A 56,465-nucleotide genomic window follows, 5' to 3' on the forward strand; every position below is an offset into this window, starting at 1 on the left:
CGATGGGCCTGATCAATGCTTGCGTGGTGGCCTTAGCCGAGCGCCACACGAACCTCGCCGTCGACGATTTCGGCGGGATAGGTCTTGAGATTCTCGCAGGCCGGAAGCCTGATGGCTTCACCGGTGCGATAATCGAAGGCGCCGGAATGCTTGGGACATTCCACCTCGTAGTCCATGACGAGGCCATCAGCGAGGTGAACGGCCTCGTGGGTGCAGAGCCCGGCGGTGCAATAGACGCTATCGTCGGGACCGCGGTAGACGGCGTAGGTTCGGCCGCCATGGTCGAAGCGGATCGCCCCTTCCTGTTCGATATCGTCCAGCTTGCAGGCTGGTACCCAGGTGATCACGTTGCTCATTCTGCTGCCTCCCCGATGGTGTTGCGTGCCTTGCGGGCTGCGAGTTTTTCCTTGCGTTTGCGGTAGCGCTCCTGCATCCGCGCCTCGCCCTCCTTGGAGCCGTCGTGCCAGGTGCCGAACCAGCGATCGAGCGGGATCAGGGCGTCGCCGTAATTCACCTCGAAATACTTGTGGTGCAGGTAATGCGCATAGGCGTGGCTATCGACGAGCGTCTCTTCACCGACCTCGACCTTGTCGAAGCCGACATGGCCGGGAATGGCACCGAAGCCCGCGTAGTGCAGCTGGTAAAGCATCAGGATCGGGTTGGACGGCAGGATCAGGTGATAGAAGGCGGTGGCGAAGTAGAGCAGGTGCTCGACCGGATGCATCGACAGCGACGACCAGGGCGACGGGTTCACCGAATTGTGGTGGACCGAATGCACCCACTTGTAGAGCAGCGGCGTGTGGATGAGCCGGTGGATGCAGAAGAAATGGAACTCGTGGATAACAGGCACCACCAATGCGACGAGCGCGAGCGTCCAGGGATTGTCCGCGAAGCTCAGCCACGGCGCATAGCCATTGGCGTAGGCCCAGAGCATGGCGACTTCGACGGCGGTCCAGATCGTCACGCCTGAGAGGAACGTGCGCAGGATGTTGTCGAGATTCTGGCTTTCGAACCAGAAGGCTTTGCTCTTCTGCTCGGCCGGAAACTTGCCGTTGTACTTGAACCGGTTTTCCTGCCGTTTCAGCACATAGAGATGCAGCTCGAAAGCGCCGTAGAAGAAGAAGACGCAAACCGCGTTGACCGCATAGAGCCAGGCGATCCAGCCGACGCTCAAGCTCTGCATCGCCTCGACCGGCGGGATCACCCAGGCCCAATAGACGACGGCCGACGCCGCGAAGATCGCATTCCAAGGAAAGAAGTAATGCGGCAGCCACTTGACGAGCGCCAGCAGTTTTGGCGGGAAGGCAAACAGCGGCGCCGTTTCGATCGGCTCGTTCGGCGCCCAGTCGCCGCGCTTGTTGCGGGTTCCATATTTCAGATCGTCCATGGCGCTCTCCTCCCGGCGGACCGCATGCGCTCCGCCCTAAATCCTTCGAAGGAGGTTGCTTTCCGGGTCTGTCGGAGCGCCTCCTTCTTGATAAAAATCTAGCAGGAGGCGGTCGGAACGGCGAAAGCTTGTTTGATCAAATCAGATCAAAGGCTTTCGGCTGTGATGGTAATGAAGCGAATGGGGGCGGTGTCCGGCTCCATCTCGGAAAGCCCGATCCGCCGCAGCATCAGGTCAAGCGAGCGACGGGCCTGTGCCTCCGGCGCCTGGTCGAGCACGACGTCCATGATGCCGTCGCTAAGCGCCTTGCGGGTGTAGTCGGTCAGCTCATGGCCGACGAAGAAGATTTCGGTGCCACGCTTATGTCGGCGAAGCACGTCGATCAGGGCCGCATTCGCGCCGCCGGCATTATAGAGCCCGGCCATATCCGGATACATGTCGAGCGCCCATCGCAACGTTTCGGCGCCATAGTGCTCCTCGTCGCGGGTAAAACCCAGCCACTCGAACCGGCGGTCGCCCGGATGCCCCTCAAAATAGTCCGAGAAGCCACTGAGGCGGTCGCGATGGACCTGATAGATCGGGTGGCAGAGCGCGACGACTGGCCCCGCCTTGCGCGCCATGCGCGCGATGAAGAGTGCCGCCGTTCGTCCGGCCGCGTGATTGTCGATGCCGACGAATTCGCCCAAGTCGTGCGAGGCCCTTGTCACGACATGGACCACCGGCACGCCGCGCACGATCACGGCTTCGACAGCGGCGCTGATCAGCGGATGATTGGGCACGGCCAGGATCAATCCGGCGCGGCTAACCTCGGCTGAAAGGATGCGCCTGGCGATCTCCTCCGGCTTCATTTCCTCGGTAAAGCTGCGATGCACGACGACGAGCGGATCCAGCGTCTCGGCGATCCGCTGAAAGGCCTGCGACAGGCGGCGATAGAAGGTCGTCTCCGGCCGCACCATCAGCACATCGATGCGCAAAAGCCCGCGATGGGTCTCGGGAAGGGTTCGCGGATAATTCAGCGCGCGCGCCGCAACGACGACTTTTTCGACGAGGTCCGGGCGAACACCACCGCGGCCGTTCAAGACCCGCTCGACCGTCGCGGTACCGACGCCTGCCAGTTCAGCAATGTCGCGATAGTTCGGCTTGCTCACCTGGACTACTCCCCACCACACGTGTTCATAGCGCCTTAGCATGTGATCGCCCCTGTTCGACAGAGCAGGCGTCCGAAGTCAGGGCCTCCCCTCGCCGCCGCTGCCGCGGCGCCTATATCAACCGGGTATCGAGAATGGGATCGAGGCATCATGACCTATGAATTGTACTACTGGGACGGCATCCAGGGGCGCGGTGAATTTGTCCGACTGGCACTCGAGGACGCCGGCGCCGCTTATGTCGATGTGACGCGCGCGCCGGGCCGCGGCACCGGGGAGATGCTGAAGCTGATGGAGAGCGCCACCGAGGCGCACGTGCCATTTGCGCCGCCCTTTCTGAAAGATGGCAACCAGATCATCTCGCATGTCGCCAACATCCTCTTCTACCTCGGCCCCAAGCTCAGCCTTGCGCCTGACGGTGAGGCGCTGCAGTGGTTCGCCAATGGCCTGCAGCTCACCGTCACCGACTTAATCGCCGAAGTGCATGACACGCACCATCCGATCGCGACTTCGAAATATTATGAGGAGCAGAAGGCGGAGGCGAAGGACCGCGCATTCGAATTCGTCACCAACCGCATCCCGAAGTTTCTCGGTTATTTCGAGCGGATTCTCGCGCAAAACCCTGATGGCAGCGGCCATGCAGTCGGGAACGCCGTCACCTATGTCGACCTTTCGCTGTTCCAGGTGATCGAGGGGCTACGCTATGCCTTTGCCAAAGCGATGCGGCACTATGAGGAGGACTACCCCAATCTCATGAAACTGCACGCCTCGGTGAAAGCCCGGCCGAACATCGCCGCCTATCTCGCCTCATCGCGACGGCTGGCCTTCAATGAAGACGGCATCTTCCGCAATTACCCGGAACTGGATATCGCGCCCTGACGGAAACTCCCCTCAGGCGGCCGCCGCCTGGTGCTCCCGCAGGAACGCGGAGACGCGCCTCAAGCCTCCGCGTAGAATGCCTTCGTTGTTGGCGTAGCCGATCCTGAGATAGCCTCCCATGTCCATGGCGCTGCCCGGCGTGAACATCACGCCGGTTCGCTGTAGCAGTTGCAGGCAGAATGCCTCTGAAGTCATCGGCAGGTCGTATTTCAGAAGCGCCGTCGTGCCCGACTGCGGCTTGATCCAGGCGATCAACGGCTAAGCACCCACTCAGTCCGAGAGAATGGCGAGGTTGGTGCACCGTCTACAGCTCGGCGCAGGCCTATGCCTACATCAATGACGGCGACGGCGTCGTGACCTTCGTCCGCAACGTCATCTCGTAGACAAGGCCTAAGCTGCCACCCGCTACTCGACGTAGTTCCAGGGGACGAAGCGATAGAGCGTCTCGTCGCGCGCCACATGGCCAACACCGGGGAACGGCAGATGCGCACCGGCGACGAGGTATCGCCCATCGGCCGCATCCGCCAGCGCCACGGCACGCGTCGCTGCCGCCGCGGTGCCGTCGACGTCGAAGCTGACGAAGACGTCAGGCGTGTCGAACTGGATGTAGTCGCCGTGAATGACGTCCCCCCAGAATACGAGGCGCTGGCCGTCATCCGCTTTCAGCACGATCGCGGAATGCCCGGGCGTGTGCCCGGCGCGCAGGGTCGATCCGAGGTTCGGCAAGACGTCCGCGTCGTCGGCGAAACGCTTCACTTTTCCGGCGGCGATATAGGGGGCCAGGGCATCGTGCGCTCGCTGAAAGTCGGTCTTCTGCGCCTCGGTCAGCGCCGTCACGCCCTCCCGCTCGATCCAGTAGCGGTATTCGCGCTCGGCGAGATGGATCTCGGCATTCGGGAATTGTGCTTTGCCGTCGATGGTGAGGCCGCCCGAGTGGTCGGCGTGCACATGGGTCAGGATCACCGCGTCGACCTGGTCGGCGCGATAGCCGGAGGCCGTGAGATGCCTCAAGAGCTTGCCGGCGGCAATGCCGAGCAGGCTCCCCGACCCGGCATCGATCAGCACCAGCCGTTCGCCGTCGTTGACGAGATAGGCGTTGATCGACAGATGCGGCTCCTTGCCGAGGAAGTTTTCGTCCAGCCTGCGCTGCAGCTCGCCTTCCGGTTCGTTCTGATAGATCTTTGTCATCGGCAACGCCAAGGTGCCGTCCGACAAGGCGGTGACTTCGAACTTTCCGAAGCGGAAGCGATAGTAACCGGCATTGGCGACGGTCGATAATGGCGCGGCGGAAAAGGCGATCCGCGGTGCGAGCGGCAACAGGGCCGCGGCGGCAAGAAGGCCCAAAGCTTGTCTGCGAGTGGTCATGATCGGCTCCTTCGATTGGATGCCGAGACGCTATCAATTCAACCGTCGGTCGATTATCCTGCGATCGTGGAAGTAATTGTTCCGGAAACGCATGAAATCCCCCCAATCTGCCGATCTCAACAGCCTCAGGATTTTCCTCGAGGTCGCCCGCTCAGAGAGCTTTTCCTCAGCTGCGCTTCGCCTGCACCTGCCACCGAGCACGGTCAGCCGGCGCCTGGGCGAGCTTGAGGCAGCGCTTGGCGTCGCCCTGCTGCTGCGCTCCACCCGCCGGGTCTCCTTGACCGAGGCCGGAAAGCATCTGCTGGAATCGGTCGGGGGCGCCGTCGAGCTCATCGACCGCGGCATCGCCGGCTTCCAACCGGCCGACGGTACGGCGCGCGGGCGCCTAAGGGTCGCGACGTCAGTCGCCTTTGCCCGTACCTTCCTGCCACCGATCCTGAAGCGCTATGCGGAACTCTGCCCAGAAGTCCAGGTCGACATGCAGACCACCCACCAAAATGTCGATCTGATCGGCGAAGGCGTCGACGTGGCCTTAAGGATGGGCGAACCCGTCGACAGCGAGATGATCTACCGCAAGATCGGAACGATCGAGCAGCGCCTCTATGCCTCTCCCGCCTATTGCGCAGGATTGGCGCTGTCTTCGCCCGAGGACCTCATGCACGTCGCCCTGGTGGCACACCGGACGCGCATGCGACGGGAGCTTGCCCATTGGGTGCTGTCAGACGGCAACAGGCACTTTACGCTCGAGCGCCCGCCATCGGTCGTCGTCGACGATCCGGCGATCAGCGAGCGGCTGATCGCCGAGGGCCTCGGCATCGGCATGCTGAGCGATGCGCTCGCCGCCGATGGCGTCTCCGCCGGACGGCTCGTTCCGGTTCTTCCCGAGTGGTCGGGGCCATCCACCCATCTTTACTATCTCTTCCACCAGCAACTCGGCGATCTGCCGAAAGTGGCAGAATTCTTGAAGGCCGTGCGCGAAACGTTTCGGATTCGCGACGCGTGACCTCGCGGCCAGGGCACCGTGCGTTCGAACGAGCGCAGTAGCCCTCACTTGAGCGCGGATGCTAGGGCTGGATCTCTTCGATCTTATCCACCCGATCCGGATAGAAGGCCAACCGGTCCTTGATGGCGGCCACCGCCGCGTGCGGGTTTTCATAGGTCCAGACGGCGTTGCGCGACCGCTCGCCGCCCAAGGGGATGCTGAAATAGGAGGCGTCACCCTTATAGGGACAATGGGACGAATGATCGGTGCGCTCAAGCAAGGACATGTCGACATCCTCACGCGGGATGTACTGCACAGCGGGATAGGTTGCCTCGCGCAGAGCCAGCGCATCGCGGGTGTCGGCAATGACGCGCCCGCCGAGGGTGACGACGACACGGGCCTGGTTTCTCTCGGTGGTGATCGGATGATCGGGACCGGGGATCTTGATCGGATTGTCTGACATGGGCGACCGCCTCCAGAACGTTACGGATACTAGGTGGTTACCTCGCCGGCCAATTCCAACCGGTCACGCCAAAAACCCTCAGCTGTTTGCCGCCGGAGAACGGACGGCTGTTGAGGGTTCTACCGCGGCCGCCGTCGGATGGCTCTCGTCGAGCAGCTTGCGCACCTCCATCACGCCCTTGGCCGTATCCGACCAGCTGTGTCTCCAGACGAGAAGCGCGACCGAGCCGACGATGGCGATAAGAAAGGCGATCGGCCCCAGGAACCAGAGCGCGGCGGCAACGGTGAAGTAATAGGAGCGGACACCCTGGCTGAAGGATCGAAGGGCCGGATTGATCATCAGCGACAGGGCGTGGGCCCATGCGGCGATGTCGCGGGCTTCTTCGCGCGAAGGGCTCGCTCCGATCGCTGCGAGGCAATAGTTGATCTGCCGCACCGCCCAGATGAATTCGGACAGCCCGCGCAGCAAGGTCGCCATGACGAGCAGCACCTTGCATTGAAACAGCCACAACGGCTCGATCGGCGCGAACATCGCGATGATGCCCGACTGAAGGCCAATCGTCGGCTGGATGAAAAGCGCACTGCTCATGGCGACGATGACGATGAGATTGGCCGAGCCGAAGAACGAGGCCGAATTGATCGTGTGACCGAGAATGGCGGCGTCACCGATGATGTTGGTATCCCGCGTCAGCACCTCGCGCATCCAGGCCTGCCGGACACGCACCATGTCCAGCATCAGGCTGTCTGTCCGGCGCGGCCAACCAAGCGCCATCATCGGCTCCAGTCCCACCCAGGTCACGAGGAACAGGATAATCGCAATCCAATCAAGCATCTGCACGGCCAGCCTCCCACCATAGCAGTTCCTAATAGAAGCCGCGGCGAGCGGCGCGTCAACGCGGCGGCGCAAGTCGGGACTGCCGAAGCCGACGGCGTCGCCAGCACTTGCTGACAATCCCTGGGACTTATGTGTCATCACCGGATTGACTCGGCCTGTATCCTGGATACAATTTACCTCGATCTTGGGAGGGATCGATGAACCAATCCTTTGAATGGCGAAGCCAGTCACGCTTGCTCGACGAAGTGGCCCAGGCCCTTCGCGAACGTATTTATGCCGGCGTCTATGCGCCGGGCGCGACGCTGCGCCAGGAAAAGATCGCCGCCGAGTTCGGCATCAGCCGCACGCCGCTGCGCGAGGCGCTGCGCGTGCTCGAGCGCGACGGGCTGGTCGTCAACAAGCCGGGCAGCGGTGTCCGGGTCGCAACCGCCGACCTGCCAAAACTGCTGGACGCCTACGCGGTGCGTGAGGCGATGGATGGCGTGGCGGCCCGCAACGCCGCCGAGCGGGCGACAAATGCCGAGATCAAGGATCTGGCAAAGCAGGTGGAGCGCCAGCGCAAGACCGTCGAAAACTGGGATCCAGGCGCCTACACACAGTCCAACGTCGTCTTTCACGAGGCGATCGTTGCGGCCTCGCGCAATGCGTCGCTGGCGCCGCTCGGGCCGCTTCTGCGCATGACCTCGCAGGTTTTTGCCCCGGCCTTTTCGCTTTCGAGCGAGCGGGCGAGCACTGCGGTCGCCGAACACGGGCTGATCGTCGAGGCGATCGCCGCACGGAACCTTGATGAATCCGAGAAACTGGCCCGCGCCCACATCAACGCGACGGCCATGAGATTGAAGGCGCTGCTTGAAGAGCGCGGGACTGACAAAGAGGCATGACTGTGAAGACCTACGGCAATTTCATCGCGAACAAGTGGCAGGACGCAACGGGCGGCGAGTTCATCGCCGTCAGGGATCCTTCCAACGGCCAGGAATTTGCGCGCATCGCCCGGGGCACTCGGGACGATATCGATCTCGCCGTGCGTTCGGCACGCGCGGCACTCTCAGGTGAGTGGGGACGCCTGACGCCGACCGAGCGCGGCCGGGTGCTGACCCGGATTTCGGCCGGTGTGCTGCGCAACATCGACCTTCTGACGGAGCTCGAAGCACGCGATGTCGGCAAGCCGCTGACCCAGGCGCGCGCCGATGTCGTGGCGCTTGCGCGCTATCTCGAATTCTATGGCGGCGCCGCCGACAAGGTTCATGGCGACACCATCCCCTATCAGAACGGCTTCACCGTACTGACCGTCTACGAGCCACATGGCGTCACGGGCCATATCATCCCCTGGAACTACCCGATGCAGATCCTCGGCCGCAGCCTCGGCGCGGCCCTTGCCATGGGCAACGCCGCCGTCGTCAAGCCGGCCGAAGAGGCCTGCCTCACCATCTTGGAGTTCGCCCGCATCGCCGAAGAAGAGGGCTTGCCCTCGGGCGCGCTCAACATCGTCACCGGCTTCGGCTCGGAGGCGGGCGCAGCGCTTTCGGAACACCCCGATGTCAACCACATCTCCTTTACCGGCTCGGTCCGCACCGGCGAGATGGTGCAGGCGGCGGCGGCGAAGAACGCCGTGCCGGTGACGCTGGAACTCGGCGGCAAGTCGGCGCAGATCGTCTTTGCCGATGCGGATCTCGACCGCGCGGTCCCCTTCCTCGTCAATGCCGGCATCCAGAATGCCGGTCAGACCTGTTCGGCCTCGTCGCGCATTCTGGTTGAGCGTGCCGTCTATGAAGAAGTGGTCGCGCGGATGAGCGAACGGTACCGCGCCTTGAAGGTCGGTCCTGCTGGCAGCGATCTCTCGGTCGGCCCGGTCGTCTCGCAGCGGCAGAAGGCGATCGTCGAGGGCTTCCTTGCCGACGCCGCCAAGGATGGCCTGAAGGTCGCAGCGCAGGGCGAGATCGTCGCCGACGCGCCGGCCGAGGGCGCCTATGTCGCGCCGACGTTGCTGCGCGACGTGCCGCACCAACACCGCACGGTGCAGGAAGAGATCTTCGGCCCGGTTCAGGTGATCATGCCCTTCGACGGCGAGGAGGAAGCCATTCGACTTGCCAACGGCACCGACTATGGCCTCGTCTGCGGCGTCTGGACCAATGACGGCGGCCGGCAGTTGCGCATGGCGCGCGCCGTGCACGCCGGCCAGGTCTTCATCAACAATTACGGCGCCGGCGGCGGCGTCGAGCTGCCCTTCGGCGGCGTCAAGAAATCGGGCCATGGCCGCGAGAAGGGTTTTGAGGCCCTCTACGGCTTTGCCAGCATGAAAACCATCTCTGTCTACCACGGCTAGAGCGCGCAAAACCGCAGGCGGCGTTCCACCCGCATCGCGCTCCAACCCATGATCTAAGTCTCCTTGGGAGGAACAACAAAGTGTCACTGGAAGGTAAAGTCGCTCTCATCACCGGCGCAGGCTCCGGTTTCGGCGAAGGCATTGCCAAGCGCTTCGTCGAAGGCGGCGCCAAGGTCATCGTCGTCGATCGCGATGCTGCGGGTGCAGAGCGCGTCACCAAGCAACTCGGCAGCAATGCCATCGCCGTGGTTGCCGATATCGCCAAGGAAGCCGACGTTAACGCGGCCGTTGCGGCGGGTCTCAAGCAGTTCGGGCACGTCGATATCCTGATCAACAATGCCGGCATCGGCCACAAGCCGCAGAATGCCGAGCTGGTCGAGCCCGACGAATTCGACCGTATCCTCGGCGTCAATGTGCGCGGCGTCTACCTGATGACGCGGGCGCTGCTGGCGCACATGAAGGAAAACAAGGCGGGCGTTATCGTCAACATCGCTTCGACCGGCGCCAACCGGCCGCGTCCGAACCTTGCCTGGTACAACGCGACCAAGGGCTGGGTCGTTTCTGCCACCAAGGCGCTCGCGATCGAACTCGCGCCCTTCAACATCCGCGTTGTCGCGCTCAACCCGGTTGCCGGCGAAACGCCGCTGCTGACCACCTTCATGGGCGAGGACTCCGACGAAATCCGCAAGAAGTTCCGCGATTCCATTCCGCTCGGACGCCTGCTGAAGCCGGAAGACCTTGCGGAGGCCGCCTTCTTCGTCGCCTCGCCGCAGGCGTCGATGATCACCGGCGTGGCGCTCGACGTCGACGGCGGACGCTCGATCTGATTATTTCGACCTGATTTCCGGGACCATAAACAACGAAACCGCAAAGCGGGGGAACCATGATGAATTTGACGAAACTGGCGCTTGCCTCGTGCTTCATCGCCGCGTCGCTGACGCCGGCGATGGCCAAGGATACGATCACCGTCGGCCAGGTGCTCGAGCCGCCGGGCCTCGACCCGACCGCGGGCGCCGCCGCACCCATCCGCTACATCACCTACGGCAACCTTTTCGAAGGTCTCGTCCGGGTGGTGGAAGACGGCACGGTGAAGCCGCTGCTCGCCGAGAGCTGGACGATCTCCGACGACCAGAAGACCTACAGCTTCAAGCTCCGCCAGGGCGTCAAGTTCCATGACGGCACGGCTTTCGACTGCTCGGTGGTGAAATTCTCCTATGAGCGCGCCGTCTCGGCCGATTCCACCAATGCGCAGAAGGGCCTGTTCGAGCCGATCGAAAAGACCGAATGCCCGGATCCGGCCACCGCGGTCGTGACGCTGAAGCGCCCGGCCTCCAACTTCCTCTTCAACATGGCCTGGGGCGACGCGGTCATGATCGCGCCGTCGTCGGCCGCCGACAACAAGACCAAGCCGGTCGGTACCGGCCCGTTCAAGTTCAAGGAATGGGCGAAGGGCGACAAGGTGGTGCTGGAAAAGAACGCCGACTATTGGGGCGAACCGGCCAAGCTCAGCGAAGTGACCTTCAAGTTCATCAGTGACCCCTCGGCTGCAGCGGCCGCCGTTCTTGCCGGCAACGTCGATGCCTTCCCGATGTTCCAGGCCGCAGAACTGGTCAGCCAGTTCCAGAGCGACCCGAACTTGCAGGTTGAGGTCGGCAGCACCTCGGGCAAGGTGGTGCTTGCGCTCAACAATGCGAAGAAGCCCTTCGACGACGTGCGAGTGCGGCAGGCGCTTGCCCATGCGATCGACCGCAAGGCGCTGGTCGAAGGCACTTACTCGGGCTTCGGCACGACCATCGGCTCGCATTATTCGCCGGTCGAACCCGGTTATGTCGATCTGAACGAGACCTACCCCTATGACCCCGGCAAGGCGCAGCAACTGCTGCAGGAAGCGGGCGTTCAGAACCTCGAAATCACCATCATGCTGCCGCCGCCGGCCTATGCCCGCCGCGGCGGCGAGATAATCGCGGCCATGCTCAGCGAAGTCGGCATCAAGGTGAACCTCGTTCCGATCGAGTTCGCACAATGGCTGGATCAGGTCTTCAAGAACTCGAACTTCGACGCAACGATCATCGCCCATGCGGAAGCCCGCGACCTCGATATCTATGCGCGCGACAAGTACTACTTCAACTACCAGAACCCGGAATACAAGGCGCTCTACAAGTCCTACACGCTGGCTGCGACCGAGGCCGAGCAGATGGACCTGATCGGCCAGCTCCAGCGCAAGCTCGCAGCGGACGAACCGAACGTCTTCCTCTACGCGCTGCCGAAGATCGGCGTCTGGAACAAGAAGGTGAAGGGTCTCTGGAAGAACATGCCGGTGCCGGCCGACGACCAGACCCAGACCTATTGGGAAAACTGATCGACTTTCATTGAGCGGGATGCGGACGGAAATCCGCACCCCGCTCCAGCATCTGCCCCTCGTTGGGGCGGACGCAGATCTGCCGTTGATTGACGCACCCGGCGCCGGTCAACGCTCGCTCTTTCCGGGAGGTTGATGTGATTTCCTTCATTGGCGGTCGCCTCGTGTCGCTCTTGCTGACGACGCTGGTCGCCTCAGTCATCGTCTTTCTGCTGATGCAGGTGCTGCCCGGCGACCCCGCCGTGCTGATGCTCGGCATGAATGCCGACGCAGATGCGATCGCGGCGCTGCACCGGCAGCTCGGCCTCGATCAGCCGATCTGGATCCGCTACCTCCACTGGATCGGCGGCTTCGTCGTCGGCGATTTCGGCATGAGCCTCACCTATTCGGTGCCGATCCGGGAGCTGCTTGGCCCGCGCATCCTGGTGACGCTGCCGCTGGCGCTGCTCTCCATGGCAATCTCGGTCGCCGTCGCCATCGCCATCGGCGTCTATGCCGCCGCCAACCGCGGCAAGGCCGGCGACACCGTCGTCATGGGCATCGCCCAGGTGGGCGTCGCCATCCCAAACTTCTGGCTGGCGCTTCTCTTCATCCTGCTCTTCGCGCTGAAGCTCGCCTGGTTCCCGGCCTCCGGCTTTGCCGGCTGGGAAGGCGGCATCTGGAACGGCCTGCATTCGCTCATCCTGCCGGCGCTCGCACTCGGGCTGCCACTTGCGGCCATTCTCGGACGCGTCACGCGCTCGGCCGTCATCGAGACGCTCGGCGAGGATTTCATCCGCACCGCGCGCGCCAAGGGGCTTAGCCGTTCGGGCGCTCTCTGGAAGCATGCGGTGCCCAATGCGCTCATTCCGGTCGTCACCATTATCGGCCTGCAATTTTCCTTCCTGCTTGCCGGAACGATCATCATCGAAAATGTCTTCAACCTGCCGGGTATCGGCCGCCTCGTCTTCCAGGCGATCGCGCAGCGCGATCTCGTGACGGTGCAGACGCTGGTGACCCTGCTTGCCGCCTCCGTCATCACCATCAATTTCCTCGTCGATCTGGTCTACGGTTACCTCGATCCGCGCCTGTCGAGGGGAGGCCACTGATGTCCGCTCCTGCAACCGCCGCGCAACCCAGCCTCATCTCCAAGCTTATCGGCAGCCGAAATCTGACGATCGGCGCCACCGTCACCGTCATCCTCGTGGCGATGGCGCTCGTCTCCTATGTCTGGACGCCCTATTCGCCGACGGCGATGAACTTCCGCGACAAGCTGCAGGGACCGAGCCTTGCCCATTGGTTCGGCACCGACAACTTCGGCCGCGACATCCTGTCGATGATCATGGTCGGCGCCCGCAACTCGATCAGCGTCTCGATCGTCGCGGTTCTCGTCGGTGCCGGCATCGGCGTGCCGCTTGGCGCTTGGGCGGCTGCTCGCGGCGGTTTTGTCGATGGTCTCGTCATGCGCATGAGCGACCTCGCCTTCGCCTTCCCGGCGCTTCTGACCGCCGTCATCATCACCGCGATCTTCGGTCCGGGCGCTACCAACGCGATGATCGCGATCGGCATCTTCAACATACCCGTCTTTGCCCGCGTCACCCGCGGTGCCTCGATGGGCCTCTGGAAACGCGAATATGTGCAGGCCGCGCGCTGCGCTGGCCGCGGCGACGTCGCGATCACGTTTCTGCACATCCTGCCCAACATCAACCACGTGCTGCTCGTTCAGGTGACGATCCAGTTCGCCTTGGCGATCGTTGCCGAAGCCGGCCTTTCCTATGTCGGCCTCGGCACGCAGCCGCCGATGCCGAGCTGGGGCAAGATGCTGAACGACGCCCAGACCTTCATCTATCAGGCGCCCTGGCTCGCGATCTTCCCGGGACTGGCGATCACCTTCGCCGTGCTCGGCCTCAACCTGCTCGGCGATGGCCTGCGCGACATTCTCGACCCGCGCGTGAGGCGGCAACGATGACCAAACCCTTGCTTCACATGGCCGGCATGTCGGTCGAACTCACCGCGGGCAAAAGCACGGTCGATATCGTCTGCGACATCGATCTCGAACTCAACCGCGGCGAACGGCTTGGGATCGTCGGTGAGTCCGGCAGCGGCAAGTCGATGACAGCCCTTGCCGTCATGGGCCTGCTTCCGCAGCGCATGCGGGTGCGCGGCGAACTTTCCTTCGACGGCCGCAATCTCGCGGGCTTGGGCGAAGCCGACTATTGCGGCTATCGCGGCCGGCGCATGGCGATGATCTTCCAGGAGCCGATGACGGCGCTCAATCCCGTCAAATCGATCGGCGCGCAGATCACCGAGGGACGGCGGCTGCATCTCGGCGAAACGAAAGCCGATGCGGAGAAGAAAGCGCGTGCGCTGCTCGACCGCGTCGGCCTGCCGGCGCCGCGCTTCGACCTCGATCTCTACCCGCACCAGCTCTCCGGCGGCCAGCGGCAGCGCGTGATGATCGCCATGGCGATCGCCTGCGAACCGGACCTGCTGATTGCCGACGAGCCCACGACGGCGCTCGACGTTACGGTGCAGGCGCAGATCCTCGATCTGCTCGACGAGCTGATCGAAGACACCGGCACAGCGCTGATGCTGATAACCCACGATCTCGGCGTCGTCTCCGAGATGACCGACCGCATCGCGGTCATGTATGCCGGCCGCATCATCGAAACCGGGCGCACGGACGATGTCTTTGCGCGCATGGCGCATCCCTATGCCCGCGGCCTTTTCGCCGCGTCGCCGCATGGCGCAGCCCTTGGCTCCCGCCATCAAGGCGATGGCCGCCCGCGGCTGAATGCCATCCCCGGTATCGTTCCGGATCCCTTTGGCCGTCCATCCCACTGCTCCTTTGCGGACCGCTGTTCCTTCGCCGAGGCCGACTGCCGTCAGGCGATCCCGGCACTCGACCTGATCAATACCGATGGAAATGTGCAGCATCGCGCCGCCTGCTTTCATCCGCGCGAAAGGATGGTGGCACCATGAGCGAGGTGATCCTCAAGACCACCGATCTGGTGCGCGAATACGACCTGCCGCGCCCGTCGATCTTCTCGAAACAGAGCCGCCTGCGCGTGCTCCATGGTGTCAGCGTCGCACTCGCCGCCGGCCAGAGCCTCGGCATCGTCGGCGAAAGCGGCTCCGGCAAGTCGACCCTGGCCCGCGCCGTGATGGGCCTGGAGCGGCCGCAATCGGGCCAGGTATCGATCGCCGGCAAGGACATCTACGCGCTCGATCGCGCCGGACTGCGAGAGGCGCGCAAGGGGTTTCAGGCGATCTTCCAGGATCCCTACGGCTCGCTCGATCCGCGCCACACGGTTCGGACGATCATCTCCGAGCCGATCGTTTCGCTGGAGCGTGGAACGGGCACCACGGAGCGCAACCGGCGCATCACCGAGGTGCTGGAGGCCGTCGGCCTACCCTTGGCGTCGGCCGACAAGTATCCGCACGAATTCTCCGGCGGCCAGCGCCAGCGCATCGCCATCGCCCGCGCGCTGATCACCCGGCCGGCCCTGATCGTCGCTGACGAGCCAGTGTCTGCACTCGACGTCTCGATCCAGGCGCAGGTTTTGAACCTGATGATGGACCTGCAGGAAAGGCTCGGCCTTTCCTATCTGTTCATCAGCCACGATCTCGGCGTCGTGCGCGCCATCACCGACCGGGTTGCCGTCATGCATCTCGGCCGCATCGTCGAGGAAGGACCGACGGCCGAGGTCTTCGACAACCCGCGCCATCCCTATACTCAGGCGCTGGTCGCTGCCGTGCCGAAACCGTTTTCCGGACGGCGCAAGCGGGTGCGCTCCGCTGGGCCGCCGCAAACGCCCGTCCATACCGCAACGACCGCAGCCGGCTGCGCCTATGCTGCCGTCTGTCCCCGCAGGCAGGAGATCTGTCTGACCCGAACGCCTGAGGCCAAGCCGGTGACGCCGGCCTGGTCCGCCCGCTGCCATTTTGCCTAGGAAGTGCCCCATGTCCGAACTCGCCGATCTCTCCGCCGTCGATCTCGTCGACGCCTACCGCTCGAAGAAGCTTTCCCCCGTCGAGGTCACCGAAGCGGTGATTGCCCGCATCGACGCTTCCGAGCCAAAGCTGAACGCGCTTTGGGCCTATGACCCCGCCGAGGCGCGCAAGGCCGCCAAGGCATCGGAAGAGCGCTGGGCAAAGGGTGAACCTCTGGGCGCAATCGACGGCGTCCCGGTGACGATCAAGGAAAACATCGCAACCAAGGGCACCGCAGTGCCGCTCGGCTGTGCTGCCGTGTCGCTAACGCCTGCAGCCACCGACGCGCCGCCGGCAGCCCGCACCCGCGAGGCGGGCGGCATCCTTCTCGCCAAGACCACCATGCCGGACTACGGCATGCTGTCTTCCGGCCTTTCCAGCTTCCACAAGCTGGCCCGCAACCCCTGGGACCTCTCAGCCAATCCGGGCGGATCGAGCGCCGGCGCGGGTGCGGCAGCCGCGGCCGGTTATGGCCCTCTGCACATCGGCACGGATATCGGCGGCTCGGTCCGGCTGCCGGCCGGCTGGTGCGGCATTGTCGGGCTCAAGCCTGCGGCCGGCCGCGTGCCGATCAACCCGCCCTTTATCGGCCGCGTTGCCGGCCCGATGACCCGGACGGTCGCCGACACGGCACTCTACATGTCGGTGCTGTCGCAGCCGGACGCCCGGGACACGATGTCCCTGCCCTATGCCGATCTCCCCTGGCTCGATCTTGATCGTGATCTGAAGGGTCTGAAGATCGGCCTCTGGCTCGACGCCGGCTTCGGCCAGTCGGTCACGCAAGAAACGGAACAGGCGGTCAAGAAGGCGGCACAGCTCTTTGCCGATGCCGGCGCGATCATCGAGCCGATCGGCCCCTTCCTGACGCGCGAAATGATCGACGGTCTCGACCGATTCTGGCGGGCGCGCGGCTGGGAAGACGTGTCGCGCCTTTCGCCGGAAAAGCAGGCGCAGATCCTGCCCTATATCTTCGACTGGATCAAAACGGCCGAGAATTTCTCCGGCCGCGAGGTCTATACCGGCTTCGCCCAGATCGACGCCATGCGCAACGCGCTGCATGCGGCACTTTCCGGCTATGATTTTATCCTGTCGCCGACAGCACCGACGGCGTCCTATCCGGCCGAATGGGCCTCGCCGGTCAACGACCCGCAGAAGCCGTTCGAACACATCGCCTTCACAGTCGCCGTCAACATGGGCGGCCAGCCGGCAATCTCGCTCAACTGCGGCTACACCTCAGGCGGCCTGCCGATCGGCCTGCAGATCATCGGCCAGCAGTTCGACGACATCGGCGTGCTGCGCCTCGCGCGTGCCTTCGAGACCATGCGCCCTCAGCAGCGCCCATGGCCAAAGGTCGCATGATGAGCGACACGATGCGTTACACCATCGAAAGCGGCGATCTCGAAAACATCGTTTCCCGCCTGCTCGACATCGTTCGCCGGCTCAGCGTCAGCGTCTCGAAACTCGCGATCGAGGTAGACGGCGGCAACGCCAGTCTTGAAATCGCCCTCGCCCCGGCCTCGCAGGCTGTCGCAAACACGCTGCGCGAGCGCATCGGACAGATCGAAGGCGCGAAGGCAGCGGTCTAGCCCGCAACATTACCAACGCGGCCGTGCCGCTTTACACCGACTGAAAACCACAGGAGTGCCGACAATGGCCCGCAAGCTTTTCATCCTCCCCGGCGACGGCATCGGCCCGGAAGCCATGGCGGAAGTCCGCAAAATCATCGCCTACATGAATGCCGAGCTTGGTGCCGGCTTCGTGACGGACGAGGGCCTGGTCGGCGGTTCGGCCTATGACGCCCACGGTCAGGCGATCTCGGAAGAGGACATGAAAAAGGCGCTTGCCGCCGATGCGGTGCTGTTCGGCGCCGTCGGCGGTCCGAAGTGGGATGCGGTGCCCTACGAGGTGCGCCCGGAAGCCGGTCTGCTGCGCCTGCGCAAGGATCTCGAACTCTTCGCCAACCTGCGCCCGGCGATCTGCTACCCGGCGCTTTCCGCCGCCTCGTCGCTCAAGCCCGAACTGGTCGAAGGCCTCGACATCCTGATCGTGCGCGAGCTGACCGGTGGCGTCTATTTCGGCGAACCGAAGGAGATCATCGATCTCGGCAACGGCCAGAAGCGTGGCATCGACACCCAGGTCTACGACACCTACGAGATCGAGCGCATCGCCGGCGTCGCCTTCGAGCTGGCCCGCACCCGCAACAACCGCGTCTGCTCGATGGAAAAGCGCAACGTCATGAAGTCGGGCGTGTTGTGGAACCAGGTGGTGACCGAGACGCACAAGGCGAAGTACTCCGACGTCCAGCTCGAGCACATGCTGGCGGACGCCGGCGGCATGCAGCTGGTGCGCCAGCCCAAGCAGTTCGACGTCATCGTCACCGACAACCTGTTCGGCGACATGCTGTCGGACGTGGCGGCGATGCTCACCGGTTCGCTCGGCATGCTGCCGTCGGCCTCGCTCGGCGCACCGGATGCGGTCAGCGGCAAGCGCAAGGCGCTCTATGAGCCGGTGCATGGCTCGGCACCCGACATTGCCGGCCAGGGCATTGCCAACCCGATCGCGATGATCGCCTCCTTCGCCATGTGCCTGCGCTATTCCTTCAACCTGGTGACGGAAGCCGACAATCTGGAGAAGGCGATCGCCACCGTGCTCGACCAGGGCATCCGCACCGGCGACATCATGGCCGAAGGCGCAAAGAAGGTCGGAACCACCGAAATGGGCGAAGCCATCCTTGCCGAGTTCAAGGCGCTGTCGGCGTAAGCGACAACCGATCCCGGATCGGCGTCACGCTGACGCCAACAGGCCTACGAAAACCAACACCTCCGGAGCGCATCCGGAGGTGTTTTGCATTTCACGGCCTTGCGAGAATGCGGCGTCTCAGATCGTGATGCCGCCGTCTATGTTGATTGCCTGGCCGGTAATGAAGGCCGCCTCGTCGGAGGCGAGGAAGGCGCAGATGGCGGCGACTTCTTCGACGGTGCCGAACCGGCCGGCCGGCTGGCGGCTGATGAAGGACCGGTAAGCCTCATCCCGGCTTCCAAGCTTTTCGCCAAGTTCGCCGATGCGCTCTTCCAGGGAGGGTGATGCGACAGTGCCGGGGCAGACCGAATTGCAGCGAATGCCCTGAGAAACGTAGTCAGCTGCCACCGCCTTGGTCAGGCCTATGACGCCACCCTTGGCGGCGCCATAGGCGGCACGCCGCGGGAAACCCTTGATCGAGGAGGCAACCGATCCGATGGTGATGATGCTGCCGCCATTGGCCTTCATCTTCGGGATTGCGCCGGCAATGACGTTGTAGGCGCTGTCGAGCGTAATGTTCACCGAGCGCCGCCAATCGGCGGGCGAGCATTCCTCGATCGTGCCCTGATGCACGTAGCCGACCGCGTGCACGAGGATATCGACCCGGGCGAAGGCGTCGAAATAGGCACCGACCGCCACATGATCCGTCGCATCGAGCCGCGTCGTTGTAGCCCCTTCGAGCGTGGCGAGCAGCTCGGCATTGATGTCGCTGGCGTGGACCTCGGCGCCTTCAGCCATCAGTCGTTCGGCGACCGCGCGGCCGATGCCTTGGCCGGCAGCCGTGACCACGGCAATGCGCCCGGCCAAACGTCCCGTCTTTTCCTTCATGGTGAAACCCTTCTGCATGTCTAGAGGGATTGAACGACCTGACGCTGGCGGCCGAGTCCATCGATACCGAGTTCGACCACGTCACCGGGCCCAAGATAGCGCGGCGGCTTCTTGCCCATGCCGACGCCGGGGGGCGTGCCGGTGCAGATGAGATCGCCGGGCTCCAGCACGCAGAACTCGCTCATGTAGGAGACGATGGTCGCGACGTCGAAGATCATGCGCGCGGTCGTACCCGCCTGCATGCGCTCGCCGTTGACGTCGAGCCACATCGACAGGGCCTGCGGGTCCGGAACCTCGTCTTTCGTCACAAGCCAAGGGCCCGTCGGGCAGAAATTCGGGAAGCTCTTGCCCTTCACCCACTGCCCGCCGCGCTCCATCTGCCAGGCACGTTCGGAGACATCGTTGACGATCGTGAAGCCGAGGACATGGTCCATAGCCTCGGCGCGCGATACGTTGAGCGCCCGCTTGCCGATGACGATGCCGAGCTCGACCTCCCAGTCCAGCTTCGACATTTTCTCTGAGTGGAGAAGCGGTGCGTTCGGGCCGCAATAGGTGCCGGCCGCCTTGTTGAAGAGGATCGGTTCGGACGGCACTGGCAGTCCCGCCTCTTCCGCATGGTCGGAGTAGTTGAGGCCGACGCACCAGATTGTACCGGGCCTTGCGACCGGCGGCAGGATGTCCGCATCGACCACCGGCATCACAGGGAGCGCCGCGAAATCGGCGCCGGAGAGCACTGCCAAGACACCAGGCAAAGTCTCCGCCGTGAAGTCCTGGACGAGCGAAGACACCTCCCGCGCCTTGCCCTCGCCGTCGAGGATGCAGGGCACGGCAGAGCCGTCGACGGTGAGACGCAACAATTTCATTCTCTTGGCCTTTCAGTTGGATATGTCTCAGCGAGCGACCATTCAGCCGATCGGAGCGGCTTCGACGGAAAGCCGATAGCGGGTGGTGAAGGTCTGATCGGGTTCGAAGGCAATCGCCGTTGCAACGCCGGATGCAGCGATGGGGCTGTCGCCCGTGGAGACCGCCGGTCCAAGATCGAAGGCGGATGCGATCGGCTCGACGCCGAGCGCCACGTGCCGCCCATTCCAGGGGTAGGCCTTGCGACCGCGGTTGCTGTACCAGAGCAGCAAGCTTGGGAAATGCTCGTTCTGCCAAGTGAGCCGCGCGCGAAAACCCTCGTCGCGATAGCGGAGCGCGAGGCTGCCGTCGATGCCCGAGAGCTGCAGCAGGTCCTCGGTCTCCTCGACAAGCGGCACCTGCGACGCGTCGAGCATGACACCTTTGCGCGTCTCGACCTTGCCGAGCGATGACCATTGCCGATCGGGCGAGAACAGAGCCGCGCCCGGTTCGACATCGCCGGGAAAACTCCAGACGCGATCATGGGCGCCGGGTTCGATCGTGACCGAACCGGGACGGCTCGGCAGTCGGAACGTCGGATGCAGGCCGATCGGCAGGCGGCACGGACGCCGGGCCTCGATTTCCAGGGTGATGTCGATGGAGGGCGCATTTGGATCCGGCACGATCTGCCGCCGCAACAGTCGGATCGGATGGTTCTCCGGATAATGGCATTCCATCGCTATCTGGCGGTCGTCGCAGGCACCCCACGCCCAATGGACATTGGAGCTATGGCCATGCGGCACGCCGGCGCCGTCGAAACTCTCACCGTCTACGGACCAGCCTGCAGGAAGCGTGCGGCTGGCGTCGCTGCCGAAAGGCACGCACGGCCACTCGCCACGCAATTCCTTCAGGATTTCCGGCAGCGTCTCGCGCTCGGGATCGTTGCCCCAAGGCGCAACTTGCAAGGGGCTGACTTGCCGCCCGTCCGGAAGCAGGAACAGCACCGGGCCGAGCATGCCGCCGAGCGACTGCACCGAGAGGCAGCCATGCGCCCAGGCGAGCGCGCGCCGTGTGGTCTCCGCGCTCACTTTGTAGCCGCCCCGAACCGGTTTTCCGGCATGCCGGCGACCGCGACGCGCATGGCATAGAGGCTGCCGGCGAGACGCTCGGCTGGCCCCGCACCGGCCGTGGTGATGTAAAGCGTCTTCAGGTCGGCGCCACCGAAAGTGCAGGTGGTGATGTTGGTGACCGGCATATCGATCGTCTCGGCAAGGCTGCCATCCGGCGCGACACGGGCGATGCAGCCACCGCCATAACGGCAGTTCCAGAGGAACCCCTCGCTGTCGATCGCCGAGCCGTCGGGCGCGCCGCGATCGAAACCGGTGAAGAAGGGTCGTTCGCCGGAAATCGAGCCGTCCACGGCATGATAGTCGAAGGCGTAAATCTCGTTTGCCAGCGTATCGCCGAAGTAGAAGGTGCTTCGATCCGGGCTCCAGCAGAGCGTGTTGGAAATGCCGAGGCCATGCCGCCATTCGGTGACGGTGCCATCGGGCGCGATCCGGTAGAGGATGCCCTCCCCGGGCGCGACATCGCCGAGCTGGCCATCCGGAAGGACGTTGTTCTTCATCGAGCCGACCCAGAAGTTTCCGAGGGGATCGGCGCGACCGTCATTCAGCCGAACACGCGGCGAACCGGGCAGGACGAAGCCGTGATCCTGCCGCCGGTCGGCTTCGGGCCACCACCATATGAGCTTCGAGCCGAGAGCGATGAGCAGACGCCCATCTTCACGGGTCAGCGAGATCGCCACCACCGGCTCGTCGAAGAGCCACGTCCTGACCGCGCACGTCGCCTCGTCATAGCGGTGGATCAGAAAGCGGTTGATGTCGGTCCAGTAGAGCGCCGCCTCTTCCGCCGACCAGACGGCGCCCTCGCCGCAGCGGTCGCCGACGGGCGCGACACAGACGAGCTCACGGGCCATCTCCGCCTCCTATTCCGCTGCGATGCTTGTCGGGATCGAACGCGCGGGGCCGAGCGCCTCGGCATTCTGCACCAGCGCCTTCATGTAGCCGAGCGCAAAGGCCTTGCCCGCATGCCAGGAGGCGCCGCAGGTCATGGCCGGCGTATGGTCGGGGATCATCACACCCTGGTAGTTTTCGTCGCGCAGGATGCGGATGATTTCGGCCATGTCGATATCGCCCTCGTCGACGAAGGTCTCGACATAACGCGGCATCTTTCCGCGTACGTTGCGGAAGTGGATGTAGCCGATGCGGCCGGAGCGGGCGAAACGACGAACGTGCTCGTAGATATCCCCTCCCGGCATTTCCTGCAGCGAGCCGAGGCAGAGTTCGAGCCCGTTCGAGGGCGAGTCGACGATCGCCATCAGCCGGTCGTACTTCTCCGGACGGTTGACGAGCCGCGCGGTGCCACGCAGTTCCTCGGCCGGCGGATCGTCCGGGTGAGCGCCGAGCACCACGCCCGCCTCCTCGGCGACCGGCACGACCTCCTTCAGGAAGTGGCTGAGGCGGTCCCAGAGCTCCGCCGAGCTGACGGAAACGGAGGCAGCGCCGGCGACGCCACGACGATAGCGCATGTTCCAGACCATGCCGTCTGGGATCGGCGCATCCGGGCTTGGCGCGATGCTGTTTTCGACGCCGAAGCCGACGGATTCCGCACCGCCGCGGGCATAGGGGCCGCGGGTCCAGCCATAGACGCCGGCAAGCGAGAAATTGTAGCCGATGCAGGGAATGCCGGCGCGACCGGCGTCGCGAATGAGCTGCTTCAGCCCCTCGATCTGCTGCGCCCGCTCTGGCCCGTCGAGCAACACGTCATGCCAGAAGCGCGGCGAGAAGTTCTCGATCGCCGCCACTTCCAGCCCACCGGCCCGCACGTCCTTCACGAGCGCCGACAGCTCTTCGTAAGTCCAGAGCCGGTCACCGGAGCAATCACCCCAGCCGCCCTGGTCGCCACTGTCGATCTTCGGATCCTTGCCGGCGAAATAGTTGGTGAGATGCGCGACGACGTGGGTCGCGCCCGCCTGCAAGGCAAACTGAAAGTTATCCGGGGTGAGTTGCTCCCGGTAGAGCCCAAGGCCGATTTTCATCTTGTCGTTTCCTATCCGATTATTTGACGCCGATGCCGGCGGTGAGGCCGCCGTCGATGCGGAAGTCCGAGCCGGTGACGAAGGCGGCGCGATCCGAGGCGAGATAAGCGACCAGCTCGGCCACCTCCTCCGGCTCGCCGATGCGGCCGATCGGGTGTGCCGCGCCGAAGCGGGCAAAGGCTTCCGCCTCGCTGACGCCCTCGCCGCCATAGGTGCGGGCTGCCAGCGATAGCAGCGGCGTGCGCACCGAGCCTGGGCTGACCGAATTGACCCGGACCTTCGCCGACGCATGATCGAGCGCCATGGCGCGGGTCAGCGCATGGATCGCGCCCTTGGAAGCGACATAGGCGGCGACGTTCTGCTGGCAGGCATGACCCTGCACCGAGGAGATGTTGACGATCGCGCCGCCGCCGCGCTTCATCATTTCCGGAATGCCGAAGCGGCCGGTGAGATAAATCGAGCCGACATTGACCGACAGGCAGCGCGCAAAGGTCTCGGCGCTGGTGTCGAGCACGGTGCCATAGGGGTGAACGGCGGCGGCATTGACGATGATGTCGAGGCCGCCGTGGCGCAGCACCGCCTCGCGCACGGCCGCCTCGACCTCTGCTTCCACGGCAACGTCCGTCAGTCGGGTCGACATCGGCAAGTCGCGCTCTTTGGCTATGCGGTCGAAGATCTCGTTGGTGGCGACGTCGTTGCCACAGGCAAGCACGGTGGCGCCTGACGAGGCGAGCCGGATCGCCGAGGCAAGCCCGATCCCGGACGTGCCGGTGACCAGCGCGATCTTTCCCTTGAATTCAGTCATGATTGTCTCCGCGATGGATCGCGATGATCCGGGCCGGCGTCGACCCGAGATCATAAGCGTGATCGTTGGTCATAAGGGGGAGCGGGATGCGGACACCCCGCGCCGGTCTCAGCGCACCCGTTCCAGAACCTGGTTCAGGAGCACGGCGCCGAGGATGATCCCGCCGCGCACGACGTATTGCCAATATTCGCTGACATTCATCAGCGTCATGCCGTTGGAGATGCAGCCAAGGAAGAGCACCCCGATCAGCGTGCCCCAGATGCGGCCCTTGCCGCCGAAGAGCGAGGTACCGCCGATGATGACGGCCGCGATCACGTCGAGTTCCATGCCGGTCGCCGTCGTCCCGGTGCCGGCCCCGATCTGCGAGGCGATCAGCGTGCCGGAGACGGCGGTCAGCGCGCCGGTCAGGCCCAATGTCAGCGCCTTCACCTTCCAGATGTCGATGCCGGAGAGACGTGCCGCCTCCATGTTGCCGCCGACCGCGTAAACCTCACGGCCGAAGCTTGTGTACTTCATCAGGAAGTGCATCGCCGCGAAGGTCAGCGCAAAGATATAGACCGGGAACGGAATGCCGAAGAGATAACCGCCGCCGAGGAAATCGAAACCGAGCGGGAAGGACGACATCGGGAAGCCGCCGGTGATCAAATTGGCGACACCGCGGAGTGCCGCGAAAAGCGCCAGGGTGGTGATGAAGGTCGGCACGTTGAACCACTGCCGGAAACGGCCGGTGAGATAGCCGAGCGAGAAGCCGAGCAGAAGTGCCACCGCAAAACCGACGGTGACCGCGCCCCAGTCGCCGAACGTGTCGGTGAAACGGTCGGCGAACCAGGCAACGATGCAGCCGGCGAGCGCGGCACCGGCGCCGACCGAGAGATCGATCTCCCCGCTGATGATAACCGCCGTCATGCCGAAGGCGATGATGCCGAGCATCGACACCGTACGCAGCACGTTCAAGACGTTGCTGGTGGAGGCGAAGCCCGGTGCGACGAAGATCAGGAAAATCACCAATGCGGCGAGAATGATCTCCATCGGGTAGGTTTTCAGAAACTTGAGCGGCGTGTTCTGTCCGCCTGTTTCCGTGGTCTGGCTCACGAGTGTCATTGCTTGGCCCCTTCCATGCACAGGCCGTAGAGTTCGGTCAGGTCGGTTTTCGTCGGATCCACTTCGGCGACGACGGCGCCGTGATGCATGACGAGGATGCGGTCGGCGACTTCCAGCACCTCCTCGAGCTCGGTCGAGACAAAGAGGCTGGCAAGGCCATCGGCGGCCTGTTGCCAGATGATGTCGAAGATCTGGCGCTTGGCCTGGACGTCGACGCCGCGGCTCGGCTCATCGAAGAACATCACCGACGGCTGCCGGTTCAACCATTTGCCGATCACCACCTTCTGCTGGTTGCCGCCCGAGAGCGACGACACGGGCAGTTCCGGATCGCCGCACTTGATGTGCAGATCGGCGATCTGGCGGCGCACGTGCGGCTGTTCGCGGCGGCGCGAAATGAAGCCTCTGTTGGAGATCGGGCCGAGGCTCGCCATGCAGAGATTGTCGGCGGTCGAAAGCGACTGCACGAGGCCGACCTCCTTGCGATTTTCCGGCGTGTAGCCGAGTCCCGCCTTGCGCATGTCGCGTGGGCTGGCACCGGTCATATCGCGACTGTTGAACGTCACCGAACCGCTGTCGATCCGGTCGGCGCCGAAGATCGCCCTCATCAGTTCGGTGCGCCCGGCGCCGAGCAGGCCGGCGATTCCGAGGATTTCGCCCGGATAGAGATCGAAAGAAACATTCTGAAAATGCCCGGAGCGGCTGAGATCCCGCACCTCGAGCACCGGCCGGGTGCGATCGAGCGTGCGCCGCGGCGGCCGCGTTGCGCGGGCGGCATCGCCGAACATCATGCCGACGATCGCCGAAGGCGTCGTCGCCTTCATCTCGACCGCGCCGATGTAATGGCCGTCGCGGATCACCGTGCAGGTATCGGCAATCTCGAAAAGCTCGCTCATCCGATGGGTGATGTAGATCATCGTCACGCCGCGGGCGCGCAGCCGTTCGATCAGTGCGAAGAGCTGCTTGACCTCGCGCGACGCCAGCGCCGAGGTCGGTTCGTCCAAGAGCAGGATCGACGGGTTGAAGGACATCGCCTTGACGATTTCCACCACCTGCTGCTGGCCGACGCTCAGCGCCGAAACCGGCTGGCGGGAATCGATCGCAAGCCCCATGTCGGCAAGCAATTCGCCGGCGCGCTTGTGCAGGCCCGCCCAGTCGACGACGCTGAAACCGGCGCGACGCCGATGCGGCAGCCGACCGAGAAAGATGTTCTCGCCAACAGAAAGCTCCGGCACCAGCGAGAGCTCCTGGTGCACGGTGACGATGCCGGCGGCAAAGGCATCGTGCGGCGAGGTGAAATGGCGATCCTCGCCATTGACACTGATCGTGCCCGATGTCGGCTCGGTGACGCCGGCAAGCAGCTTGACGAGCGTCGATTTGCCCGAGCCGTTCTTGCCCATCAGGGCATGCACCTGGCCGGGGGCGAAGCTGTGGGTGAATTCGGAGAGGGCGACAGTCGGGCCGTAACGCTTGGTCACGGCCCGAAAGTCCAGCCGTCCCTGCACCCCTTGCAACGCGGCTGAACTCGGTTGCGGATAGCTCATGCGGATTTCCTGCTGTGCAAGACGAGGGAGTGGCGGGCGCGATGTCCCGCCGCTCGGCTGACGTCAAAACCCAATCACTTCAGCGCCTTCAGGCCTTCCTTGTAGGCCGCGACCGCCTGCGTATCGGCGCGCGTCAGAGGCAGCACCGGCACGTTGACCTTGGTCTCGATCTTCTTGCCGTCGAGCAGGTTCTGTGCCGCTTCGATCGCCTGCTTGCCGACCTCGAGCGGCTGCTGCGCCGTCGTTGCCTGCAGTACGTTGTCCGAATTCAGCAACATGTTGGCGAGCTGCTCGGACCCGTCGGTGCCGAAGACGAAGACCTTGCCTTCGAGGCCTGCCTTTTTCACGGCCTGGACCGCACCGATCGTGCCGCCCTCGTTGGCAGCGTAGATCACCTGGATATCGGGATTGGCCGTCAGCATGTCGCTTGCAACCGCGAGCGCCTTTTCGGCAAGCCAGGCATCTTGCTGGGCGACGATATCGACCTGGTCCTTGACGACGCTTAAGAACCCGTCGACGCGGGCGTTCGACTGTTCAGGCAGCAGTGCCTTGAAGGCGAGCGTGCCGATCTTGACCTTGCCACCATTGCCGAGGGTCTTCAGGAAGTCGGTTGCGGCGTTGCCTGTGCCGATGCCGATATCGCGGTCCGAGCTCGTCACCGTCGCCTGGGCGACGTCGCCATTGGCCGAAGTGCCGTAGGTGACGACCGTGATGCCGGCATCACGCGCCTTCTTCAGCGCCGGCACCGAGGCATCGGCCGAAAGCGGCGCCACGACGATCGAGTTCACGCCGCGAGCGATGTAGGTGTCGATGAGCTGCGCTTCCTTCTCCAGCTTGCTGTCGCTGTTGCCGGCGAGAAGCTCGTCGCCGGCGGCTTCCGCAGCCTTCTCCATGCCGATCTGGATGCCGCGGAAATACTGGTCCTGCTGGAAGACGATGCCAGCGATCGCCTTGCCGCCAGCAAAGGCCGCGCCCGGCGCAAAGCTGACGGTGGCAAGAAGTGCGGCAAGCGCCAGACGTTTCATGTTGCTCATATTGGTTCTCCTCCCAAGTGCCCTGTTCGTGCCGCCGGACCAACGGGCGAAAATCCGGCAAATGGCTGCCCGCACCGCGTGAAGCGCGGTTCGGACCCAATCTCCAAATGTTTATCGTGGCTGCGAGCTGCCCGGCACGGCATCGACGAAGCGGATGCCGAACTCCAGATGACGGCTCATCAGGTAGACATAGGCGATGCGGTCGCGCGCCCTCAGCGCCCGGATGATCTCGGCATGCGCTTCGAAGGTCGCCGCATGCACCGGGCGTTCGGCCTTGCCGAGCCGCATGACCTCCTCGATCACCGAACGCAGCATGTGATAGGCGGCAAGCGTTGTGCGGTTGCCCGAGAGCTCGACGATCGCCGAGTGGAACTCATAGTCGCACTGCGCGGCTGCCTCGACGCTCTCGGCCTCCAGAATGCGGGCATTGATCGCATCCAGCCGGTCGAAATCGGCGTCGCGGGCCGTCAGGATGATGTGTTCGCCGACACCGGTCTCGATGATGCGGCGGAAGCCCTGCAGGTCATGAAACGAGTCCGGTGAGATACCGCTGTGAAAGGCAAAGAGCCGGCGGATCGCCTCGCCATGGCCGCCGCTGATGACAGCGCCCACCTTCGGGCGTGTCTCGACCATCCCATAGGCGCGCAGCACCTGCAGCGCCTCGCGCACGGTGTTGCGGCCGGCCTGGAACTGTTCGCCGAGATCACGCTCGGTCGGCAACGCGTCACCGATACCAAGGCCACGCTCGGAAATCATGTCGCGGATCTGCTCGACCAGCCGATCGACGGCCGAGGTCTTGCCCGGCTCCACGGCCTCGACGCCCGACAACGCCTCTTCCCTTACCGAACTGCTCACCGGCTCTCCTCCCTGCGATGCCTTATTTGTTGGTCCAGATTGCAGTTCCCGTCAAGCGCAAATTTGAAGGCCTCAGCTTAATCGGTGATTTTTACGCCAAATCTCCGCTTTCAGACTTGAATTGTTGGACCAATGGGACATTATTGCCGGGCGTGGTCCAACAATAGCCACGGAAGCGGGTAGGAGTTCTGCATGAGACTGATGGAAGAGTGCTTTCGCTGGTACGGACCCAACGATCCGGTGCCGCTCAGCCACATCCGGCAGGCGGGCGCCACAGGGATCGTCTCGGCGCTGCATCACATTTACGACGGCTCGCCGTGGTCCGATGAGGCTATCCTTAAGCAGAAGGCGCTGATCGAGGCGGCCGGCCTGCGCTGGAGCGTCGTCGAGAGCATTCCGGTGCACAATTCGATCAAGCTCGCGACGCCAGATAGCGATCGCTATATCGGCTGGCACAAGGATACGCTTCGCGCCCTGGCACGTTCGGGCATCAGCATCGTCTGCTACAACTTCATGCCGGTGGTCGACTGGACGCGCACGGAACTGATGCAGCCTTTGGCAAATGGCGGCTTTGCGCTGCGCTTCGATGCTGTCGATTTTGCCGCCTACGACCTCTTCGTCCTGCAGCGTCCGCATGTGGAGGACAGCTACTCAACGCAGCAGATCGCCGCCACCCGCCAGCGTTTCGACGAGATGGACCAGGCGAAAATCGACCGGATCGAACGCAATCTGATCGCCGGTCTTCCGGCCACCGAGCGCCAGTTCAACCGGGCGAGCTTCCTCGCAGCCCTCTCGGAATATGATGGCGTCACCGCCGACATCTTGCATGAGAACCTCGCGCGCTTCCTCAGGGAGATCGTGCCGGTCGCAGAAGAAGTCGGTATCCGGCTCTGCATCCATCCGGATGACCCAGCCTTCTCTCTCTATGGCCTGCCGCGGATCGTTTCGACGCCGGCCGACGTCCGGCGCATTCTCGCTGCCGTCGACAGTCCGGCCAACGGCATCACCTTCTGCACCGGCTCTTACGGCACACGCGCCGACAACGATTTGCCGGCCATGGTGCGCGAATTCGGCCCGCGCATCCATTTCGCCCATCTGCGCAACGTCCAGCGCGAAGAAGACGGATCCTTTTACGAGGCCGACCATCTTGGCGGATCGAGCGACATGCCCGCGGTGATATTGGCGTTGATGCAGGAGCAGGAGCGCCGCGTCCGCGAGGGTCGCACCGACTGGCAGATCCCGCTTCGGCCCGATCACGGCCATCTGCTCGCCGACGACATCGGCAAGGAGCGGATCAACCCCGGCTATTCGCTGATCGGGCGCTTGAAGGGTCTCGCAGAAATCAGAGGCGTCATGCAGGGCATTGCAACGGCCATGGCGCACAAGGCTTGAGGGAAGACATGAAACATTTTGAAGACGATACCGAACTCTTTACCGCCATGCGCAGCCGGCTGTTCACGGCCGTGGTCGGCGACATTCTCGACACGATGGGCCTGCAGCACCAGTTCCTGCCGCCGCAGATCAAGGCGCTGCGCGACGACATGGTCGCTGTGGGCCGCGCGATGCCCGTGCTGGAGGCGGATTTTTTCGCGACCGCTGAGGCCGGCGGCCATTCGGAATTCAGCGCCAAGCCTTTCGGCCTGATGTTCCATGCACTCGATAGCCTGAAGGAAAACGAGATCTACGTCTGTTCCGGCTCGTCGCCGCGCTATGCGGTCTGGGGCGAACTGATGTCGACGCGGGCAATGAAACTCAAGGCGGCCGGTGCGATCTGCGACGGCTATTGCCGTGACAGCGCCGGCATCCTCGCGCTCGATTTCCCGACCTTCTGCTACGGCTCCTACGCCCAGGACCAGGGCCCACGTGGCAAGGTCGTCGACTACCGCATCCCGATCGAGATCGGCGGCATCCGCATCCGGCCGGGCGACATCCTCTTCGGCGACCGCGACGGCGTGCTCGTCATCCCGAAGGAGGCGGAGCGCGAGGCGATCGCGCTGGCACTGGAAAAGGCCGAGACTGAAAACAAGGTGCGGCTGGCGATCGAGGCCGGCATGAGCACCGTCGAGGCATTCGAACGCTTCGGCGTCATGTAACGACAGAATGATGAGGTGCCGGGAGCCGGCGCCTCACCTCAACCGGCTCAGATCCACGGGGCGACCGTTGATGATCGCCTCCATCGAGAAGAAGCCGGTGACCGTAGCGAGGTCGAAATTGGTGATGAGCTTCTGGTAGAAGGTGTCATAGCCGCGCATGCCGCGGGTCACCACCTTGATCAGATAATCCCAATCCCCGCCGATGCGATAGAAATCGATCACCTCCGGCAACCGCTCGACATGCTGCCGAAAACCGTCGCTCCATTCCTTGGAGTGATGGCGGGTGCGGATCATCACGAACACGGTGAGATCCAGCCCCAAAGCGTCGAGATCAATGTCTGCATGCGAGCCCCGGATCACGCCGATTGCCTGCAGGCGCTGGAGGCGTCGCCAGCAGGCGTTTTGCGACAGGCCGACCTTTTCGGCCAGATCCCGCTGCGACAGCGACGAATCTTTTTGCAATGCGGTAAGAATGTTCAGATCGAAAGCATCGATTTTGAACGAAGATTCGATCATTTGACACAATTCCTCGATGAAACCGCAGAAGATAGGTGAGGTTTTCGACCCTGGACGGGATTACAATTGCTGTCAATGTCCGCTCCGAGGAGTAAGCGCGATGATCGTGCCCGCCGTCCACCAACCCTGCGAGGCGCTCTCGCCGCTCGCCCGGTTCCGCCAGTCCCTCAACCGGCCGGGTCTCGTCGCCGAGCTACGCGACGATCTGGTCGGAGCGAAGGCGCGGATCGCCGGTCCCTACGGCACGAAGGCACTGGTTTATGCCGACTACGTCGCCTCCGGCCGCGCGCTGCGCGTGATCGAAGATTTCGTGCTCGAAGAGGTCCTGCCTTACTACGCCAACAGCCACACCGAAGCCTCCTATTGCGGGGGCTTCATGACCCGGATGCGGCGGGAAGCGCGGGCGCTGATCGGGGAATTCTGCGGCGCCACGGCCGACCATGCCGTGATCTTCACCGGCTCCGGTGCGACCTCCGGCATCAACCGTCTGGTCAAGCTCGTCGGCGTTAGCGACGCGGTTGCTGCCGGCCAAACCGTCCGCGTCATCATCGGCCCCTACGAGCACCACTCCAACATTCTGCCCTGGCGCGAAAGCGGCGCTGAGATCGTTGAGATCGCCGAATGCCCGGCGGGTGGACCGGACCTCACGGAACTTCGCAAAGCGCTGAGCGTTGGCTCGTCTGACCTGACAGTCTGTACCCTCTCGGCCGGCTCGAACATCACCGGCATCACCAGCGACGTGGCCGCGATCACCCGCATGGTCAAGGCTGCCGGTGCGAAGATGATCTGGGACTATGCCGGCGCCGGCCCCTATGTTCCAATCGCCATGTCTCCCGCTTCCGGTGCCGAGATCGACGCCATCGTCGTCTCGCCGCACAAGTTCATCGGTGGCCCGGGTGCTTCCGGCATCCTGATCGTTCGCCGCGACAGTGTCACGACCGACAAGCCGACCTGGCCGGGCGGCGGCACGGTGAAGTTCGTTTCGCCGGATACACACGACTACAGCGCCAACATCGAGGCCCGCGAAGAGGCCGGAACGCCGAACGTCGTCGGCGACATCCGTGCAGCCCTTGCCTTCATCGTCAAACACGCGATCGGGCTTGAGAGCATGGAGCGGCGCAACCGCGAACTGGCGGAGCAGGCGTTTGCCGCCTGGAGCGCCATTCCGCAACTGGAACTGCTCGGCCTGCAGGAACCGGACCGGCTGCCGATCTTTTCGTTCCGCATCAGGAACGGCAAGGGCGGCTATGTCCACCAGCAGCTCGTCACCCGCATGCTGAGCGACCGCTTCGGCATCCAGGCGCGCGGCGGCTGCGCCTGCGCAGGACCTTACGTTCACCGGCTGCTGTCGATCGATGCCGAGCACTCCGAACAGATCCGCCAGGCGATCCTTGCCGGCGAGGAAATCGAGAAGCCGGGCTTCACCCGGCTGAACTTCAGCGTGCTGCTTTCGGAAGACAAGGTGAAGTACATTCTCGATTGCGTCACGCAGCTCGCCGCCGACGCGCCGAGCTTCGAAGCCGATTACGATTTTGACCCCGCCCGCGCGATCTTCTTCCCGTGCGCCGCGGCTGAAGAGGCCCTCGCCTATGCATAAGCCCGATGTGACCGGCTTCTACGATCCCCGCACCGGCAGCATCCAATATGTCGTCGCCGACCCGGCGACGGGCAAATGCGCGATCATCGATCCGGTGCTGGACTTCGATGAAAAGTCCGGCTCGACCGCGACGCGGAATGCCGATGCGATCCTCGACCATATCGCCGCCAAGGGTTTGACGGTCGAGTGGATCCTCGACACCCACCCGCACGCCGACCATTTCTCGGCGGCGCGCTACCTCAAAGCGAAGACCGGCGCGCCGACGGCGATCGGCGAACATGTGAAGGGCGTGCAGCGGATCTGGAAGGAGATCTACAACTGGCCGGACTTCGCCTGCGACGGTTCGCAATGGGACCGGCTGTTTGCCGACGGCGAGACGTTTCAGATCGGTGAGCTCAAGGCCCACGTCATGCATTCGCCGGGACATACGCTCGCCTCGATCTCTTACGTGATCGGCGACGCCGCCTTCATTCACGACACGCTGTTCATGCCCGACAGCGGCTCGGCCCGCGCCGACTTTCCGGGCGGAAGCGCTGCCGACCTCTGGCGCTCGATCCAGGCCATTCTGGCACTGCCGGACGAAACACGGCTCTTCACCGGCCACGACTATTGCCCCGGCGGCCGCGAGGCGCGCTGGGAAAGCACGGTCGCCGAACAGAAGGCCACGAACCCGCACGTTGCCGGCAAGTCCGAGGCCGATTTCGTCGGCCTGCGCGAGGCGCGCGACCGCACCCTGCCGATGCCGAAGCTCATCCTGTACGCGCTGCAGGTGAACGTGCGTGGCGGCGAGCTCCCTGTCGCCGAGGACAACGGCCGACGCTACCTGAAGATACCGCTCGACGCGCTGCCCGGTTCGGTCTGGGGGTAGCGGCATCGTGGCGGACCCCTTCCAGCAGATGCTGCTTGCGATCGGCTCCGGTTCGCTCACCGGCTTCACGCTCGGCCTGATCGGCGGTGGCGGCTCGATCCTGGCGACGCCGCTCCTGATCTATGTCGTCGGCATCCGCGACGTGCACACCGCGCTCGGCACCGGAGCGCTTGCGGTTTCCGCCAATGCCTATCTCAACCTGATAAGCCACGCGCTCCGCGGTCATCTCTGGTGGCGCTGCGCGCTGATCTTCACGGTCGCGGGTTCGCTTGGCGCCTTTTTCGGCTCCAGCCTCGGCAAGCTGATCGATGGCCAGCGATTGCTGTTCCTCTTCGGCCTCGTGATGATGTTCGTCAGCTTCGCCATGCGGAAGGTCAGGTGCGACACGGCGGCGACACCGCAGTCGCTTTCGCTCGGCACACACGGCAAGACCGGCTTGACAGCGCTTCTGACCGGCACCTGTTCCGGCTTCTTCGGCATCGGCGGCGGTTTCCTCATCGTTCCCGGACTGCTGCTTGCGACCGGCATGCCGCTCATCAACGCTGTGGGCACGTCGCTGCTTGCTGTCGGCACCTTCGGCCTGACGACCGCGATCAACTATGCCGCCTCTGGATTGGTGGATTGGCGTATCGCCGGCTACTTCATCCTGGGTGGCGTCGCGGGTGGCGTGATCGGCACGATCGTTTCGACGCAGCTTTCGACCCAGCGCGATACGCTGACCAAGATTTTCCGTGCGATCATCTTTTCCGTCAGCCTTTACGTTCTCTGGCGCAGCTACGGAGCCGTGTGACCGGCTTCGCCGTCCGCAATCCATATGACGGCGCGACTGATCGGTCCTTGGCCGGAAACATACGCAGCGAGTCCGGAATCGTACTATCTGGATCATTCAAGACAACGGCGTGGCGTGTTTTAATCCTGTCAGCACTCTTTCGGACAGGAATAATCCAATGACCGTTCAATCCATGGACCTCTCGAACAGCACGCCGTTGACCCGCAGGTCGATCTCGCAGCTTCCGATCAACCTGTTCGCCTCGGTAATGGGCATAACCGGCCTGAGCCTCGCCTGGCGCGAAGCCACCAGGACGATCGGTCTGCCGGCCCTTCCCGGCGAATATGTCGGCTGGCTCGGGACTTCGATCTTTCTAAGCCTTGCGCTCGGCTACGCTTTCAAGTGGCACCGCCATCCGGCCACGGTCGCCGCCGAATTCGCCCATCCGGTTCAAAGCAACTTCTTCGCAACGGTCGCAATCGGCTTGCTTCTGCAGTCAGCTTTTCTGAACCGCTATAGCCCGCTGCTGTCAGAAGTCGTCTGGACGGCTGCGTCGGCGCTGACCTTCGCCCTCGCTTATGTCGTCGCCAGGGGCTTCCTCGGCCGGCAACAGTCGCGCGATACGACGCTGCCGCCGCTGCTCATCCCCGGTGTCGCCACTCTGGATATCGCCGTTACCGGCCACGCCATGCCGTTCGCCTGGGCACATGAGGTCAACATGCTTGCCTTCTCGGTCGGCAGCGTCATCGCCGCAGTCTTCATTGCGCTGATCTTCTCGCGGTTGCGCCATGAAGATCCACTTCCGGCGCTGGCTCGGCCGTCTCTCATGGTTCTGGTCGCCCCCTTTGCCGTCGGCTTCCTCGCCTATACCAATGTCACGGGTTCGGTCGATCTCTTCGCCACGGTCCTGTTCTACTTCGCGCTGTTTCTGATGCTCGTCCTGTCGCCGATGGTATTCCGCTCCCATGTCCCCTTCAGCGTCGGCTGGTGGGCGATCAGCTTTCCGCTTGCTGCGCTCTCGATCGCCTTCTTCCGGTATGCTGCGTCTGCCGAGAGCACCGTCCTCACCGGGCTGGCTGGACTGTTCTTTCTGTTTCTGGCTGGCGCGATTGCGGTTGTCTTCTATCGGACGATCAGCATCATCCTCACCGGCAGATTGTTCGAGGTTCGCTAATGGCCGTTCACAAAGTCGCGATCGTCGCAATGCAGGGCGTCCAGCTCCTCGACGTTATCGGCCCTTCGGACGTGTTCGCGGAGGCCAACCGTCAGAGTGGCACCGACCATTATTCGGTGGAGGTCGTCAGCGCCTCCACCGCCCCGGTGCGTGGGTCTTCCGGGCTGACCCTCCTTCCCGACCGTGCGATGGATGACGGCATTGCCGACATCGATACCCTGCTGGTTGCCGGGGACCCGCTCATTCACGAACGACCGCTTCCGATATCGCTTCTGACTTGGGTGAAGGACGCATCCGCCCGTGCCAGTCGCTTCGGATCGGTATGCTCCGGCGCCTTCGTGCTCGGCGAAGCGGGCCTGTTGAACGGCAGGCGGGCGACGACGCATTGGTCGCAAGCGGCGGAATTCGGCAAGCGCTTTCCGGAGGTGAAGCTCGAGCCCAACCGCATCTTTACCAAGGACGGCAATGTCTGGACCTCGGCGGGCGTGACAGCCGGCATCGACCTCGCACTTGCCATCGTCGAAAAGGATCTCGGCCTGCACATCGCCTTGAAAGTCGCGCGTGAACTTGTTGTCTTCCTCAAGCGACCCGGCGGCCAGACCCAGTTCAGCACGCTCCTTGCCGGCCAGCTTGCGCAGAAGACCCCTATTCGCGCGGCGCAGGACTACATTGCCGACAACCTCTCTGCCGATCTCGGTGTCGGGGCGATCGCCAGGCGCACCGGCATGAGCGAGCGAAACTTCTCCAGGCAATTCAAGCAGGAGGTGGGCATGACGCCGGCTGACTATGTTGAGAGCATGCGGCTTGAGGCGGGGCGCAGATTGGCCGAAGACACAAGCATCCCGCTCAAAAAGATTGCGACCGATATCGGCTTCCATGACGATATCGCCTTCCGTCGTTCCTTCGTTCGTCGATTCGGCACGTCGCCGGCGGCTTATCGAAAGAGCTTCGGCTCCTAAGCCTCGCTCAAGGCCCGCGCCGTTACCGCCACCGGAGAAACCAGCATGTTCGACCTGATCATCCGCAATGCCAATCTTCCGGACGGACGGCTTGGCGTCGATGTCGGCGTCAAGGGCGGCAAGATCGCAGCGATCGAGATGGCTCTTGCCGCGACAGCGGGCGAAGAAATCGACGCCACCGGCCGCCTGCTCAGCCCGCCTTTCTGCGACCCGCATTTCCACATGGACGCGACGCTGTCGCTCGGACTGCCGCGCATGAACGTCTCCGGCACGCTGCTGGAAGGCATCGCGCTCTGGGGCGAGCTGCGCCCGATGTTGACCAAGGAGGCGCTGGTCGCGCGGGCGCTGCGCTATTGCGACCTCGCCGTCAGCCAGGGCCTTCTTGCCATCCGCAGCCACGTCGACACCTCCGATCCACGGCTGGTGACGGCCGAGGCACTGCTGGAGGTAAAGGAGAAGGTCGCGCCCTATATCGACCTGCAGCTCGTCGCCTTCCCGCAGGACGGCTATTTTCGCGCGGCCGACGGCGAGGCTTCACTGAACCGCGCACTCGATATGGGCATCGGCATCGTCGGCGGCATCCCGCATTTCGAGCGCACGATGGAAGATGGCACCCGCTCGGTGGAAGTGCTCTGCCGGATCGCCGCAGACCGCGGCCTGCCGGTCGACATGCATTGCGACGAGACCGACGATCCGATGTCGCGCCACATCGAGACGCTGGCGGCTCAAACGGTCCGTTTCGGACTTCAGGGCCGCGTCGCCGGATCGCACCTGACTTCGATGCACTCGATGGACAACTACTATGTCTCCAAGCTGATCCCGCTGATGGCGGAGGCGGAGATCAACGTGATCCCCAATCCGCTGATCAACATCATGCTGCAGGGACGCCACGACACCTATCCCAAGCGCCGCGGCATGACGCGGGTTCGCGAGTTGATGGCGGCCGGCCTCAACGTTTCCTTCGGGCACGACTGCGTCATGGATCCCTGGTACTCGATGGGTTCGGGCGACATGCTGGAAGTGGCTCACATGGCCATCCACGTGACGCAGATGGGCGGGATCGAGGACAAGCGCAAGATCTTCGACGCCATCACCGTGAATGCAGCGAAAACCATGGGCCTTGAAGGCTATGGCCTCGACGTCGGCTGTAAGGCCGACCTCGTCCTGATGCAGGCGGCCGATGTCAGCGAAGCGCTGCGGCTGAAACCGAACCGGCTCTGCGTGGTCAAGGACGGCAAGGTCATCGCCAGGACGGCGCCGCGCATCAGCGAACTGCTTCTCGACGGCCGGCCGGCCTCCATCGACATCGGGCTGGATTACATCCCGCAGACGTCGGCGCCCTGAGCTTTCGGACTTCGATTTCAATCCTCGAAGTCGCCAAAGACGTTCTGTAGCCGAGTAAGCTGGGCGACGCGCTCGCCGACCTCGTCGCCGAGGACGACGATGATGTTGCTCAGAAGCAGGTCCATGACCGCGACGGTCGTTGCTGCTCCATCCCAGAGCGGACCATGGGACCCGGGCACGACGAGGCAGATGTCGGAGACCTCCGGCGCCCAGGGGCAGAACTCGTCGGTGAAGAGGATGACCTTGACGCCGGCCCGACGCGCCTCCTCCGCCAAGGGCCGCGCCTTGGCGGCGAAGCGGCGTACGTCGTGCAGGAACAGCACGCGTCCCTCGACGGAACCGTCGAGCAGCTCGGCATAGGTGCCGTTGAGGCCATCGACGAACTGCACCCGCGGCCGGGTATAGGATAGCTGGCTCGCGAAATACTGCGCGATGCCGCGTACGTTCTGGTAGGCAGCGACATAGACCTCGCTGGCAGCAATCAGAGCGTCGATCGCCTGCTGCCATTCCGGCGCGGTCGTCAACTCATAGATCATGCCGAGATTGTCGATCTGCTGCTGGATCAGGCCGGCAAGCAGCTTGCCTTCGCGGTTGTCGTCGCGCAGACGGCCAACCGATCCCTTCACCTGCCAGGCAGGATTGTTGGAGCCATCGCGCCGAAGCTCCAGCTTCAACTCATCTAGACCATCGAAGCCCATGCGCCGGAGATAGCGCCCGACCGTCATCGGCGAAACCTCAAGCCGGGTCGCGATCGAACGCGCCGTCTCGAAGGGAATGTCGGCCAGATTACGCTCGATGTAGTTGGCGATGAGCTTGTCAGATTTCGAGCGTCTGAGCTCGTCGCTGCGCACCAGCTTCAGGATTCGCTGCGCCACATCCCCTCCCCTTGCATGATCGGAGCGGGACGCCGGCAAGTTAGCGCCGCATATCCCGCTCCATCGCATCGCCTGTTTATTGCGCCGTCTTCACCTTCGTCCAGACCCGATCGAGCTGGCGCACGCCGGGGCCGAGATCTTCGAAGATCTGCAGCTTCTGCATGGTTTCCGGCGGCGGGTTGATTTCCTTGCTATTCTTGATCTGCTCGGGGGTCAATTGCCGCGCAGGCACGTTGGCCGTGCCGTTCGTCTGCTGCTCGATGTTGAGCGCCGCCACTTCGGGACGCGTGTAGAACTGCATGAACTTTACAGCGTTCTCCTTGTTCGGCGCGGTCTTCAGAACGCAGATATCCTCCTGATACATCGTCGCGCCTTCCTCCGGGATCACGTAGCCGAGATCCTTCGGATTACCGAAGACGTCGACCATCGAGCCGACGAAGAAATGACCGGCCGCCACATCGCCGGCCGCGACCATCGGGCGGGTGTCATAGGTGAAGGCGGCGACATCCGGCTTCATGGCGATGATCGTATCGGCCGCCTGCTGCAATTCGGCAGGGTCGGTGGAATTGACCTTGTGGCCATTGAGGATGAGGCCGACCGACAGCACCTCGCGCATGTCGTCTAGCAGCGTGAATTTCAGGCCTTTGGCCTTCACGGTTTCGATCAGGTCGCGCCAGCCGGTCACGTCCTTGCCAAGCAGCGTGCGGTTATAAAGGATACCGACCGTACCGAAGGCATAGGGCAGGCAATATTCGCCCTTCGGGTCGCTTTTGGCGCGAAGGAACGTCGGGTCGATGTTCTTGAAGCCCTCATAGGTGTTGATGTCGGTCTTTTCGAGCAGGTCGAGCTTGGCCATGATGTCCTGCATGTGCACCGACGGGAAGACGATGTCGTAGCCCGTGGCGCCACCCTGGATCTTCGCCAGCATCTCCTCGTTGGAGGAATAGGTCGAGAGGTTGACCTTGATCTGGGTCTCCTCCTCGAACTTCTTGAGGACAGCCGGATTGATGTATTCGCCCCAGTTGTAGATGTTGAGCTCGGCCGCTTGCGCCGTGCCGAAAAGGGCTGTCAGCGTCGCGAGGGACAGTGCCACTGTGCGCGCACGGGTCGCGAAGGCTCTCCTGCCCCCGCGGGTCGTCCCGTTTGTCATCGTCATCGAAATTCTCCTCTGATGGTTCTGGCCGGACGGCCTGACACGACCTTGACCGGCCGCTTCCGGATCACGGCTTCTCGTGGCCGTTGACTCCGATAGGCAAATGGTATCCATATATCGAAAACGCACAAGCGTTATTTGCATAACATTTTGGGGAACAGAAGTATGCAGAATTCCATCGTCCGGCTGGTGGAGGCGAGCAAGGCCTTTACCACTCCGGAAGGCGGCACCGTGACCGCTCTCGACCGTATAAATCTCGATGTCCGCCGCAACGAATTCCTGACCTTGCTCGGTCCCTCCGGTTGCGGCAAGACCACACTGCTGCAGGCGATCAGCGGCTTCGTCGAACTCGACGGCGGCTCGATCCTGATCGACGCCGAGGACATGACCGACCGGCCGCCCTATCGTCGCCCGGTCAACACCGTCTTCCAGAACTACGCGCTGTTTCCACATATGACCGTCGGCGAAAACGTCGCCTACTCGCTGGAGGTGGCGGGCGTTGCCAAGCCGCAGCGCCGGGAAAAGGTCGCGTCCGCCCTGAAGATGGTCGGGCTCGAAGGCATGGAAGCACGCAAGCCGCGCCAGCTCTCCGGCGGCCAGCAGCAGCGGGTGGCGCTCGCCCGCGCCATCATCGCCCGGCCGAAGCTGCTTTTGCTCGACGAACCGCTGTCGGCGCTCGACAAGAACCTGCGCCAGGCCATGCAGATCGAACTCAAGACGCTGCAGAACGAGCTTGGCATCTCCTTCATCTTCGTCACCCATGACCAGCAGGAAGCGCTGACGATGTCGGATCGCGTTGCCGTGCTATCAGGCGGGCGCATCCAGCAGCTCGATACGCCTCGCGCCATCTACGACCATCCGGTCAACACGTTCGTTGCAACGTTCATCGGCGCCAGCAATCTGTTCGAAGGCAGGCTCGACGGCGACCGGTTGATGACGGCTGACGGCATGGCGATCCGCCACCGGCCCTGCGAGCGGAAGATTTCGGCAGAGGCAACGGCGCTGATCCGTCCGGAACAGTTCTTCCTCGTCGAGGACAACGCTCCCTTCCCGACGATCGACGTCGATCTCGACCAGATCGTCTTCGTCGGCTCCACCTTCGAGCTGTTCGGTCGCACCGCCGAGGGCCGCAAGGTCGTCGCCGAGATTCCGGCCAACCGCCGCAGCCTCGTCGGCGCGGTCGAGCAGACCCGCAAGGCGCGACTTGCCTATGATCCAGCGGCCGTGCACCTGATTGGCGAAAGCGCAGGTGCCTAAGATGACGATCGCCAGTCGCCGCCGCTTCCAGCTTGCACTCCTGCTCGGGCCCGTCTCGGCCTTTCTCGCCGTCTTCTTCCTCGGGCCGCTCGCGATCATGATCGTGACCAGCTTTCTCGCACCCGGCCTTTATGGCGGGGTGGAATGGACCTTCTACCCGCATAATTTCGGCCGCATTCTCGGCTTCGCCGATCCGATGTTCGAGGAGTTCGATCCGATCTACATCGCGATCTTCCTACGCTCGATCGAGATCGCCGCCCTGACGGTGCTCGCGACCCTCCTCGTCTGCTACCCCGCTGCCTTCTGCATTGCCCGGCTTTCCGACCGCTGGAAGAACTTCTGCCTGTTCCTGATCACACTGCCCTTCTTCACCAGTCTGATCGTGCGGCTGTTCGTCTGGGTGCTGATCCTGCGCCAGACCGGCCTCGTCAACGAAGTGCTTCTATCCACGGGGCTGATCGAACGGCCGCTCGACCTGATCTACACCAAGGGCGCGATCATCCTCGGCATGACCTATGTGTTCATTCCCTTCATGTTCATGCCCGTCTATGCCAGCGTCGAGAAACTCGACTGGACGCTGGTGCGCGCCTCGCTCGATCTCGGCGCCGGCCCCGTGCGCACCTTCTTGCGCATCATCCTGCCCTTAACCGCACCCGGCATTGCCGGCGGCGCCGTCATCGTCTTCATCCCGGCGCTCGGCAACTTCGTCGTGCCGGCGGTGCTTGGTGGCGCCAAGGTGATGATGTTCGGCAACCTCATCGAGCAGCAGTTCCTCGCCGCCCGCAACTGGCCCTTCGGTGCTGCACTGGCGATGATGGTGATGAGCGTCATGCTGATCATGATGATCGCCCATGTCATCCTTTCCGGACGGCGCGGCGCTGCCGCCGCACTGGCACGGTGAGGCGCCCATGAAGATCGCTCGATCCCTTTTCACCGGTGGCCTGCTTGCCTACACCGGCCTGTTCTTCGCCTTCATCTACATCCCGCTCGTGGTCATCGCCGTCTATTCGTTCAACGCCAATCCGGTGAACATGATGACCTGGACCGGGTTTACCACCGAATGGTACGCTCAGGTTCTCGGCTTCAAGACCAAGGTCTCCGAGAGCGCGCTCTACATCGAATCGACGGGGCAGCTGCTGCAGGCGGTATGGAACAGCCTGGTCATCGCCGCCTCGACAACGGCCATTGCGACCGTCTTCGGCACGGCGATCGCGATAGCGCTCTACCGCTTCGAATTTGTCGGCCAGCGCTTCTACCGGGTGGTGATGTTCATGCCGATGCTGATGCCGGATATCGTGCTCGGCATCGCGCTCCTGATCTTCTTCGTCAATTCCGGCATCCGGCTGGGCCTGACGACGATCATCATCGGCCAGTGCACCTTCCTGATCTCCTACGTCTTCATCGTCGTCTCGGCCCGTCTTGCCGGCATGGACCGGACGCTCGAACACGCGTCGGCCGACCTCGGCGCCAACGAATGGATGACCTTTCGTCGGGTGGTGCTGCCGCAGCTTTTCCCGGCGATCGTCGGCGGCGCGCTGCTCGCCTTCATCATCTCGATGGACGATCTCGTCATCACCTATTTCATCGCCGGCGTCGATGTCACGACGCTGCCGATGTTCATCTTCTCCATGCTTCGGCGCGGCATCAAACCGGAGATCAACGCCATCGCCGTGATGATGCTGACCTTCTCCTTCGTCGTCGCCTCGCTTGGCCTTTACCTTCGCTCCCGGCAGAAATGATCATGAACGACAAGACCTCCACGCCCTCCTCCGCCCGCGCCCGCGATATCGGCCTGCCCTTTGCCGGCCGCACCGGCCGCTTCAACGCCATCACGGATGTCGAAGGCATTGCCGTCGGCTTCCGCACTATCGAGGAACAAACGCCGCGACCCGGCCGAAAGCGCCCGGTGCGCACGGGCGTCACCGCCATCCTGCCGCATGCCGGATCGGAAACACCGGTCCCGGTTTATGCCGGGGTGCACCGCTTCAATGGCAACGGCGAAATGACCGGCACGCACTGGATCGAGGATGGCGGCTTCTTCCTCGGACCCGTGATGATCACCAACACCCATGCGGTCGGTATGACCCACCACGCCACCATCCAATGGATGCTGGAGCGCTACAGGACGACCTACGACACCGACGATTTCCTCTGGCTGATGCCGGTGGTCGCCGAAACCTATGACGGCGTTTTGAATGACATCAACGGCCAGCCGATCACGGAATCCGATGTGCACGCCGCACTCGACGCTGCCGCGTCCGGCCCGGTCCAGGAAGGCAATTGTGGTGGCGGCACCGGCATGATCGCCTATGGCTTCAAGGGCGGCACCGGCACCGCCTCGCGCGTCGTTGAATTCGGCGGCCGCGACTACACGATCGGCACGCTGGTCCAAGCCAATCACGGGCAACGCGACTGGCTGACGATCCGCGGCGTTCCGGTCGGCGAACACATGCGCGACGGCACGCCGCAAAGCCAGATGCAGGAGCGCGGGTCGATCATCGTCGTGATCGCGACCGACTTGCCGATGGCACCGCATCAACTCAAGCGCCTGGCGCGACGGGCGGCGATCGGCATCGGCCGCAACGGCACGCCCGGCGGCAACAATTCCGGCGACATCTTCCTCGCCTTCTCCACCGCCAACACCCAGCCGATGGCCCACAAGGCGCCGCCACGGCTGTCGCTGGAAATCGTCAACGACGAGCTGCTTGACCCCGTCTATCTCGCGACCGTCGACAGCGTCGAAGAAGCAGTGGTGAACGCGATGATCGCGGCCGAAGATTCCGGCGGCACAGCCCATGATCGCTTCAAGATCCGGGCGATCCGGCATGAGCCTCTGATGGAGGTTATGCGGGCCTATGGCCGATAACCGACGGACTTGGCGATACCTCTCGGAGCCGGTGACTTAGCCGGCTCCAGGCGAGTTCAACCGCGCACGGCGCCAGTCGCTCGGGGCTTCGCCGACCCTCAGGCGGAAGAAGCGCGAGAAATAGGCGGCGTCGGCAAAGCCGATCTCATAGGCAATGTCTTCGAGTGGCCGGACCGTAAAGAGCAGTAGGCGCTTGGCCTCGAGCAATCGCCGCTCGTTGATCAGTTCCTTCACCTGCATGCCGAAGGCATCCCTGCTCGCCTTGGCAAGCAGGTGCGGCGTCGTGGCGAGCGCATCGGTGTAGTGCCCGACGCTCCAGTTCTCGCGGAAACGCAGATCGATGAGCCGGCGCAGTTCCGTGGCCAGCATCGCCTGTGTAGGCTGGGCGGTGGGCGGTGCTGCGGCTGCCAGGCGGGCGATCTGGGTCAGCACGGCGGCGACCAGAGATGCCAGCATCCGCTGCGCGCCCGTGGCACCGCAGGCGTACTCATCAGCGACGATATCGAGCAGTTCCGCAAGACGGCGCCAATGCCGGTCTTCACCGTCGCCACGGATCATCATGGGCGTATCGAGCCCCAGCGTCGTTTGCTCGCGGATGGAGAGCAGCGCACCATCGGCAATCGAGACGACGATCGCGTCGCTCGTCTCTGGATCGACTGAAAACCCGTGCACGATGCCGCTCGGCACGAAGCTGATGGCGGGTGCGGAAAAGTCCAAAGGCTTATCGTCGATGAAGTAAGCTCCCCCGCCGCTCAGCCAGTAGGTGATCTGTCCCATCTGGTCGTGCTTGTGCGCCTTGACCTGGCCCTGATGCAGGTTCCGCCGCGCCATCACCGTCTCGACATGGAAGAACCCGGGCTCGACCTTCTGCTCCGGTTCGCCATAGACGAAGAAACTTGGAATGCTGCTGCTCATGCTCCACCCGGAAAAGTCCAAGTCATTTTGCCATTCTGTCCATGGCCGCTGACGATTTCAACGCCTAGCCTTGACGAAACTCAAGGAGGAGAAAATGAGAGCAGAGGATTTCCGCGCCGACAGGGCGCGGCCCTTCACCGGCGCCGAATATCTGGAGAGCCTTCGCGACGGCCGCGAAGTCTATATCAATGGCGAGCGCGTCCACGACGTCACCAGCCATCCGGCGATGCGCAATTCCGCCCGGTCGCTCGCAAGGCTCTATGACGCGCTGCACGACCCGGCGAAGAAGGATATCCTGACGTCACCGACCGACACGGGCTCGGGCGGCTACACCCACAAATACTTCCGCGTCGCCCGCTCCTCCTCCGATCTTGCGGCACAGCAAGGCGCGATCGCCGAGTGGGCACGCATGTCCTATGGCTGGATGGGCCGCACCGCCGACTACAAGGCGGCGCTGATGAACACGCTGGGCGCCAATGCCAACTGGTACGGGCCGTTCAAGGACAATGCGCTCGCGTGGCACCGACGCGCCCAGGAAGCCGCCCTCTTCATGAACCATGCGATCGTCAATCCGCCGATCGATCGCCACAAGCCGGCGGATGCGGTGAAGGACGTGTTCGTCCACATCACCAAGGAAACGGATTCCGGCATCTACGTCTCCGGCGCCAAGGTGGTCGCAACCTCCTCTGCGCTGACGCACTACAATTTCCTCGCACAGAGCTCGGCGACGGTGACCGAGGATCCCTCGCTCTCCGTCATGTTCATCGTTCCGATGAACGCGCCGGGCATCAAGATGTTCTGCCGGGTCTCCTACGAGCAGACGGCCAACACGGTCGGCCATCCCTTCGACTATCCGCTGTCGTCGCGCTTCGACGAGAATGACGCGATCCTGGTGCTCGACAATGTCTTCGTGCCCTGGGAGGATGTTCTGGTGCTGCGCGACGCCGCCAAGATCCTCTCCTTCCACCCGGCCTCCGGCTTCATGCACGGCTACTGCTTCCAGGGCTGCACCCGCTTCGCGGTGAAACTCGACTTCCTCGCCGGCCTGCTTGCCAAGGCTTTGAGGGCGACCGGCGGCGACGCCTTCCGCGGCAACCAGGCGGCGCTCGGCGAGGTCATTGCCCTTCGACACATGTTCTGGAGCTTCTCCAACGCCATGGCGCACAACCCCATTGCCTGGGCCGACGGCGCGGTGCTGCCCAATCTCGAAGCTGCGCTTTCCTACCGCACCTTCATGTCGGAGGCCTATCCGCGCGTCGTCGAGACGATCCGCAGGGTCGTCGCCTCCGGCCTGATCTACCTGCCCTCCTCGGCGCGCGATTTCGGCAATCCCGAGATCGATCGTTACCTGGCGCAATATGTGCGCGGCTCCAACGACATGGGCCATATCGAGCGCATCAAGATCATGAAGCTGCTCTGGGACGCGACCGGCACCGAGTTTGGCGGGCGGCACGCGCTTTACGAACTCAACTATGCCGGTGCACCCGAAGAGGTGCGGCTGCAGGTGTTGAAGGGCGCCGAGCGCGGTGGGCGCCTGAAGGAGATGGAGGCGCTCGTCGATCAGTGCATGGCCGACTACGACGAGAACGGCTGGACCGGCAATACCTGGCTGCCGCCGCTCGACGACAACGCCACCCTTCGCAGCGCAGCCGAGTGAGGCCTGCCATGGAACCGCTCGTTTCAAAGACCGAGTTTCGCAATGCGATGGCGCGGGTCTGCGCGCCGGTCAACGTCATCACCACCAACGGACCCGCCGGACGCGGCGGGTTCACGGCCACCGCCATGTGCTCGGTAACCGACGAGCCGCCGACGCTGCTTGTCTGCATGAACCGGAACTCCACCCAATGCGGGCTGTTCATCGACAACAGGCGCTTTTGCGTCAACGTGCTCAGCCACGACCATCGGGATCTCGCCGGTCATTTCGCCGGCGCGACGCAGGACATGGCCGCGCGCTATGCCGCCACTGACTGGGTCGAGATGCAATCGGGCAGCTTCGCCGTCAAGGATGCGATCGTTTCGCTCGACTGCGAACTGGCCGAGGCGCGGCTCTTGGGAACGCACCATATTCTCATCGGGCGGGTCGTCGGCATCCGCTCGCGCAGCGATGGCAATGCGCTGCTCTACTTCGACCGCAACTATGTACACGTGCCGACGCAGCTCGGAAGTTTCGGCGGCTAAGCACGGACGCAGCGTCGCTGGTTCGGTGCAAACACGGCATCTTTCGCCACAGAGCCGGCGCAATCCACATCCAGTTGCTGTTCAGCGCCTTTTGTTTTTTCCCTAAAACGCGTCTATTGCCGGGCGTGGAATGAGAAAGGAAAACGGAATGGTGGTTGCTGAGCCAGCCGGACGTCCGACGACGGACGCGAAAGGCAGGGAATTCGATCGCTTGGCCGCCCTTGGACATCTCGATATCCTCGACACGCCAAGGGATGAAGGCCTTGAACGGGTCGTACGGCTGATCAAACAGGTCTTCTCCATAGAGATCGGCATCGTCTCCTTGGTCGATGCACATCGCCAATGGTACAAGGCCTGCTCCGGCCTTTCGGCCGACGAGGTCCCGCGCAAAGAGACCTTCTGCCGATATGTCGTCGTCGCCGAGGAGCCTCTCGTCGTCCACGACGCCACGAAGGATGCACGCTTTTCGCAGCACCCGGCCGTGGCCGGTCCCGAACATGTTCGGTTCTACGCAGGCGTCCCGCTGAAGACGCGGGACGGGCATACAGTCGGGACCGTGTGCGCGATCGATCGCGCGCCACGACAGTTCACTGAGACGGATCTTGCGATCCTGATGGAGTTGGCGGGCGTGGCGATGGACCGGATCGATCTGCTCCGCTCGGCCGCGACGGATGGACTGACCGGGACGCTGACGCGGCGCGCCTTCCGCGAGGAAGCGGACAAGCTGATCTCGCTCGCGGTGCGGCACCAGCATGACCTGTCTTGCATCGTCCTCGATGTGGACCATTTCAAGCGGGTCAACGACACACACGGGCATGCGGCGGGAGACGAGGTCTTGAAGGCCGTTGCCTCCATCTGCCAGTCCAATCTGCGAGCAAGCGACCTCTTTGGGCGGCTCGGCGGCGAGGAATTTGCCGTCATGCTGCCGCATGTCGACGCGACAGGCGCGCTGACGGCGGCGGAAAAACTGCGGGCAGCGATCGCCGCTCAGACGATCCACGGTGAATTCGGCCAGCTCGCGGTGACTGCGAGCTTCGGCACCGCCGCCCTTTCGGCCAATAGCAGGGATAACGCCACCTTGCTCGCCCAGGCGGATGCGGCGATGTATCTCGCCAAGGCCGGCGGACGAAACCGCTGCGTCGAATGGAGCAGTCTCGAAGCCGGCTATCCGCTCGGTCCGCGCCAGCGCGTGCTGAAGGCCGGAACCATTCTCTTCGACGACAGGCATTCACGGATCGACTGCACGATCCGGTCGCTGGGCGCCGATGGCGCGGCGGTTACGGTTTCGAATTCCGCCGGCATACCACCGGAACTCGTCCTGGTGGTCGCCGGCGACGGTTTCGAAACCAAGTGCCAGGTGGTGGCACGGGACCGGCAGAACCTCGAACTCGCTTTCGGATAAGCCTGTTCGCCCGTAAGCAGAGATCACGACACATGATGAAGGGGCGCCGGTTGGGCGCCCCTTCTCGCATCTTTGCGCGGGATGCTATTCCGCGGCCGCTTCCAGGCCCTTCGGCGAAGGTGTCGCCTTGCCCTGGAACTTCCTGAACAGGAAGAAGTAGAGCTTGATGTACTGCCCGACGAGAATGGCGTTCAGGATCGTGCCTTCGCGGATGAACTTGACCTCTGCGAGGAAGAGCAGACCGATACAGGCCGACAGAACCAGCAGCGTGCAGTCGAAGCCGGTCTTGATGTTGCCCCACTTCCAGCCGGTGCGCTTGAAGATGGTGTTGACGAACATGTCGATCGGCATCAGCACCAGATTGGCGCGGATCATCAGGAACAGGCCGAAGGCGAGCGCCGCATCGGCAAAGACCAGCAGCGCCACCCGCAGCGGATAGGCCTCGAGCTTGATGAACTCGGTGATCCCAAGGTTGAAGTCCAGGAAAACCGCCAGCACGAAAGCCGGGATCAGCGAGGCGAAGTTCTTGAGCTTGAAGTCCTTGGGCAGGACCAGATAGGTCAGGAACAGCATGATCAGTTCGAGCATGAAGTTGTACGTGCCCTGGCTGAAGGGCGGATAGACCAGCGTCATGGTCCGCGTCAGGCTGCTCTGGGGTGAAATGCCGATGCCGGCCCGGATCGCCAGGCTGACACCGAAGGTCAGCACATAGATGCCGACGACATACATGATCCAGCGTCGCGTCAGGCTGCCGGTATCGACGATTTCGGCTTCCGCCGCATTGTGTGCCATTGTTTCCTCCCTCGAAACGATGCGGAGCTCCTTACCCCGCCGGCCCATCGCCCCCTCAGCGATGCGCTTTTATATCTTTCGGCATGTCCGCCCATTGTCGCGGAAGCACGCCACTTTCCAGGCAGACGGACGCCGAAACGCCCGTCTCCTTTTTCTGAATGGCTCTAGGCCATGAAGCGGAACCGGTGCAACGAGATGAACAGGCTGAGCAGCTTGTTGACCACCGGTTCGCCTTCGTTGCGGTTGCCAAGAGCTTCGAGCGCCGCATCGATCGCAGCGGCACTGGCCGTCAGTTGCTCGACGCTCATGTTCGCCATGACCCCGTAGATCTCCAGCGGCATGACGGCCTTTTCCACCCTGTCGTCGGTGACGATGCAGGCGCCGGCATGGGTATCGACCCGCTTGAGGCAATGGCACATCTCGGCGCTGTCCTGACCGACGACGACGAAATAGGGCTTCGGCGCCGGCCAAAAGGTCGCCACTGCGCCACGATCGACATGAACGCCCTTGAAAAGCCCGTTCACCACATGGCGTTTGCCGTCGGCATAGCGCTGGACGACCGACAGCCGGCTCATCTTCTTGCCCTCATGCTCGACAACGACCTTGCCATCCTTCAGCGGAACCCAGATTTCCTGGTAGAATTTGGCGTGGCCGCGGCCGTAGACATCGAACAAATAGACCTTGGCCTGCGTGCCGTCTTCCGACACTTCCAGGGGCACGATGTCCAGTTGCTCCGGCGAGAGATCGGCGAGGCCGGAAACGCCGTCCTTGCACATGCCGGAATAGTCGATGTCGGCATTCTTCAGCAGCTTACGGTCTCGCGCGACCAGTTCGCCATCCTTGAACACGTAGAGCGGATTGATCTTCGACAGGCTGTCGGTCAAGACGATATCGGCGAACCGGCCGGGCGTCAGCGAACCGATCTTGTCTTCCATGTGGAAAGAACGCGCGGTGTTGTAGGTCGCCATCTTGATCGCGTGGATCGGGTTGATGCCCATTTCGGCTGAGAGCGAAATGATCCAGTCCATGTGGCCCATGGTGAGCAGTCGCTCGATCGAGATGTTGTCGGTGCAGAGCATGAAATTGTCGGTCGGCCATTTGCGGTCGACGATCGCGCGCAACAGCACCTTGATCACCTCGCTGCTGCCGACCCCGAACTTGATGTGCGTCGGGAAGCCGTAGCGAATGCTCTTCTCGATATCCTTCTCGTTCCAGACGTCGTGATTGTTGGAGACGCCGATCGCCGGCAGGTAGTTGAGGATCATGTCGGAGAGCGCGGTGACGCCCCAGTGGCCGTTCATAAAGCCGCCCTTGGCGCGGACCCAGGCCGCCTTGCGGAAATCGTCGTCGTTGCCGGAACTGTAGGTGAAGTGCTCGAACTCCCCGAGGCCGATCACCGGTTCCATCTTGAGCACGGCTTCCGTCACCGATGCCGCCGTCTTCTTGCCCGGTGCGAAGGCATAGAGCCGGTAGGGCAGCTGCTCGTAATCCCGGAAAAGGCTCTCGGCCGCTTCGATGCCTTCCTTGCCCGCGGCGCTGAGCAGATCCAGGCACTCGGCATAGATCGTCGTCGTGCCGCAGGGAACCATCGCCTCGGCGAGCGCCGTCGGGTGCGCGAGCTGGGATTCGAAATGGATATGCGCGTCGATCAGGCCGGGGATCGCATAGAGGCCCTTGCCGTCGAAGACTTGCTTGACCTTCAAGACCGTCTCGTCGGGGTTGAGCGCAACGATGCGCTTGTCGTAGACGAGAATGGACCCCTGGTAGACGGTCTCTCCGTGAACATCGAGGATGTTCAGGTTCTTCAAAAGAAGATCCGCCTCCCGCTCGCCGTTCAGGATATCGAAGATGGCGCGCACCTTTTCGTAATGCGCGGCTTCAGTCTGGTTCACGAATAGTCCTCCACTTTCAGAGTCGTCGGCGCCTGCCCATAACCCGCCATATTCAGCGGGTGCAGTGCCGGCAGCGCGCCCCTCGCCAACCATAAGAAGTGATTGCACCGCTTCCGAAAAGCAGTATTTTCTGCTCGTACCGTTCGCTTTTCGAGAACGATTAAATGGGGAAGACCATGCTGCATTCGCGCGTGCTGCGCTATATCGACGAGGTGGCGCGCTCAGGCTCGATCCGCGGGGCGAGCGAACGGCTGAACGTCGCTGCCTCGGCCATCAACAAGCATGTGTTGCAGCTTGAGGAGGATATCGGCGAGCCGCTGTTCGAGCGGCTGCCGCGCGGCCTCAGGCTGACGCCGGCCGGCGAAATCCTTGTCGCGCATGTGCGCCGGACCATGAAGGAATACAGCCAGGTCGAAGCCGAAATTCGCGATATCAAGGCGCTGCAGAGCGGCGAGGTGATCATCGCCACAATGAACGGCCTTGCCGGCGGCATCGTGCCGAAGGTGGCTGCGATCTTCGGCGCACGCCATCCTCGCCTCAAGATCACGATCCGGGTAATGTTCGCCCGCGAGATCGTTCAGGCGGTGGCCGGTGGCGAGGCCGACCTCGGCTTTGCCTTCAGTCTCCCGCCGACGCCGCAGGTCGAGACACTCTGGAAGATGGACACCCGCCTCGGCGCGGTCGTTGCTCCGGAACACCCGCTCGCCGGCATGGAATCATTGCCGCTGGCCTATTGCCAGTCCTACCCGCTGATCTTTGCCGACAAGTCGATGCAGATCCATGGCATCGTCGCCGACGCCTTCGCTGAGGCCGGGCTGACAGTCGAGCCGAGCTATCTCACCAATTCCATCGAGGCGATGAAGTTCCTGGCCGCGGCCGGCGACGGCATCGCTTTCCTCAGCAAGTTCGACATTACCGAGGAACAGCGAAACGGCGTCCTGACATACCTGCAGATCCGTGACCGGACTTTTGCAAAGAACGTGCTTTCGCTGGTGCAGCGGGAAAGACGCGGCCACGGCCTGGCCGCCGCCATGTTTGCCGAAGAGATCATCCGGGCCTTGCGGGCGACGATGGAATAGCCGGCTTACCCGGCCCAACGCCGATACGGTTTGTCGTCCCGGGGGTCAGAGCTGAATCCAGGCGGTCTTCAGATCGATGTATTTATCGAGCGCGTGCAGCGACTTGTCGTGACCATTGCCGGACTGCCTGACGCCACCGAGCGGCACTGTGTTGTCGGCGCCGCCATAGGTATTGACATGCACCACGCCGGCGCGGATGCCGCGCACCATGCGGTGCGCGCGCGACAGGTTCGCAGTCCAGACGGCCGACGCCAGACCGTAGTCGGTCGCGTTGGCGATCCGGAGTGCGTCGACCTCGTCATCAAACGGTATGACCGCAAGCACGGGGCCGAAGACCTCCTCCTTCGCCAGCTTCATATCCGGCTGAACGTCGAAGACAGTCGGCTGCATGTAGGAGCCACCGGTTTCTTCGAGGATGCGCTTGCCGCCGGAGCGCAGCCTTGCACCTTCAGCCTCGGCCTCTCTGACGAAATCGAGGTTCTTCTTGAGTTGAACCTCGCTCGAAATCGCGCCGGCCTCGGTCGCAAGAAGCAGCGGGTCGCCGACCTTCACGGATCCTGCGATCGCTGCCACCTTCTCGGCGAAGGCTTCGTGAATGGAGCGCTCGACAAGCAGCCGCGAACCGGCAACGCAGACCTGGCCGGAGTTGCGGAAGATGCCATAGGCGGAAATGCGCGCGGCCTGGTCGAGGTCGGGTGCGTCGGCAAAGACGACGTTCGGCGACTTGCCGCCGAGTTCGAGATAGACGCGCTTCAGGTTCGAGCGCGCGGAATATTCGAGCAGCCGACGACCGACGCCGCCGGATCCGGTAAAGGCGAGAACATCGATATCGCCATGAAGGCCGATCGCCTCGCCCGTGGTCGCGCCGCGACCAGTGACGACATTCAAGACACCCTCTGGCAGACCGGCCTCGGCGCAGATCTCAGCGAGCCTGAGCAGGCTGAGCGAGGCGCCCTCGGCCGGTTTCAGCACGACCGAGTTGCCGGCGGCGAGCGCCGGCGCGATCTTCCAGGCGCCGATCATCAGCGGGAAATTCCAGGGCACGATCGCGGCGACCACGCCAATCGGTTCGCGATGCACGAGACCGAGAATATTGTCGGCCGACGGAGCGATCTCGCCATAGACCTTGTCGAGCGCCTCGGCATAGTAGCGGAAGGTGCCGGCGGCGCTGCCGGGCTCGGCCTTCAGCGCCATAGAGATTTCCGTGCCATTGTCGCGTACGCCGAGAACGGCCAGCTCGAGTGCCTGCGCCTCGATGATCTCGGCAATGCGCGTGAGAACCTTTTTGCGCTGGGCCGGGGCAGCCCTCGACCAGCTTCCCTTCTCGAAAGCGGCGCGGGCGGCCCGGACCGCGGCGTCGACATCACCGGCTGCCGCGTCGGCGATCGTCGTCAGGTGCCTGCCGTCGATCGGCGAGGCGACATCGAGGCTTTGACCGGAGAGGCTCTCCTGCCAACGCCCCCCGATGAACAATTTTTGGGCCGCAACGGGCAGGTTGCGCAATTGATCGATCTTGTCCTGCATCGTGTCCTGTCCCGTTTGGTTTGCAGGGATGGCGGCGGGCCGCCATCCCCAAAAGCGATATTCCCGAGAGATCAGATCTCCTGGCCGGCACCCAGGCGGGCGAACTCAATCGGATTGCCCGATTTCAGCGAGGCCGCCAGGAACAGCCCGATGACCCCAAAGATCACGACGAGCCCCGGCAAGAACACCGCGAGCATGCCGGTAGCGCCGGCGAGATCGCCGAAATTGGCCGCGATCGCGATGATGACGGCAACGAGGATCAGACCGGTGACGACGGGAATGACCTTGGTGACCAGCGGGTTCGTTTCAAGCCCAGGATTGCGGTTGAAGAAGGCGACGATCGCAAAGGCGGTAAAGGCCATCAGCGTCATGACCGCAAGCGTGCCGACGTTGGTCAGCCAGGAGAACAGCGCCAGCACCGGGTCCTGACCCGTTGCCGCAAAGAGCGCGACGATTAGCACGGCAATAACCGTCTGGATCAGCGAGCCGACATGCGGGCTGTGGTAGACAGGATGTGTGACGCCGATCGAGGAGGGCAGCAGGCGCTCGCGGCCGGCGACGTAGAGATAGCGGGCGACACCGTTGTGGAACGCCAGCACGCCGGCAAAGAGGCTCGTGACGAAGAGCACGTTCATCAACGGCGGCAGCCAGCCGCCGGCATAGCGTTCGGCGAGGCCGAAGAGAAAAGTGGTCGGATCGGCAAGGCCCTGCAGTTCGGGCACCAGCTTGTCCGCGCCGGCGGCGTTCACCATCAGCCACGAGGTGAACATGTAGAAGATGCCGATGATCAGCACCGAGATATAGGTCGCAAGCGGCACGGTCTTCTCCGGATCGCGGGCTTCCTCGCTGTAGATCGTCGTCGCTTCGAAACCGATGAAGGCGGCGAAGCAGAAGAGAATGCCGATCGACGGCGAACCGGAGAGGATCGCCGAGGGCGTGAACGAAACCGTCGTCAATCCGCCGTCGCCGCCCTTGGCGAGGATCGCGACGTCGATGACGAGCACGACCAGATATTCAAGGATGACGAGGACAGTCAGCACCTTGGCGGAGAGATCGACGCGGCGATAACCGAGAATGCCGACCGCAGCGATGCCGATAAAGGTCCAGACCCACCAGGGCAGATCGATCCCCAAGCCGGCGAAAAGCCCCGCCGTTGCCGCGCCGAAGAGGCCGAAGACGCCGATCTGCATCGCGTTATAGGCAAGGATCGCGATCATCGCTGCGGCACCGCCCATCAGCCCGCCGAGGCCCTGTGCCGTATAGGCATAGAAGGCGCCGGCATTGCGGATATGCCTCGCCATGGCGACATAGCCGACCGAGAACAGAAGCAGGATCGCGGTGACGATCAGGAAGGTGCCGGGAATGCCCGCACCGTTTCCGAGCATCATCGACAATGGAACGCCGCCGGCAACCGCGGTTAGCGGTGCAGCGGCGGAAACGACGAGAAAGGTGACGGCGCCGACGCCGAGGGCGTTCTTGCGCAATTGGTTCGCCCCGGTCACGGGCGCAGGCGAATTGGTCATGGTCTTGGCTCCCCTTGCTGGCGCGAACGCCTTTTCGCCTCCGGTCCTTCTCTCCGTCGGCGGCTCCCTGAAGCGGACTTGAGGCGCGGGGCTTGCTTTTTGTCGTTGCCGCGCAAGTCTTTCGGTTCATTATTTGAACCTTAGCTTCAAATATAGACTTGCAAATTGCATCTGGCCCTGTCAAGTTATTTCGCATGTTAAGTATCTCGACCCAGAACGACCGGGAGAGCGGGTCTACCGCTCCTTAGGAGGGAACAGGCGAGAGGACTGACGGGGCGCTCGACAACGGAGGAATGGATGAGCACCATCGGTAAGGCCCTGACTTTGCTCGACGCGATCTCGCGCCTTGAGAAAGAGGCGGGGTTGAGCGACATCGCCCGCCACTGCGGGCTCGACAAGGCGACGGCCAGACGCTTCCTCGTCGAACTGGAAAAACACGGTTTCGTCGAGCAGGACGTGGAAACGCGCCGTTATCGCCTTGGCGGTGCACCGGTGCGGCTCGCCCGTATCCGCGAGGCGCGCTTTCCCTATCTGAGCGTGGCGACCCCTTTTGCGCGGGAACTCGCAGGCCTTGCGGGCGAGACCGTCCACCTCTCCGAATACGCCGCCGGCCGCCTCTCGACCATTCATGTGGAGGACTCGCAACGGGCGCATCGTGTCATCGTCGACGTCGGCAGCATCCTGCCCTTCCACGCGACCGCATCCGGCCTCGGCTTTCTCGCCTTCTGCCCGCAGAAGGAGATCGACGCGGCCCTGTCGGCACCGCTCCAGGCCTTCACCGACCACACTCTGACGGATCCGGCCGCACTCCGCCAGACGCTCGGCGAGACGCTCCGGCGCGGCTACTCGATCTGCCATCACGGGCTTGAGACCGGCGTCGTCAGCGTCGCCGCCCCGATCCGTGCGCCCGGCACAACGCCGGTCGGCACCATTGCCATCGCCGCACCTGCAACGCGTGCCGACAAGGAGACGGTGGAACAGATGGGGCGCGCCGCTATGGCTGCGGCAAGACGCATTTCCGAAAGACTTTTCGGGTTGGAGCAGGTTGCTGCCGATCCGCTGGCAAGGAGGGCCGGC

At 63.4% G+C, this 56,465-nt stretch carries 55 protein-coding genes (1 of these 55 running past the window's edge); 30 read left to right on the forward strand and 25 right to left on the reverse strand.

What is annotated here, in order from left to right:
- Window positions 1-32 precede the first annotated feature (32 nt).
- The 3 genes from BLU15_RS16505 to BLU15_RS16515 form a co-directional block, all read right to left on the reverse strand.
- Window positions 33-344: a MocE family 2Fe-2S type ferredoxin gene (locus BLU15_RS16505; RefSeq protein ID WP_034801776.1), complete on the reverse strand. Its 312-nt coding sequence runs from the start codon at window positions 342-344 to the stop codon at window positions 33-35.
- Between the two features lie 8 nt (window positions 345-352).
- Window positions 353-1,387, reverse strand: a complete 1,035-nt coding sequence (locus BLU15_RS16510; RefSeq protein ID WP_060584590.1) for a sterol desaturase family protein — start codon at window positions 1,385-1,387, stop codon at window positions 353-355.
- Window positions 1,388-1,533: 146 nt separating this feature from the next.
- The gene (locus BLU15_RS16515; protein ID WP_090296507.1) at window positions 1,534-2,535 is read right to left on the reverse strand and encodes a LacI family DNA-binding transcriptional regulator; all 1,002 of its coding nucleotides are present in this window, start codon (window positions 2,533-2,535) and stop codon (window positions 1,534-1,536) included.
- A 150-nt stretch (window positions 2,536-2,685) separates the two neighbouring features.
- On the opposite strand from BLU15_RS16515, the gene BLU15_RS16520 reads away from it, so the two are divergent.
- Entirely contained in the window at window positions 2,686-3,411 is a 726-nt protein-coding gene (locus BLU15_RS16520) for a glutathione S-transferase (protein WP_060521853.1), read from the forward strand.
- Window positions 3,412-3,423: 12 nt separating this feature from the next.
- Here the strand turns inward: BLU15_RS16520 and BLU15_RS16525 are convergent, their stop codons facing one another.
- The gene (locus tag BLU15_RS16525) at window positions 3,424-3,666 is read right to left on the reverse strand and encodes a PLP-dependent aminotransferase family protein (RefSeq protein WP_060521852.1); all 243 of its coding nucleotides are present in this window, start codon (window positions 3,664-3,666) and stop codon (window positions 3,424-3,426) included.
- 150 nt (window positions 3,667-3,816) lie between these two features.
- Complete coding sequence (locus BLU15_RS16530; RefSeq protein ID WP_060521851.1) at window positions 3,817-4,776, reverse strand: MBL fold metallo-hydrolase; 960 nt, start codon at window positions 4,774-4,776, stop codon at window positions 3,817-3,819.
- 91 nt (window positions 4,777-4,867) lie between these two features.
- Here BLU15_RS16530 and BLU15_RS16535 point away from each other — a divergent pair, with 91 nt between their 5' ends.
- Window positions 4,868-5,779 carry a LysR family transcriptional regulator gene (locus tag BLU15_RS16535; RefSeq protein WP_060529329.1) on the forward strand — a complete coding sequence of 304 codons (912 nt, stop codon included), beginning with the start codon at window positions 4,868-4,870 and terminating at the stop codon, window positions 5,777-5,779.
- 61 nt (window positions 5,780-5,840) lie between these two features.
- On the opposite strand, the gene BLU15_RS16540 is transcribed toward BLU15_RS16535, so the two are convergent.
- Together BLU15_RS16540 and BLU15_RS16545 are read right to left on the reverse strand one after the other, a co-directional pair.
- The gene (locus tag BLU15_RS16540; protein ID WP_060521849.1) at window positions 5,841-6,221 is read right to left on the reverse strand and encodes a DUF427 domain-containing protein; all 381 of its coding nucleotides are present in this window, start codon (window positions 6,219-6,221) and stop codon (window positions 5,841-5,843) included.
- Window positions 6,222-6,299: 78 nt separating this feature from the next.
- Entirely contained in the window at window positions 6,300-7,052 is a 753-nt protein-coding gene (locus BLU15_RS16545) for a DUF599 domain-containing protein (protein WP_371589959.1), read from the reverse strand.
- A 200-nt stretch (window positions 7,053-7,252) separates the two neighbouring features.
- Here BLU15_RS16545 and BLU15_RS16550 point away from each other — a divergent pair, with 200 nt between their 5' ends.
- The 11 genes from BLU15_RS16550 to leuB all read left to right on the forward strand — a co-directional run bounded on the left by BLU15_RS16550 (window position 7,253) and on the right by leuB (window position 18,469).
- Window positions 7,253-7,936 carry a GntR family transcriptional regulator gene (locus BLU15_RS16550; RefSeq protein ID WP_034801749.1) on the forward strand — a complete coding sequence of 228 codons (684 nt, stop codon included), beginning with the start codon at window positions 7,253-7,255 and terminating at the stop codon, window positions 7,934-7,936.
- Complete coding sequence (locus BLU15_RS16555; protein ID WP_060608115.1) at window positions 7,933-9,378, forward strand: aldehyde dehydrogenase family protein; 1,446 nt, start codon at window positions 7,933-7,935, stop codon at window positions 9,376-9,378. The genes BLU15_RS16550 and BLU15_RS16555 overlap by 4 nt, the downstream gene beginning before the upstream one ends.
- Window positions 9,379-9,458: 80 nt before the next feature.
- Window positions 9,459-10,205 carry a glucose 1-dehydrogenase gene (locus tag BLU15_RS16560; RefSeq protein WP_060521846.1) on the forward strand — a complete coding sequence of 249 codons (747 nt, stop codon included), beginning with the start codon at window positions 9,459-9,461 and terminating at the stop codon, window positions 10,203-10,205.
- 56 nt (window positions 10,206-10,261) lie between these two features.
- Window positions 10,262-11,737, forward strand: a complete 1,476-nt coding sequence (locus tag BLU15_RS16565; RefSeq protein WP_090296512.1) for an ABC transporter substrate-binding protein — start codon at window positions 10,262-10,264, stop codon at window positions 11,735-11,737.
- A gap of 137 nt (window positions 11,738-11,874) precedes the next feature.
- Entirely contained in the window at window positions 11,875-12,825 is a 951-nt protein-coding gene (locus BLU15_RS16570) for an ABC transporter permease (RefSeq protein ID WP_034801757.1), read from the forward strand.
- Window positions 12,825-13,685 carry an ABC transporter permease gene (locus tag BLU15_RS16575; RefSeq protein WP_060521844.1) on the forward strand — a complete coding sequence of 287 codons (861 nt, stop codon included), beginning with the start codon at window positions 12,825-12,827 and terminating at the stop codon, window positions 13,683-13,685. Before BLU15_RS16570 ends, BLU15_RS16575 begins: the two co-directional genes overlap by 1 nt.
- Entirely contained in the window at window positions 13,682-14,698 is a 1,017-nt protein-coding gene (locus BLU15_RS16580; protein WP_090296515.1) for an ABC transporter ATP-binding protein, read from the forward strand. Before BLU15_RS16575 ends, BLU15_RS16580 begins: the two co-directional genes overlap by 4 nt.
- A complete protein-coding gene (locus BLU15_RS16585) occupies window positions 14,695-15,669 on the forward strand; it encodes an ABC transporter ATP-binding protein (protein ID WP_090296518.1) in 975 nt (324 codons plus the stop codon). The genes BLU15_RS16580 and BLU15_RS16585 overlap by 4 nt, the downstream gene beginning before the upstream one ends.
- A 10-nt stretch (window positions 15,670-15,679) precedes the next feature.
- Window positions 15,680-17,068, forward strand: coding sequence for an amidase (locus tag BLU15_RS16590; protein WP_090296520.1), 1,389 nt, complete (start codon window positions 15,680-15,682; stop codon window positions 17,066-17,068).
- Window positions 17,050-17,295: a hypothetical protein gene (locus BLU15_RS16595; RefSeq protein WP_090296523.1), complete on the forward strand. Its 246-nt coding sequence runs from the start codon at window positions 17,050-17,052 to the stop codon at window positions 17,293-17,295. The genes BLU15_RS16590 and BLU15_RS16595 overlap by 19 nt, the downstream gene beginning before the upstream one ends.
- Window positions 17,296-17,359: 64 nt before the next feature.
- Window positions 17,360-18,469: a 3-isopropylmalate dehydrogenase gene (gene leuB, locus BLU15_RS16600; protein WP_090296526.1), complete on the forward strand. Its 1,110-nt coding sequence runs from the start codon at window positions 17,360-17,362 to the stop codon at window positions 18,467-18,469.
- Window positions 18,470-18,586: 117 nt separating this feature from the next.
- On the opposite strand, the gene BLU15_RS16605 is transcribed toward leuB, so the two are convergent.
- From BLU15_RS16605 to BLU15_RS16650, 10 genes are all read right to left on the reverse strand, one after another.
- Window positions 18,587-19,336: an SDR family oxidoreductase gene (locus tag BLU15_RS16605; RefSeq protein WP_034787996.1), complete on the reverse strand. Its 750-nt coding sequence runs from the start codon at window positions 19,334-19,336 to the stop codon at window positions 18,587-18,589.
- A 20-nt stretch (window positions 19,337-19,356) separates the two neighbouring features.
- Window positions 19,357-20,199: a fumarylacetoacetate hydrolase family protein gene (locus BLU15_RS16610; RefSeq protein ID WP_090296529.1), complete on the reverse strand. Its 843-nt coding sequence runs from the start codon at window positions 20,197-20,199 to the stop codon at window positions 19,357-19,359.
- A 42-nt stretch (window positions 20,200-20,241) separates the two neighbouring features.
- Window positions 20,242-21,264, reverse strand: a complete 1,023-nt coding sequence (locus tag BLU15_RS16615) for a hypothetical protein (RefSeq protein ID WP_090296531.1) — start codon at window positions 21,262-21,264, stop codon at window positions 20,242-20,244.
- Entirely contained in the window at window positions 21,261-22,154 is an 894-nt protein-coding gene (locus BLU15_RS16620) for an SMP-30/gluconolactonase/LRE family protein (protein ID WP_090296534.1), read from the reverse strand. The genes BLU15_RS16615 and BLU15_RS16620 overlap by 4 nt, the downstream gene beginning before the upstream one ends.
- A gap of 9 nt (window positions 22,155-22,163) precedes the next feature.
- The gene (locus BLU15_RS16625; RefSeq protein WP_034787903.1) at window positions 22,164-23,276 is read right to left on the reverse strand and encodes a mannonate dehydratase; all 1,113 of its coding nucleotides are present in this window, start codon (window positions 23,274-23,276) and stop codon (window positions 22,164-22,166) included.
- Between the two features lie 19 nt (window positions 23,277-23,295).
- Window positions 23,296-24,081, reverse strand: coding sequence for an SDR family NAD(P)-dependent oxidoreductase (locus BLU15_RS16630; RefSeq protein ID WP_090296536.1), 786 nt, complete (start codon window positions 24,079-24,081; stop codon window positions 23,296-23,298).
- 108 nt (window positions 24,082-24,189) lie between these two features.
- Window positions 24,190-25,182, reverse strand: a complete 993-nt coding sequence (locus tag BLU15_RS16635) for an ABC transporter permease (protein WP_034787896.1) — start codon at window positions 25,180-25,182, stop codon at window positions 24,190-24,192.
- The gene (locus BLU15_RS16640; RefSeq protein WP_082566297.1) at window positions 25,179-26,723 is read right to left on the reverse strand and encodes a sugar ABC transporter ATP-binding protein; all 1,545 of its coding nucleotides are present in this window, start codon (window positions 26,721-26,723) and stop codon (window positions 25,179-25,181) included. Before BLU15_RS16640 ends, BLU15_RS16635 begins: the two co-directional genes overlap by 4 nt.
- A 74-nt stretch (window positions 26,724-26,797) precedes the next feature.
- Window positions 26,798-27,757 (reverse strand): substrate-binding domain-containing protein, encoded by a 960-nt coding sequence (locus BLU15_RS16645; protein ID WP_051659114.1) that lies wholly within the window; start codon window positions 27,755-27,757, stop codon window positions 26,798-26,800.
- Between the two features lie 111 nt (window positions 27,758-27,868).
- A complete protein-coding gene (locus BLU15_RS16650) occupies window positions 27,869-28,612 on the reverse strand; it encodes a FadR/GntR family transcriptional regulator (protein WP_090296539.1) in 744 nt (247 codons plus the stop codon).
- Window positions 28,613-28,813: 201 nt separating this feature from the next.
- Between BLU15_RS16650 and uxuA the strand changes: the two genes are divergently transcribed.
- Window positions 28,814-30,004, forward strand: coding sequence for a mannonate dehydratase (gene uxuA, locus BLU15_RS16655; RefSeq protein ID WP_090296541.1), 1,191 nt, complete (start codon window positions 28,814-28,816; stop codon window positions 30,002-30,004).
- 8 nt (window positions 30,005-30,012) lie between these two features.
- Window positions 30,013-30,705 (forward strand): RraA family protein, encoded by a 693-nt coding sequence (locus tag BLU15_RS16660; protein ID WP_090296544.1) that lies wholly within the window; start codon window positions 30,013-30,015, stop codon window positions 30,703-30,705.
- Window positions 30,706-30,738: 33 nt separating this feature from the next.
- On the opposite strand, the gene BLU15_RS16665 is transcribed toward BLU15_RS16660, so the two are convergent.
- Window positions 30,739-31,221, reverse strand: coding sequence for an Lrp/AsnC family transcriptional regulator (locus BLU15_RS16665; protein WP_060529326.1), 483 nt, complete (start codon window positions 31,219-31,221; stop codon window positions 30,739-30,741).
- Between the two features lie 100 nt (window positions 31,222-31,321).
- On the opposite strand from BLU15_RS16665, the gene BLU15_RS16670 reads away from it, so the two are divergent.
- The 6 genes from BLU15_RS16670 (at window position 31,322) to BLU15_RS16695 (ending at window position 37,932) form a co-directional block, all read left to right on the forward strand.
- Entirely contained in the window at window positions 31,322-32,818 is a 1,497-nt protein-coding gene (locus tag BLU15_RS16670) for an aminotransferase class V-fold PLP-dependent enzyme (protein ID WP_176960301.1), read from the forward strand.
- The gene (locus BLU15_RS16675) at window positions 32,811-33,686 is read left to right on the forward strand and encodes an MBL fold metallo-hydrolase (protein WP_060517836.1); all 876 of its coding nucleotides are present in this window, start codon (window positions 32,811-32,813) and stop codon (window positions 33,684-33,686) included. The genes BLU15_RS16670 and BLU15_RS16675 overlap by 8 nt, the downstream gene beginning before the upstream one ends.
- A 28-nt stretch (window positions 33,687-33,714) precedes the next feature.
- On the forward strand, window positions 33,715-34,476 hold the full coding sequence (locus BLU15_RS16680) for a sulfite exporter TauE/SafE family protein (protein ID WP_034787855.1): 762 nt from the start codon (window positions 33,715-33,717) through the stop codon (window positions 34,474-34,476).
- Between the two features lie 157 nt (window positions 34,477-34,633).
- Window positions 34,634-35,629 (forward strand): SLAC1 anion channel family protein, encoded by a 996-nt coding sequence (locus BLU15_RS16685; protein ID WP_034787853.1) that lies wholly within the window; start codon window positions 34,634-34,636, stop codon window positions 35,627-35,629.
- The gene (locus BLU15_RS16690; RefSeq protein ID WP_034787850.1) at window positions 35,629-36,588 is read left to right on the forward strand and encodes a GlxA family transcriptional regulator; all 960 of its coding nucleotides are present in this window, start codon (window positions 35,629-35,631) and stop codon (window positions 36,586-36,588) included. Before BLU15_RS16685 ends, BLU15_RS16690 begins: the two co-directional genes overlap by 1 nt.
- A 45-nt stretch (window positions 36,589-36,633) precedes the next feature.
- A complete protein-coding gene (locus BLU15_RS16695; RefSeq protein WP_034787847.1) occupies window positions 36,634-37,932 on the forward strand; it encodes an amidohydrolase family protein in 1,299 nt (432 codons plus the stop codon).
- Between the two features lie 17 nt (window positions 37,933-37,949).
- Here BLU15_RS16695 and BLU15_RS16700 read toward each other — a convergent pair whose 3' ends face one another.
- Together BLU15_RS16700 and BLU15_RS16705 are read right to left on the reverse strand one after the other, a co-directional pair.
- A complete protein-coding gene (locus BLU15_RS16700; protein ID WP_043614025.1) occupies window positions 37,950-38,807 on the reverse strand; it encodes a MurR/RpiR family transcriptional regulator in 858 nt (285 codons plus the stop codon).
- A gap of 76 nt (window positions 38,808-38,883) precedes the next feature.
- Entirely contained in the window at window positions 38,884-39,963 is a 1,080-nt protein-coding gene (locus tag BLU15_RS16705) for a polyamine ABC transporter substrate-binding protein (RefSeq protein ID WP_234852724.1), read from the reverse strand.
- Between the two features lie 162 nt (window positions 39,964-40,125).
- Here BLU15_RS16705 and BLU15_RS16710 point away from each other — a divergent pair, with 162 nt between their 5' ends.
- Genes BLU15_RS16710 through BLU15_RS16725 form a run of 4 tightly spaced genes read left to right on the forward strand, consistent with a single transcriptional unit; the run spans window position 40,126 to window position 44,083 of the window.
- Window positions 40,126-41,217, forward strand: a complete 1,092-nt coding sequence (locus BLU15_RS16710) for an ABC transporter ATP-binding protein (protein WP_090296547.1) — start codon at window positions 40,126-40,128, stop codon at window positions 41,215-41,217.
- 1 nt (window position 41,218) lies between these two features.
- Entirely contained in the window at window positions 41,219-42,118 is a 900-nt protein-coding gene (locus BLU15_RS16715; RefSeq protein ID WP_060604371.1) for an ABC transporter permease, read from the forward strand.
- Window positions 42,119-42,125: 7 nt separating this feature from the next.
- On the forward strand, window positions 42,126-42,956 hold the full coding sequence (locus BLU15_RS16720) for an ABC transporter permease (protein WP_034787988.1): 831 nt from the start codon (window positions 42,126-42,128) through the stop codon (window positions 42,954-42,956).
- Between the two features lie 2 nt (window positions 42,957-42,958).
- Window positions 42,959-44,083, forward strand: coding sequence for a DmpA family aminopeptidase (locus BLU15_RS16725; protein WP_090296673.1), 1,125 nt, complete (start codon window positions 42,959-42,961; stop codon window positions 44,081-44,083).
- 36 nt (window positions 44,084-44,119) lie between these two features.
- Here BLU15_RS16725 and BLU15_RS16730 read toward each other — a convergent pair whose 3' ends face one another.
- Window positions 44,120-44,998, reverse strand: coding sequence for a helix-turn-helix domain-containing protein (locus BLU15_RS16730; protein ID WP_090296549.1), 879 nt, complete (start codon window positions 44,996-44,998; stop codon window positions 44,120-44,122).
- 94 nt (window positions 44,999-45,092) lie between these two features.
- Between BLU15_RS16730 and BLU15_RS16735 the strand changes: the two genes are divergently transcribed.
- From BLU15_RS16735 to BLU15_RS16745, 3 genes are all read left to right on the forward strand, one after another.
- The gene (locus BLU15_RS16735) at window positions 45,093-46,655 is read left to right on the forward strand and encodes a 4-hydroxyphenylacetate 3-hydroxylase N-terminal domain-containing protein (RefSeq protein ID WP_090296552.1); all 1,563 of its coding nucleotides are present in this window, start codon (window positions 45,093-45,095) and stop codon (window positions 46,653-46,655) included.
- A gap of 8 nt (window positions 46,656-46,663) precedes the next feature.
- A complete protein-coding gene (locus tag BLU15_RS16740) occupies window positions 46,664-47,176 on the forward strand; it encodes a flavin reductase (RefSeq protein ID WP_034787824.1) in 513 nt (170 codons plus the stop codon).
- Window positions 47,177-47,324: 148 nt separating this feature from the next.
- Window positions 47,325-48,578, forward strand: coding sequence for a sensor domain-containing diguanylate cyclase (locus BLU15_RS16745; protein ID WP_060517822.1), 1,254 nt, complete (start codon window positions 47,325-47,327; stop codon window positions 48,576-48,578).
- Window positions 48,579-48,662: 84 nt separating this feature from the next.
- On the opposite strand, the gene BLU15_RS16750 is transcribed toward BLU15_RS16745, so the two are convergent.
- Window positions 48,663-49,370, reverse strand: coding sequence for a YczE/YyaS/YitT family protein (locus BLU15_RS16750; RefSeq protein ID WP_034787819.1), 708 nt, complete (start codon window positions 49,368-49,370; stop codon window positions 48,663-48,665).
- Window positions 49,371-49,534: 164 nt separating this feature from the next.
- The gene (locus tag BLU15_RS16755) at window positions 49,535-51,262 is read right to left on the reverse strand and encodes an amidohydrolase family protein (protein ID WP_210187446.1); all 1,728 of its coding nucleotides are present in this window, start codon (window positions 51,260-51,262) and stop codon (window positions 49,535-49,537) included.
- Between the two features lie 176 nt (window positions 51,263-51,438).
- On the opposite strand from BLU15_RS16755, the gene BLU15_RS16760 reads away from it, so the two are divergent.
- Window positions 51,439-52,341 carry a LysR family transcriptional regulator gene (locus BLU15_RS16760; protein ID WP_090296676.1) on the forward strand — a complete coding sequence of 301 codons (903 nt, stop codon included), beginning with the start codon at window positions 51,439-51,441 and terminating at the stop codon, window positions 52,339-52,341.
- A 45-nt stretch (window positions 52,342-52,386) separates the two neighbouring features.
- On the opposite strand, the gene BLU15_RS16765 is transcribed toward BLU15_RS16760, so the two are convergent.
- Both BLU15_RS16765 and BLU15_RS16770 read right to left on the reverse strand, forming a co-directional pair.
- A complete protein-coding gene (locus BLU15_RS16765; RefSeq protein ID WP_090296557.1) occupies window positions 52,387-53,865 on the reverse strand; it encodes an aldehyde dehydrogenase in 1,479 nt (492 codons plus the stop codon).
- Window positions 53,866-53,936: 71 nt separating this feature from the next.
- A complete protein-coding gene (locus BLU15_RS16770) occupies window positions 53,937-55,388 on the reverse strand; it encodes an APC family permease (RefSeq protein WP_090296560.1) in 1,452 nt (483 codons plus the stop codon).
- A gap of 297 nt (window positions 55,389-55,685) precedes the next feature.
- Between BLU15_RS16770 and BLU15_RS16775 the strand changes: the two genes are divergently transcribed.
- On the forward strand, window positions 55,686-56,465 hold the 5' portion of the coding sequence (locus tag BLU15_RS16775) for an IclR family transcriptional regulator (RefSeq protein ID WP_089042919.1). The gene runs 3 nt beyond the window's last position; the window shows 780 of its 783 coding nt (coding positions 1-780); the start codon lies at window positions 55,686-55,688; the stop codon falls past the right edge of the window.

The sequence above is a fragment of the Ensifer sp. YR511 genome, from assembly GCF_900103045.1.
Classification (GTDB): Bacteria; Pseudomonadota; Alphaproteobacteria; order Rhizobiales; family Rhizobiaceae; genus Ensifer; species Ensifer adhaerens.

What these genes read in the sequence shown, in the direction of transcription:
- BLU15_RS16510 (WP_060584590.1), bottom strand. Translation starts at nt 1,387, where the DNA reads ATGGACGATCTGAAATATGGAACCCGCAACAAGCGCGGCGACTGGGCG.
- BLU15_RS16520 (WP_060521853.1), top strand. Translation starts at nt 2,686, where the DNA reads ATGACCTATGAATTGTACTACTGGGACGGCATCCAGGGGCGCGGTGAA.
- BLU15_RS16530 (WP_060521851.1), bottom strand. Translation starts at nt 4,776, where the DNA reads ATGACCACTCGCAGACAAGCTTTGGGCCTTCTTGCCGCCGCGGCCCTG.
- BLU15_RS16535 (WP_060529329.1), top strand. Translation starts at nt 4,868, where the DNA reads ATGAAATCCCCCCAATCTGCCGATCTCAACAGCCTCAGGATTTTCCTC.
- BLU15_RS16540 (WP_060521849.1), bottom strand. Translation starts at nt 6,221, where the DNA reads ATGTCAGACAATCCGATCAAGATCCCCGGTCCCGATCATCCGATCACC.
- BLU15_RS16545 (WP_371589959.1), bottom strand. Translation starts at nt 7,052, where the DNA reads ATGCTTGATTGGATTGCGATTATCCTGTTCCTCGTGACCTGGGTGGGA.
- BLU15_RS16550 (WP_034801749.1), top strand. Translation starts at nt 7,253, where the DNA reads ATGAACCAATCCTTTGAATGGCGAAGCCAGTCACGCTTGCTCGACGAA.
- BLU15_RS16555 (WP_060608115.1), top strand. Translation starts at nt 7,933, where the DNA reads ATGACTGTGAAGACCTACGGCAATTTCATCGCGAACAAGTGGCAGGAC.
- BLU15_RS16565 (WP_090296512.1), top strand. Translation starts at nt 10,262, where the DNA reads ATGATGAATTTGACGAAACTGGCGCTTGCCTCGTGCTTCATCGCCGCG.
- BLU15_RS16575 (WP_060521844.1), top strand. Translation starts at nt 12,825, where the DNA reads ATGTCCGCTCCTGCAACCGCCGCGCAACCCAGCCTCATCTCCAAGCTT.
- BLU15_RS16580 (WP_090296515.1), top strand. Translation starts at nt 13,682, where the DNA reads ATGACCAAACCCTTGCTTCACATGGCCGGCATGTCGGTCGAACTCACC.
- BLU15_RS16585 (WP_090296518.1), top strand. Translation starts at nt 14,695, where the DNA reads ATGAGCGAGGTGATCCTCAAGACCACCGATCTGGTGCGCGAATACGAC.
- BLU15_RS16590 (WP_090296520.1), top strand. Translation starts at nt 15,680, where the DNA reads ATGTCCGAACTCGCCGATCTCTCCGCCGTCGATCTCGTCGACGCCTAC.
- BLU15_RS16595 (WP_090296523.1), top strand. Translation starts at nt 17,050, where the DNA reads ATGGCCAAAGGTCGCATGATGAGCGACACGATGCGTTACACCATCGAA.
- leuB (WP_090296526.1), top strand. Translation starts at nt 17,360, where the DNA reads ATGGCCCGCAAGCTTTTCATCCTCCCCGGCGACGGCATCGGCCCGGAA.
- BLU15_RS16605 (WP_034787996.1), bottom strand. Translation starts at nt 19,336, where the DNA reads ATGAAGGAAAAGACGGGACGTTTGGCCGGGCGCATTGCCGTGGTCACG.
- BLU15_RS16610 (WP_090296529.1), bottom strand. Translation starts at nt 20,199, where the DNA reads ATGAAATTGTTGCGTCTCACCGTCGACGGCTCTGCCGTGCCCTGCATC.
- BLU15_RS16620 (WP_090296534.1), bottom strand. Translation starts at nt 22,154, where the DNA reads ATGGCCCGTGAGCTCGTCTGTGTCGCGCCCGTCGGCGACCGCTGCGGC.
- BLU15_RS16625 (WP_034787903.1), bottom strand. Translation starts at nt 23,276, where the DNA reads ATGAAAATCGGCCTTGGGCTCTACCGGGAGCAACTCACCCCGGATAAC.
- BLU15_RS16630 (WP_090296536.1), bottom strand. Translation starts at nt 24,081, where the DNA reads ATGACTGAATTCAAGGGAAAGATCGCGCTGGTCACCGGCACGTCCGGG.
- BLU15_RS16635 (WP_034787896.1), bottom strand. Translation starts at nt 25,182, where the DNA reads ATGACACTCGTGAGCCAGACCACGGAAACAGGCGGACAGAACACGCCG.
- BLU15_RS16640 (WP_082566297.1), bottom strand. Translation starts at nt 26,723, where the DNA reads ATGAGCTATCCGCAACCGAGTTCAGCCGCGTTGCAAGGGGTGCAGGGA.
- BLU15_RS16645 (WP_051659114.1), bottom strand. Translation starts at nt 27,757, where the DNA reads ATGAGCAACATGAAACGTCTGGCGCTTGCCGCACTTCTTGCCACCGTC.
- uxuA (WP_090296541.1), top strand. Translation starts at nt 28,814, where the DNA reads ATGGAAGAGTGCTTTCGCTGGTACGGACCCAACGATCCGGTGCCGCTC.
- BLU15_RS16660 (WP_090296544.1), top strand. Translation starts at nt 30,013, where the DNA reads ATGAAACATTTTGAAGACGATACCGAACTCTTTACCGCCATGCGCAGC.
- BLU15_RS16665 (WP_060529326.1), bottom strand. Translation starts at nt 31,221, where the DNA reads ATGATCGAATCTTCGTTCAAAATCGATGCTTTCGATCTGAACATTCTT.
- BLU15_RS16670 (WP_176960301.1), top strand. Translation starts at nt 31,322, where the DNA reads ATGATCGTGCCCGCCGTCCACCAACCCTGCGAGGCGCTCTCGCCGCTC.
- BLU15_RS16675 (WP_060517836.1), top strand. Translation starts at nt 32,811, where the DNA reads ATGCATAAGCCCGATGTGACCGGCTTCTACGATCCCCGCACCGGCAGC.
- BLU15_RS16680 (WP_034787855.1), top strand. Translation starts at nt 33,715, where the DNA reads ATGCTGCTTGCGATCGGCTCCGGTTCGCTCACCGGCTTCACGCTCGGC.
- BLU15_RS16685 (WP_034787853.1), top strand. Translation starts at nt 34,634, where the DNA reads ATGACCGTTCAATCCATGGACCTCTCGAACAGCACGCCGTTGACCCGC.
- BLU15_RS16690 (WP_034787850.1), top strand. Translation starts at nt 35,629, where the DNA reads ATGGCCGTTCACAAAGTCGCGATCGTCGCAATGCAGGGCGTCCAGCTC.
- BLU15_RS16695 (WP_034787847.1), top strand. Translation starts at nt 36,634, where the DNA reads ATGTTCGACCTGATCATCCGCAATGCCAATCTTCCGGACGGACGGCTT.
- BLU15_RS16705 (WP_234852724.1), bottom strand. Translation starts at nt 39,963, where the DNA reads ATGACGATGACAAACGGGACGACCCGCGGGGGCAGGAGAGCCTTCGCG.
- BLU15_RS16710 (WP_090296547.1), top strand. Translation starts at nt 40,126, where the DNA reads ATGCAGAATTCCATCGTCCGGCTGGTGGAGGCGAGCAAGGCCTTTACC.
- BLU15_RS16715 (WP_060604371.1), top strand. Translation starts at nt 41,219, where the DNA reads ATGACGATCGCCAGTCGCCGCCGCTTCCAGCTTGCACTCCTGCTCGGG.
- BLU15_RS16720 (WP_034787988.1), top strand. Translation starts at nt 42,126, where the DNA reads ATGAAGATCGCTCGATCCCTTTTCACCGGTGGCCTGCTTGCCTACACC.
- BLU15_RS16725 (WP_090296673.1), top strand. Translation starts at nt 42,959, where the DNA reads ATGAACGACAAGACCTCCACGCCCTCCTCCGCCCGCGCCCGCGATATC.
- BLU15_RS16730 (WP_090296549.1), bottom strand. Translation starts at nt 44,998, where the DNA reads ATGAGCAGCAGCATTCCAAGTTTCTTCGTCTATGGCGAACCGGAGCAG.
- BLU15_RS16735 (WP_090296552.1), top strand. Translation starts at nt 45,093, where the DNA reads ATGAGAGCAGAGGATTTCCGCGCCGACAGGGCGCGGCCCTTCACCGGC.
- BLU15_RS16740 (WP_034787824.1), top strand. Translation starts at nt 46,664, where the DNA reads ATGGAACCGCTCGTTTCAAAGACCGAGTTTCGCAATGCGATGGCGCGG.
- BLU15_RS16745 (WP_060517822.1), top strand. Translation starts at nt 47,325, where the DNA reads ATGGTGGTTGCTGAGCCAGCCGGACGTCCGACGACGGACGCGAAAGGC.
- BLU15_RS16750 (WP_034787819.1), bottom strand. Translation starts at nt 49,370, where the DNA reads ATGGCACACAATGCGGCGGAAGCCGAAATCGTCGATACCGGCAGCCTG.
- BLU15_RS16760 (WP_090296676.1), top strand. Translation starts at nt 51,439, where the DNA reads ATGCTGCATTCGCGCGTGCTGCGCTATATCGACGAGGTGGCGCGCTCA.
- BLU15_RS16765 (WP_090296557.1), bottom strand. Translation starts at nt 53,865, where the DNA reads ATGCAGGACAAGATCGATCAATTGCGCAACCTGCCCGTTGCGGCCCAA.
- BLU15_RS16770 (WP_090296560.1), bottom strand. Translation starts at nt 55,388, where the DNA reads ATGACCAATTCGCCTGCGCCCGTGACCGGGGCGAACCAATTGCGCAAG.